General features: G+C 62.6%; 51 protein-coding genes and 2 tRNA genes (2 of these 53 running past the window's edge). 19 read left to right on the top strand and 34 right to left on the bottom strand.

Annotated features, from left to right (window positions below; genetic code table 11):
* The 12 genes from C8267_RS05630 to C8267_RS10975 all read left to right on the top strand — a co-directional run.
* A protein-coding gene (locus C8267_RS05630; protein WP_106633974.1) for a TlpA disulfide reductase family protein crosses the window boundary here: on the top strand, positions 1-198 show its final stretch. Its footprint begins 942 nt before the window's first position; only the last 198 of its 1,140 coding nucleotides appear in the window; the start codon falls outside the window, past its left edge; it ends in the stop codon at positions 196-198.
* A 71-nt stretch (positions 199-269) separates the two neighbouring features.
* Entirely contained in the window at positions 270-1,022 is a 753-nt protein-coding gene (locus C8267_RS05625) for a UDP-2,3-diacylglucosamine diphosphatase (RefSeq protein ID WP_087361668.1), read from the top strand.
* Positions 1,019-1,912, top strand: coding sequence for a thymidylate synthase (thyA, locus tag C8267_RS05620; protein WP_106633973.1), 894 nt, complete (start codon positions 1,019-1,021; stop codon positions 1,910-1,912). Before C8267_RS05625 ends, thyA begins: the two co-directional genes overlap by 4 nt.
* A gap of 107 nt (positions 1,913-2,019) precedes the next feature.
* Positions 2,020-2,514 (top strand): dihydrofolate reductase, encoded by a 495-nt coding sequence (locus C8267_RS05615; protein WP_087361666.1) that lies wholly within the window; start codon positions 2,020-2,022, stop codon positions 2,512-2,514.
* 584 nt (positions 2,515-3,098) lie between these two features.
* Positions 3,099-3,797: a 4Fe-4S dicluster domain-containing protein gene (locus tag C8267_RS05610; protein WP_087361665.1), complete on the top strand. Its 699-nt coding sequence runs from the start codon at positions 3,099-3,101 to the stop codon at positions 3,795-3,797.
* Between the two features lie 2 nt (positions 3,798-3,799).
* A complete protein-coding gene (locus C8267_RS05605) occupies positions 3,800-4,894 on the top strand; it encodes a heterodisulfide reductase-related iron-sulfur binding cluster (RefSeq protein ID WP_087361664.1) in 1,095 nt (364 codons plus the stop codon).
* A gap of 358 nt (positions 4,895-5,252) precedes the next feature.
* Positions 5,253-6,260, top strand: coding sequence for an FAD-dependent oxidoreductase (locus C8267_RS05600; RefSeq protein WP_087361663.1), 1,008 nt, complete (start codon positions 5,253-5,255; stop codon positions 6,258-6,260).
* Positions 6,261-6,265: 5 nt separating this feature from the next.
* The gene (locus C8267_RS05595; RefSeq protein ID WP_087361662.1) at positions 6,266-6,601 is read left to right on the top strand and encodes a 4Fe-4S dicluster domain-containing protein; all 336 of its coding nucleotides are present in this window, start codon (positions 6,266-6,268) and stop codon (positions 6,599-6,601) included.
* A gap of 58 nt (positions 6,602-6,659) precedes the next feature.
* Complete coding sequence (locus tag C8267_RS05590; protein WP_087361661.1) at positions 6,660-8,441, top strand: (Fe-S)-binding protein; 1,782 nt, start codon at positions 6,660-6,662, stop codon at positions 8,439-8,441.
* Between the two features lie 361 nt (positions 8,442-8,802).
* Positions 8,803-8,878 (top strand) — tRNA-Met (locus tag C8267_RS05585).
* Positions 8,879-9,189: 311 nt separating this feature from the next.
* Complete coding sequence (locus tag C8267_RS05580; RefSeq protein ID WP_158699726.1) at positions 9,190-9,894, top strand: DUF4919 domain-containing protein; 705 nt, start codon at positions 9,190-9,192, stop codon at positions 9,892-9,894.
* Positions 9,895-10,069: 175 nt separating this feature from the next.
* Positions 10,070-10,243 carry a hypothetical protein gene (locus C8267_RS10975; RefSeq protein ID WP_199792080.1) on the top strand — a complete coding sequence of 58 codons (174 nt, stop codon included), beginning with the start codon at positions 10,070-10,072 and terminating at the stop codon, positions 10,241-10,243.
* Between the two features lie 119 nt (positions 10,244-10,362).
* Here the strand turns inward: C8267_RS10975 and C8267_RS05575 are convergent, their stop codons facing one another.
* Both C8267_RS05575 and C8267_RS05570 read right to left on the bottom strand, forming a co-directional pair.
* On the bottom strand, positions 10,363-11,169 hold the full coding sequence (locus C8267_RS05575) for a hypothetical protein (RefSeq protein ID WP_087361659.1): 807 nt from the start codon (positions 11,167-11,169) through the stop codon (positions 10,363-10,365).
* Positions 11,170-11,439: 270 nt separating this feature from the next.
* Positions 11,440-13,572: a protein-disulfide reductase DsbD family protein gene (locus tag C8267_RS05570; RefSeq protein ID WP_106633971.1), complete on the bottom strand. Its 2,133-nt coding sequence runs from the start codon at positions 13,570-13,572 to the stop codon at positions 11,440-11,442.
* 180 nt (positions 13,573-13,752) lie between these two features.
* Here C8267_RS05570 and C8267_RS05565 point away from each other — a divergent pair, with 180 nt between their 5' ends.
* On the top strand, positions 13,753-14,733 hold the full coding sequence (locus C8267_RS05565; RefSeq protein ID WP_005794072.1) for an IS30-like element IS4351 family transposase: 981 nt from the start codon (positions 13,753-13,755) through the stop codon (positions 14,731-14,733).
* 68 nt (positions 14,734-14,801) lie between these two features.
* On the top strand, positions 14,802-15,695 hold the full coding sequence (locus C8267_RS05560) for a glycosyltransferase family 2 protein (RefSeq protein WP_106634173.1): 894 nt from the start codon (positions 14,802-14,804) through the stop codon (positions 15,693-15,695).
* Between the two features lie 315 nt (positions 15,696-16,010).
* Here the strand turns inward: C8267_RS05560 and C8267_RS05555 are convergent, their stop codons facing one another.
* From C8267_RS05555 to C8267_RS05525, 7 genes are all read right to left on the bottom strand, one after another.
* Positions 16,011-17,012, bottom strand: coding sequence for an adenosine kinase (locus tag C8267_RS05555; RefSeq protein WP_087361719.1), 1,002 nt, complete (start codon positions 17,010-17,012; stop codon positions 16,011-16,013).
* A gap of 37 nt (positions 17,013-17,049) precedes the next feature.
* Positions 17,050-18,030: a 6-phosphofructokinase gene (pfkA, locus tag C8267_RS05550; RefSeq protein ID WP_106633970.1), complete on the bottom strand. Its 981-nt coding sequence runs from the start codon at positions 18,028-18,030 to the stop codon at positions 17,050-17,052.
* Between the two features lie 201 nt (positions 18,031-18,231).
* Complete coding sequence (locus C8267_RS05545) at positions 18,232-19,530, bottom strand: PspC domain-containing protein (protein WP_106633969.1); 1,299 nt, start codon at positions 19,528-19,530, stop codon at positions 18,232-18,234.
* Positions 19,531-19,575: 45 nt separating this feature from the next.
* On the bottom strand, positions 19,576-20,424 hold the full coding sequence (locus C8267_RS05540; RefSeq protein WP_106633968.1) for a head GIN domain-containing protein: 849 nt from the start codon (positions 20,422-20,424) through the stop codon (positions 19,576-19,578).
* Between the two features lie 22 nt (positions 20,425-20,446).
* Entirely contained in the window at positions 20,447-20,785 is a 339-nt protein-coding gene (locus C8267_RS05535; protein ID WP_087361653.1) for a PadR family transcriptional regulator, read from the bottom strand.
* Between the two features lie 4 nt (positions 20,786-20,789).
* A complete protein-coding gene (locus C8267_RS05530) occupies positions 20,790-21,005 on the bottom strand; it encodes a PspC domain-containing protein (protein WP_106633967.1) in 216 nt (71 codons plus the stop codon).
* Positions 21,006-21,017: 12 nt separating this feature from the next.
* A complete protein-coding gene (locus tag C8267_RS05525) occupies positions 21,018-21,521 on the bottom strand; it encodes a PspC domain-containing protein (protein ID WP_106633966.1) in 504 nt (167 codons plus the stop codon).
* A gap of 261 nt (positions 21,522-21,782) precedes the next feature.
* On the opposite strand from C8267_RS05525, the gene fsa reads away from it, so the two are divergent.
* A complete protein-coding gene (gene fsa, locus C8267_RS05520; protein WP_106633965.1) occupies positions 21,783-22,439 on the top strand; it encodes a fructose-6-phosphate aldolase in 657 nt (218 codons plus the stop codon).
* 472 nt (positions 22,440-22,911) lie between these two features.
* On the opposite strand, the gene C8267_RS05515 is transcribed toward fsa, so the two are convergent.
* The 3 genes from C8267_RS05515 to C8267_RS05505 form a co-directional block, all read right to left on the bottom strand.
* Complete coding sequence (locus C8267_RS05515; RefSeq protein WP_087361649.1) at positions 22,912-23,655, bottom strand: succinate dehydrogenase/fumarate reductase iron-sulfur subunit; 744 nt, start codon at positions 23,653-23,655, stop codon at positions 22,912-22,914.
* A 39-nt stretch (positions 23,656-23,694) separates the two neighbouring features.
* The gene (locus C8267_RS05510) at positions 23,695-25,641 is read right to left on the bottom strand and encodes a fumarate reductase/succinate dehydrogenase flavoprotein subunit (protein WP_106633964.1); all 1,947 of its coding nucleotides are present in this window, start codon (positions 25,639-25,641) and stop codon (positions 23,695-23,697) included.
* 117 nt (positions 25,642-25,758) lie between these two features.
* The gene (locus C8267_RS05505) at positions 25,759-26,457 is read right to left on the bottom strand and encodes a succinate dehydrogenase cytochrome b subunit (protein ID WP_106633963.1); all 699 of its coding nucleotides are present in this window, start codon (positions 26,455-26,457) and stop codon (positions 25,759-25,761) included.
* A gap of 126 nt (positions 26,458-26,583) precedes the next feature.
* Between C8267_RS05505 and C8267_RS11125 the strand changes: the two genes are divergently transcribed.
* A complete protein-coding gene (locus C8267_RS11125) occupies positions 26,584-27,858 on the top strand; it encodes a 5-formyltetrahydrofolate cyclo-ligase (protein WP_317046021.1) in 1,275 nt (424 codons plus the stop codon).
* A gap of 20 nt (positions 27,859-27,878) precedes the next feature.
* The gene (locus C8267_RS05490; RefSeq protein ID WP_106633962.1) at positions 27,879-28,841 is read left to right on the top strand and encodes a patatin-like phospholipase family protein; all 963 of its coding nucleotides are present in this window, start codon (positions 27,879-27,881) and stop codon (positions 28,839-28,841) included.
* A gap of 450 nt (positions 28,842-29,291) precedes the next feature.
* On the opposite strand, the gene C8267_RS05485 is transcribed toward C8267_RS05490, so the two are convergent.
* Both C8267_RS05485 and C8267_RS05480 read right to left on the bottom strand, forming a co-directional pair.
* On the bottom strand, positions 29,292-30,665 hold the full coding sequence (locus tag C8267_RS05485) for a DUF5723 family protein (RefSeq protein WP_106633961.1): 1,374 nt from the start codon (positions 30,663-30,665) through the stop codon (positions 29,292-29,294).
* A 13-nt stretch (positions 30,666-30,678) separates the two neighbouring features.
* On the bottom strand, positions 30,679-31,623 hold the full coding sequence (locus C8267_RS05480; protein ID WP_106633960.1) for a hypothetical protein: 945 nt from the start codon (positions 31,621-31,623) through the stop codon (positions 30,679-30,681).
* Positions 31,624-31,755: 132 nt separating this feature from the next.
* On the opposite strand from C8267_RS05480, the gene uvrC reads away from it, so the two are divergent.
* Positions 31,756-33,585, top strand: coding sequence for an excinuclease ABC subunit UvrC (gene uvrC, locus C8267_RS05475; protein WP_106633959.1), 1,830 nt, complete (start codon positions 31,756-31,758; stop codon positions 33,583-33,585).
* A gap of 144 nt (positions 33,586-33,729) precedes the next feature.
* Positions 33,730-33,816 (top strand) — tRNA-Leu (locus C8267_RS05470).
* 133 nt (positions 33,817-33,949) lie between these two features.
* On the opposite strand, the gene C8267_RS05465 is transcribed toward C8267_RS05470, so the two are convergent.
* The 20 genes from C8267_RS05465 to C8267_RS05370 all read right to left on the bottom strand — a co-directional run.
* A complete protein-coding gene (locus C8267_RS05465; RefSeq protein WP_106633958.1) occupies positions 33,950-36,436 on the bottom strand; it encodes a hypothetical protein in 2,487 nt (828 codons plus the stop codon).
* A 10-nt stretch (positions 36,437-36,446) separates the two neighbouring features.
* Positions 36,447-37,565 (bottom strand): hypothetical protein, encoded by a 1,119-nt coding sequence (locus C8267_RS05460; RefSeq protein WP_106633957.1) that lies wholly within the window; start codon positions 37,563-37,565, stop codon positions 36,447-36,449.
* Position 37,566: 1 nt separating this feature from the next.
* On the bottom strand, positions 37,567-38,199 hold the full coding sequence (locus C8267_RS05455) for a hypothetical protein (RefSeq protein ID WP_158699725.1): 633 nt from the start codon (positions 38,197-38,199) through the stop codon (positions 37,567-37,569).
* Positions 38,196-39,029 (bottom strand): DUF1266 domain-containing protein, encoded by an 834-nt coding sequence (locus tag C8267_RS05450; RefSeq protein WP_106633955.1) that lies wholly within the window; start codon positions 39,027-39,029, stop codon positions 38,196-38,198. The genes C8267_RS05455 and C8267_RS05450 overlap by 4 nt, the downstream gene beginning before the upstream one ends.
* Before the next feature lie 21 nt (positions 39,030-39,050).
* The gene (locus C8267_RS05445) at positions 39,051-40,055 is read right to left on the bottom strand and encodes a DUF1266 domain-containing protein (RefSeq protein WP_106633954.1); all 1,005 of its coding nucleotides are present in this window, start codon (positions 40,053-40,055) and stop codon (positions 39,051-39,053) included.
* Between the two features lie 31 nt (positions 40,056-40,086).
* Positions 40,087-41,076: an ankyrin repeat domain-containing protein gene (locus tag C8267_RS05440; protein WP_106633953.1), complete on the bottom strand. Its 990-nt coding sequence runs from the start codon at positions 41,074-41,076 to the stop codon at positions 40,087-40,089.
* Positions 41,077-41,086: 10 nt separating this feature from the next.
* Positions 41,087-42,616 carry an ankyrin repeat domain-containing protein gene (locus tag C8267_RS05435; RefSeq protein ID WP_106633952.1) on the bottom strand — a complete coding sequence of 510 codons (1,530 nt, stop codon included), beginning with the start codon at positions 42,614-42,616 and terminating at the stop codon, positions 41,087-41,089.
* Positions 42,613-43,116 carry a hypothetical protein gene (locus C8267_RS05430; protein WP_158699724.1) on the bottom strand — a complete coding sequence of 168 codons (504 nt, stop codon included), beginning with the start codon at positions 43,114-43,116 and terminating at the stop codon, positions 42,613-42,615. Before C8267_RS05430 ends, C8267_RS05435 begins: the two co-directional genes overlap by 4 nt.
* Before the next feature lie 10 nt (positions 43,117-43,126).
* Positions 43,127-43,813: a hypothetical protein gene (locus tag C8267_RS05425; RefSeq protein ID WP_106633950.1), complete on the bottom strand. Its 687-nt coding sequence runs from the start codon at positions 43,811-43,813 to the stop codon at positions 43,127-43,129.
* Between the two features lie 27 nt (positions 43,814-43,840).
* Complete coding sequence (locus C8267_RS05420; protein WP_087361634.1) at positions 43,841-44,320, bottom strand: hypothetical protein; 480 nt, start codon at positions 44,318-44,320, stop codon at positions 43,841-43,843.
* 115 nt (positions 44,321-44,435) lie between these two features.
* Positions 44,436-45,050, bottom strand: a complete 615-nt coding sequence (locus C8267_RS05415) for a TetR/AcrR family transcriptional regulator (RefSeq protein WP_087361633.1) — start codon at positions 45,048-45,050, stop codon at positions 44,436-44,438.
* Between the two features lie 587 nt (positions 45,051-45,637).
* The gene (locus C8267_RS05410) at positions 45,638-46,720 is read right to left on the bottom strand and encodes a DUF5036 family protein (protein ID WP_106633949.1); all 1,083 of its coding nucleotides are present in this window, start codon (positions 46,718-46,720) and stop codon (positions 45,638-45,640) included.
* A gap of 194 nt (positions 46,721-46,914) precedes the next feature.
* Positions 46,915-48,600 carry a hypothetical protein gene (locus C8267_RS05405; protein WP_143256102.1) on the bottom strand — a complete coding sequence of 562 codons (1,686 nt, stop codon included), beginning with the start codon at positions 48,598-48,600 and terminating at the stop codon, positions 46,915-46,917.
* Positions 48,601-48,707: 107 nt separating this feature from the next.
* On the bottom strand, positions 48,708-49,547 hold the full coding sequence (locus C8267_RS05400; RefSeq protein ID WP_106633948.1) for a lipopolysaccharide kinase InaA family protein: 840 nt from the start codon (positions 49,545-49,547) through the stop codon (positions 48,708-48,710).
* A 214-nt stretch (positions 49,548-49,761) separates the two neighbouring features.
* Positions 49,762-52,233 carry an ATP-dependent Clp protease ATP-binding subunit gene (locus C8267_RS05395; RefSeq protein WP_106633947.1) on the bottom strand — a complete coding sequence of 824 codons (2,472 nt, stop codon included), beginning with the start codon at positions 52,231-52,233 and terminating at the stop codon, positions 49,762-49,764.
* A 544-nt stretch (positions 52,234-52,777) separates the two neighbouring features.
* On the bottom strand, positions 52,778-53,278 hold the full coding sequence (locus tag C8267_RS05390) for a metallophosphoesterase family protein (protein ID WP_106633946.1): 501 nt from the start codon (positions 53,276-53,278) through the stop codon (positions 52,778-52,780).
* An 11-nt stretch (positions 53,279-53,289) separates the two neighbouring features.
* On the bottom strand, positions 53,290-54,600 hold the full coding sequence (locus tag C8267_RS05385) for a PDZ domain-containing protein (RefSeq protein ID WP_234025703.1): 1,311 nt from the start codon (positions 54,598-54,600) through the stop codon (positions 53,290-53,292).
* On the bottom strand, positions 54,579-55,853 hold the full coding sequence (locus tag C8267_RS05380; protein WP_106633945.1) for a replication-associated recombination protein A: 1,275 nt from the start codon (positions 55,851-55,853) through the stop codon (positions 54,579-54,581). Before C8267_RS05380 ends, C8267_RS05385 begins: the two co-directional genes overlap by 22 nt.
* A gap of 173 nt (positions 55,854-56,026) precedes the next feature.
* Positions 56,027-56,302, bottom strand: a complete 276-nt coding sequence (locus C8267_RS05375; protein WP_087361625.1) for a putative quinol monooxygenase — start codon at positions 56,300-56,302, stop codon at positions 56,027-56,029.
* Between the two features lie 90 nt (positions 56,303-56,392).
* Positions 56,393-56,713, bottom strand: partial view of an alcohol dehydrogenase gene (locus tag C8267_RS05370; protein ID WP_087361624.1) — the 3' end only. The gene runs 720 nt beyond the window's last position; only the last 321 of its 1,041 coding nucleotides appear in the window; its start codon lies off the right edge, out of view — the gene reads right to left on this strand; it ends in the stop codon at positions 56,393-56,395.

Raw genomic sequence — 56,713 nt, 5'->3', positions numbered from 1 at the left:
TGGATTACGGCCGTGCAGGAGCAGCAGCTCCCGTGGATTTCGGTGAGCGACCTGCAGGGCGGCGCCTCGTCGGCGCTCAAGCTCTACAACGTGCAGCGTCTGCCGTCGAGCTACCTCATCAGCCGTGAAGGCGAAATCGTGGCCCGCGACCTCGACGGCGAGGCGCTGGCCCGGAAAATCGACGAGCTTCTCCAGTAAGAGCCTGCGCCCCGGTCAGCCGGGGCGCTGCCGCTCCGGCCGCAGTCAGGCCGCAACACCTACCTCTTCGCATGGTCTACTTCACATCCGATGTCCATCTGGGCGGAGGCGGCCCCGAGGTCGCCCGCCGGGTCGAGCGGCAGTTCGTCGCCTGGCTCGACGCCGTTTCGGCCGATGCCGAGGCGGTGGTGCTGCTGGGCGACATCTTCGACTTCTGGTTCGAGTACCGCGAGGTGGTGCCCCGGGGCTTCGTCCGTACGCTCGGACGGTTGGCGGCGATGACCGACCGCGGCATCCGGGTCCTCTTCTTCACGGGCAACCACGACCAGTGGATGCGCGACTACCTTGCGCGCGAATGCGGCGTGGAGGTCTACACCGCGCCCCGCGTCGTGACGCTCTGCGGGCAGCGCCTCTTCCTGGCCCACGGCGACAACATGAACATCGGCGAGCGTCCCGCACTCCGGCTGCTCAACGCCGTCTTCCGCTCGCGTCTGCTGCGGTGGCTCTTCTCGTGGGGCGTGCATCCCGACTGGGCGATGCGCTTCGGCCACGCCTGGAGCGCCCATTCGCGCCGCAAGCACATCCGTCAGGGACCGCCCCCCGTCTCGCTGACCGACCCGCTGGTGGAGTACGCCCGCCGCTACGCCGCCCGCAATCGGGACGCGGTCGACCACTTCGTCTTCGGCCACATGCACGTGGCGCGCGACTACCGCGAAGGGTCGCTCCATACGGTGCACCTGGGGTGCTGGGAGCGCGGCCCGGTCTACGCCCGGCTCGACGAGGCGGGCAACCTTCGATTGGAACACTTCACACCCGACCTATGAAACAATACCTCGATTTGCTGCGCCGCATCCGCACGGAGGGTGTCGTGCGGGGCGACCGTACGGGCACGGGGACGCAGAGCGTCTTCGGGCACCAGATGCGTTTCGACCTTGCGGAGGGCTTTCCGCTGCTGACCACCAAGAGGGTCTTCCTCAAGGGGGTCATCCACGAACTGCTCTGGTTCCTCTCGGGCGACACGAACATCCGCTATCTGGTCCGCAACGGCGTCCATATCTGGGACAACGACGCCTACCGCTACTATGGCGAGCTGTGCGCCCGGCAGGGTGCCGAGCCGCTCGGCCGCGAGGAGTTCCTTGCGGCGGCGGGCGAGCCGTCGCCCCTCGAAGGGTACCGCTACGGCGACCTGAACCACGTCTACGGCTACCAGTGGCGCAGCTGGCCCCGGCCCGACGGCGGGGTGATTGACCAGATTGCCGGCGCCGTGGAGCTGATACGCCGCAATCCCGAATCGCGGCGCATCGTGGTCTCGGCCTGGAACGTGGCCGAGGTCGAGCAGATGGCCCTGCCGCCCTGCCACGTTCTCTTCCAGTTCTACGTGGCCGAGGGACGGCTTTCGTGCCAGCTCTACCAGCGCAGCGCCGATACCTTCCTCGGCGTCCCCTTCAACATCGCATCGTACGCCCTGCTGACGATGATGACGGCGCAGGTGTGCGGCCTGCAGCCCGGTGAGTTCATCCATACGCTGGGCGACACGCACCTCTATCTGAACCACATGGAGCAGGTCGAGGAGCAGCTCTCGCGCACGCCGCGGCCGCTGCCGACCATGCGGCTCAACCCCGCCGTGAAGTCGCTCTTCGACTTCCGCTACGAGGACTTCACGCTCGAGGGCTACGACCCCTGGCCCGCCATCAAGGCGCCGATGTCGTTCTGAGCGGAGTGGCCCCGGGGCGCATTCCGCGGCGCACCCCCGGCGAAGGAGGCGGTTCGGCCCGGTGCCGAACCCGAAATGCGGAACAGAAACCCAATTCGAAGAAAAGGATGGTATCAATCATCGTGGCCGTGGCCGAAAACGGCACCATCGGCGACCGCAATGCCCTGCTGTGGCACATATCCGAGGACCTGAAGCGCTTCAAGGCCCTCACGACGGGACATCCCGTCATCATGGGACGCAAGACCTACGAGTCGCTCGGGCGTCCGCTGCCCAACCGTACCAACGTGGTGCTCTCGCGCAGCGGCGGGGAGTTCCCCGGCTGCCGCGTCGCCCGCTCGCTCGACGAGGCGCTGGCCCTCTTTCCCGACGACGAGGAGCTCTTCATCATCGGCGGCGCCCAGATTTACGAGCAGGCCCTGCCGCTGGCCGACCGCCTCTACCTGACGCGGGTCTGCCACCCCTACGAGGGCGACACCTCCTTCCCGGAGTGGGATGCGTCGGAGTGGCACCTCGCCTCGTCGGAGGCCCACCCCTCGGGGCGGGAGTATCCCCATCCCTTCGTCTTCGAACGCTGGGAGCGCCGCCGCCCCGGACGGCAGTAGGGGGGCGGTATGTTCAGCAGGGCGGTAGAGGCTGAGGTGGCTCTCCCGGCCAACTCTTCCGACCGACTTCCCCGACCCGCTCTCCCGACCGCCTCTGGTGCATCCGTTCCAAGGGGTGCAGCGGCCCTCTGCGGCACTCCATCCAACTTTCTCCCCGAAGCTCTTCGCTTCGGGGTTTGTTGTTCCGGCTCCGACGGTCCCATCCGTTCCGGCCCGACTCTCCGGAACCGTTTTCCTGTTTTCCCGCTCCCCGTCTCCTGCTTCCCCGTTTCTCGTTTCTCGTTTCCCGTCTCCCGTCCTCTGCCTTCCGCCTCTCCCTCCGCCTTCTTTTGTCCCGACCGCAGCTGCGCCCCTTCCGGAACAACTCCGGCTGCGCCCTCCGGAACGGCCCGCGCCCCGCTTCGAAATTAGGTATTTATACTACCGCACGTCCGGGGGCGAATCCCTACCTTTGCATTCGGAAACATCTCCCCCTGCATCCCCCTTTCCGCTCCGGTCAACGCCGTGCATGGCGCTCCCCCGGACGGTGCGGCGCCGGAAATCCCGGCCAGTCGGGCGGTGCAGGGAGTCGAACCAACGCAATTATGGGAAAATACTTCGATATGCTCTGCGAGGACGTGCGCTTCCGCGAGGGGCTCAACGCCTGCATGAACTGCGGCGTCTGCACGGGTGTCTGCCCGGCGGCCGAGTTCTACAACTACGACCCGCGCCAGATTGTCGCCACCGTCCAGTCGCGCGACGACGAGGCCATCGAGGCGCTGCTCAAGAGCGATACCATCTGGTACTGCGGCGAGTGCATGTCGTGCCGCCCCCGCTGCCCGCGCGGCAATACGCCGGGCTATGTCATCCAGGCGCTGCGGAGCCTCTCGCAGAAGCTGGGCTTCTTCGTCGAGAGCGAGAAGGGGCGCCAGCAGCTGGCGCTCAAACGCATCATCGGCGACAACATCCTCCGCACGGGCTACTGCATAGTGCCTCGGATGGTCAAGCCCGAGCTGCACCCCGAGCAGGGCACCGTCTGGAAGTGGATTTTCGACAACGACAAGGAGGTCTTCGGCCGCTTCACGCCCGTCTACATGCGCCACGGCGCCGGTGCGCTGCGCCGCCTCGACGCCGGCTCGCTCGACGAGCTGCACCGTATCTTCGAGGTGAGCGGCGGCAGCGAGTTCTTCGACCGCATCGAGCGCTTCTCGGACCGCAAGGCCCGAGAGATGGGCTATGAGGAGGGTGCCGACCAGAACTACATGATGGATGTTTTCCGCTACAACAGCAACGAACACGACTGACAATGACGACGATACGACGCAAAAGCTGGAACGAGTACCAGAAGGAAATCGCGGACGACCGCTACTACTACGCCCGCAGCTGCATCCGGCAGAACTTCTTCCCGGGCAGCGAGAAGGCCTTTCTCGACATCCTGCACAACGATTTGGGACGCGACGTGCTCGACGACCCGCTGCACTCCTCGTGCACGGGCATCGGCTACCACTCGGACATCGTGCCGCTGGAGACCATCATGACGGTGGTGGCGCGGCAGTTCGCGCTGATGACCGAGGCGGGCTACGAGAACTTCATTTCGTCGTGCATCACCTCCTTCGGCGTCTACACCGAGGTGCTGGCCACCTGGAACGAGTTTCCCGAAACCGAGGAGCGCACGCGCGAGTATCTGCTCAAGGCCACGGGGCGCGAGTTCCGCAAGCCGAAGAGCCTGGCCCACACGTCGGACATCGTCTTCCACTTCCGCAACGAGATTGCCGCCCGTGCCAAGCGTCGGCTCGTCAACGCCGTGACGGGCGAGCCGCTGCGCGTGGTTGAGCACATCGGCTGCCACTATGCCAAGATTTTCCCCAAGTCGGGCATCGGCGGTTCGGAGTTTCCCTACGTGCTGGCCGGCATGGTCGAGGCGTGGGGCGGCGAGTGCGTCGACTACCCCGAGCGGCGCCACTGCTGCGGCTTCGGCTTCCGCAACTACCTGGTGCAGGCCAATCGCGGCTACTCGATTGCCAACTCGCACAAGAAGCTCGAGAGCATGGCCCCCTACAAGCCCGACTTCATCGTGGCCAACTGCCCGGGCTGCGCCATGTTCCTCGACAAGTGGCAGTATGCCATTGCCGAGATGGAGGGCACGACCTACGGCGAGAACGGCCACGGCATCCCTGTGCTGACCTACGAGGAGATGGCCGGTCTGGTGCTGGGATACGACCCCTGGGAGCTGGGCATGCAGATGCACCAGGTCGACGTCGAGCCGCTGCTCGACAAGATGGGGGTCGAGTACGACCCCGCGGCGAAGTATCTGGGCCGCAATGGCAAGTTCATCGGCAAGCCCGAATCGGCGGTGGTCAACTGCCGCCCGAGCGACACGGTCTACGACATCCGCGAGTAATCCGCGCCGCGGACCAGGCCCTTTCCGTGCCGAACGGAGCACAGCGGGGCGCATCTTCGGTTGCCGGACGGATTTCGGGGCTCAGGCGGCCGGAGCATCTTGACGGCAGGATGGTTCTCGGCCCCCGGTCGGCAGAAAATCTGGGCGGCCGGGCGGATTTCGGGGCTCAGGAGACCGGAGCACTTGACGACCGGATGGTTCTCGGGCCCCGGTCAGCAGAAAACCTGGGCCGCCGGGCGGATTCCGGGGCTCAGGTAAGGAATGAGCGACTGCCGCAACTGCCACCGCAACTGCCGCGACAGCTGCCCCGGCGGTCGGCGGCAGACGAACAGAGAGACAAGACACGACAACGCAATACATGAACAGAAGAGTAATCGTCATAGGAGGAGGCGTGGCCGGCATGCAGGCGGCGCTCCGTCTTTCGGAGCAGGGCGCCGAGCCCCTCATCATCGAGAAGGAGGCCGAGCTGGGCGGCAAGCTGCGCGGCTGGTATGTCCTTTTCCCCACCTTTACCCCCGCCTCGGAGGTGCTCTCCGAGCTGCGCCGCCGCGTTCAGGAGCGCGGCATCGAGGTGATGACCTCGACCGAGGTGAGCGGCTTTACGCGGCAGAGCGTCACGCTCGCCGACGGCCGCACGCTGCCGTGCGACTCGGTGGTGGTCGCCTCGGGCTTCACGCTCTTTGACGCCACGGTCAAGGAGGAGTACGGCTACGGCATCTACGACAACGTCATCACCTCGGCCGACCTCGAGCGGATGTTCGCCGAGGGGCGCGTGGCCTGCGCCGACGGTTCGCGCCCGAAGCGGATTGCCTTCCTGCACTGCGTCGGTTCGCGCGACGAGAAGGTGTGCCAGCAGCACTGCTCGCGCGTCTGCTGCATCACGGGCGTCAAGCAGGCCATCGAGATGAAGCGCCTCTTCCCCGAGGCCGACGTCTTCAACTTCTACATGGATATCCGCATGTTCGGCCCCGGCTACGAGGAGATGTACCGCGAGGCGCAGCAGCGCTACAACATCCACTTCGTGCGCGGCCGCATTTCGGAGGCGAGCCCGACCATCGACAACCGGATTCAAATCAAGGCCGAGGATACGCTCACGGGGCGTCCGCTGCGCATGAGCGTCGACATGCTGGTGCTGCTCATCGGCATGCGGGCCAACGACTCGAACGCCCCCTTCGCCGAGCAGGCCGGTCTGAAGCGCGCCCCGAGCGGCTTCATGGAGCCCCGCGACATGTTCCTGGGCAACGCCCGCAGCAACGTCGAGGGCATCTTCTATGCGGGCTGCATCACGGCCCCCAAGAACATCGGCGAGACCCTCAACGAAGGCACGGTGGCAGCCGATGCCGCCATGGAATACCTCAGAGCCTGACGCTTATGGCAACCATCAATTTCGGATATACGATTTCGAAGCCCCGCGCCATCGACCTCGACCGCAACAACCTGCGCAAGAGCGACGAGATTCTGCGCGAGATGCCCGAGCTGCAGACCTGCATCGGCTGCGGGGCCTGCACGGCCATCTGCACGGCCGGCAACCTGACGCAGTTCAATTTCCGCAAGGTCCACACCCTCGTGCGGCGCGGCGAGTACCAGGGCGCCTACGAGGAGATGAACAAGTGCATGCTCTGCGGCAAATGCCGGCTGGTCTGCCCGCGCGGCATCAATACGCGGGGCGTGGTCCTGCTGATTAAACGCAAACTGGGCGACTTCTGAGCGGAGCGCCCTACGGAGCCGCACCCCGGCGCGGGGGCGGCATGGAGAGTTTTTGGATATGACATTCTACGCACCATTCTGCATCCCCTTCATCGTGGGCGCGGCGCTGATGTTCGCCGTGCTGCTCTGGAAGTGGGGTACGTGGCTCTACCGACTGCCGCGTGCCGACAAGATGCTCATTCTGAAGGGAATCCCCACACGCCGGACGCTGGAAGCTCTGGGCGAGGTGGTGAGCGAGTCGCTGCTCCACCGGCGCATCTTCCGGGTGAACCCCCTGCTGGGCTACATGCACATGTCGCTCGCCTTCGGGTGGTTCCTCCTCATTGCGGTCGGGTGGCTTGAGACACTCTCGTACCTCGGGCTGCGCTGGGTGCCGCTGCAGGGCCACGTCTTTTTCAAGTACTTCGCCACGGGGCTCGAGCACAAGCCCTTCTTCGACTTCGTGATGGACCTGCTGCTGCTCTTCGTCCTCTCGGGTGTGGCGCTGGCCTGGGGCAAGCGCTTCTACTCGAAGGCCATGGGCATGCGCCGCACGACGCACCATGTTCTGGGTGACCGCGTGGCCCTCTCGGCGCTGTGGTTCATCTTCCCGGCCCGGCTGGTGGCCGAGAGCGTCACCTGCGCCATCTACGGCGGCGGTGGCTTCCTCACGGGCGGTCTGGGCAGCTGGCTGGCCGCCCACGTCGAGATGCTCACGCTCATGACGCTCGAATCGGTGGCCTGGTGGTTCTACTCCTCGTGCCTCGGCATCTTCTTCGTGGCGCTCCCCTTCTCGCGCTACATGCACATCTTTACCGAGATTCCGCTCATCTTCCTGCGCCGCTACCGCCTCCGTTCGACCGAGAAGGAGTCCTCCTACGACCACTTCCAGGTCGAGGCCTGCTCGCGCTGCGGCATCTGCATCGACCCCTGCCAGCTGCAGAGCGTGCTGGGCATCAACGACGTGCAGTCGGTCTACTTCCTGCGTGACCGCCGCTACCACACGCTGCGGCTGGCCACGGCCGACAACTGCCTCATGTGCGGCCGCTGCGTCGAGAAGTGCCCCGTGGACATCGACCTCAATACGCTGCGGCTCAACTCGCGCGACAAGATGCGCAACGTGCCCGACGAGCGGCGCTACGGCTACCTCAAGGGGCTTGACCGCTCGCAGGGCGAGGGCAAGGTGGGCTACTTCGCCGGCTGCATGACGCTGCTCACGCCCCGTACGCTCACGGCCATGGAGCAGCTCTTCCGCGCTGCGGGCGAGGAGGTGTGGTGGGCCGACCGCGAGGGAGGCGTCTGCTGTGGCCGTCCGCTCAAGCTGGCGGGCGAGACCGACTCGGCGCGCAAGATGATGCAGTACAATACGGAGCTCTTCCGCAAGCACGGCATTACGACGCTGGTCACCTCGTGCCCGATTTGTCTGAAGGTCTTCCGCGAGGATTATGCGCTCGACGGCATCGAGGTGCTGCACCATTCGGAGTATATCCTCCGCCTGATGCGCGCCGGACGCCTGCAGGTCAAGCACGGTGCCACGCGCTATACCTACCACGACCCCTGCGAACTGGGGCGCGGCAGCGGCATCTACGACGAGCCGCGTGCCGTCATCGAGGCGGTGGGCGAGCTGCTCGAACCGGCCCAGACGCGCGAAAATGCCCTTTGCTGCGGCTCCTCGGTGGCCAATCTGGCCATCTCGGACGGCCAGCAGCTGCAGATTGCACGCTCGGTCACGGGCGAGTTGGAGGCGACGGGCGCCGAGGTGATTGTCACCGCCTGTCCGCTCTGCAAGAAGGCGCTGGTACGCGGTACGCGTCACGAGGTGAAGGACCTTGCCGAGGTGGTGGCTGCCAGCATGCAGTAGCCGTCGGCGACGCGTGGCCGAGGTTCCGGGAGGGACCGTGCTGAGACAGCTAGCCGGGCGGAGACGCCCTGCCAGGGGCCAGGGAGCCGAGGCGTCGGGATGCCGGGGAGCGTGGGTGTCGGGGCCCCTGGGTGCCGGAGCGCGATGTAATTTTCGGTGCTTGGGGGCGGTTCGGACTCTCGTGGCTGGTTTCGGACCCGCAGAATCCGTGCGGGGACGGCGGAGTTCCACCCCGCAAGCGGCTGATTCATAGCGCTGCGCGGAGCTTTTCTGAAAAATATTTAAAAAATATTTGGCAAAGCCGTATTTTTGCCTTATCTTTGCAGTCGCAAAGGCGATAGTTCTACACTCAAAGACATATCGCGGGATGGAGCAGTTGGTAGCTCGTTGGGCTCATAACCCAAAGGCCGGAGGTTCGAGTCCTCCTCCCGCTACCACGACGGACAACTCAAACGGGTTGTCCGTCTTTTTTTGCCGTTTCCTCCGGATTGTTCGTCCGTTTCCGGATTTTTTGCCCCGCTGGTCCGTCCCGAAGCCCGGTTGCCGTCTGCACGGGTTGCATTTGCAGCCGATTATTCGTATATTTAACCATCCGGCCCGCCCGAACCGGATGTCGCCGTCCGGCTTCCGGCTTCGTTTCCGCGGAGCTCCGTCGCCGGCAGCAGGCGGCTCCGGAGCCGCTGCGGCGGTGCATTCCGTCCGGCGGAGAGGGCCGATGGACGATGATTCCCTTCAAAAAATACCCCTTATGAACATCAAAGCCGCTATCTTGTCGGTGCTGGCACTTCTGTGCAGCCTGTGCGCCACGGCGCAGTATCAGTATCAGATTCATCCTGTGGACTGGAAAGAGCTCAAGACCCTGGTGAAGGAGGAGCCCGAGCGGGTCCGTGAACTGGTGCGGAGAATCTCCACACCGCAGCGCGACACGACGCTGACCTATCCCGACCAAATCATCGCCTACTTCGGGCAGTCGCTGCTGACCAACGACAGCGAGGAGCGTCTGGTGCATGCGATGGACCAGGCCTATTCGGAGGAGAACTATGCCGAAGCGCTGGCGCAGGCCGAGAAGGTGCTCGCCGTCAATCCCGTCAACATTAAGGCACTCATCCGGGCGGCCTATGCCATAGCCAACATGCGTGAGGCGGGCGACGAGTCGCACGCTCACGAGGAGGGTCAGGGCTACTACTCCCGGGCCATCCGTCTGCTCGATACGATAGCGGCAACGGGTTACGGCAGCGAGGAGCACCCCTTCCACGTGACCAAAATCGCCGACGAGTATCTCTTCATGGGCCACTACCTCGAGCTGGATGCATTCGGAAGCCAGTCGCTCATCGACTGCTGCAATGTCTTCGAGCTCGGAAAGGGCAACAGGCTCTACCCCGACTCGGTCATCTATTTCGATGCGACGCGGGTGCTCGAGCTCGAGGCCGCAATGTTCGGAGGCGGGAAATAACCCGGCTGCGGAGCTGCCGACCGGCAGCAGGGGCGGACGTGTGGCGCCGCAGGGCAGCCCCTGCCGCTCCCTGTGGGGTGGAGTTGTGCGGTTTTAGTGGTCAGGGCGGAGCTTCCGAACTCTTCGGCCCAGAAATTGCACGGCCTACGGTGTTAACCACCAAAACAGCGAACGTATGAACAAGCAAGAGAACAAACAGCAGCCCTGCGACCCCTGCGAGCGCAACTTTGAACGCAACATCCACCACATCGTCCGCGAGGGCGAGGCCCCGACGGAGCGTGAACGCGAGCGCAAGGAGCAGGAGCTCCGCGAGGCCTTCGGCGAGAAGCATCCCGAGGCGGTCAAGTGACCCTCCCCGGTCTCCTTTCGGAACGTTGACGGGCGGCTCTCCATGCGTGGAGGGCCGCCCGCTTGCGTCTTGCCGTGTTCCGACCGGTCGAGGTTCCGACCGCCGGCCGCCGTGCGGTGTTACTGCTGCGGAGTGGTGAACGACGCCGTGGCCAGTCTGCCGGCACCCTGCTCGAAGCCGTTGACGTTGAAGGGAGCCCCGACGGCCATGTACTCCGTGCCGGGTGTGAGCTCCTGCCAGATGTTGTCCTCACGCTCGAACCAGCGCCATCCCTCCCAGCGCAGGAAGTAGACGACGTAATCCTCCGGGTTGGGGTAGATTTCCGCGATGGAGGGGTCGGTGCGGGCCGTGTTGAGCATCTCCTCGTAGCGCTCCCGGGTGTAGATGAGGGTGTAGTATCCGACCGTGTTGGCGTCGGGTGTATGTATCAGCCGGGCGGTGGTCGGGGTGAGCTCGCCAACCTCGATGGTCATCGTCGCCTCGGGGGCGTTCTCGGTGTAGGAGGGCGAACGTACGGGCAGCTTCTCGATGGAGTAGAGTGCGCCGCTCTCGTCCATCACGGCGCAGACGAGCCAGTAGTCGAAGTCGAGCGAACCGTTGAGCGGGATGAGCAGCCTCTCGACCGTCTCGGTGTAGATGCACGCAGGGTCGTTCTCCATGAGGTATTCGACCGTGGCGGCCTCGGTGCCGTGGGTCTCGAGCTGCATCTCCCAGATGTTCTGGGCGGCAAGAATCAGGGCGTAGCGCGAGACCTTGATGTTGGGCTCGGCCGTCGTGCGCAGATAGCCGACCGTCACTTCGGTGATGTCGACCTTGACTTCGGGAAATTCGGGCTGCGGGGGCGGAGTCTCCTGCTCCGACGAACAGCCGAGCGACAGCGTCAGAAGAGCCGTTGCCGCAAGCGTCCGGAACCAGATGCTTTTCATGTGATGGGGTTTTAAGGGTTAGATGATGGGTGAAAGGGTTGGGTTCATGGATGCTCCGGAGGGCCGTCCGGTTGGTCCTTTTCGGAGCTCCTTTCACAAATATAGAAATTGTTTTTTGAATAACAATAGTTTTGACCCGAAAACGAGGAGCTCCTTGAGGATAATCCGCACTCCGGGAAAAGGTACAAGAGAAAGAGCCTCTGCCTTGAGGCAGAGGCTCTTGTGGTGGCGTTGGGTGAAGTATGGAGCGGGTGCGGGGCGTTGTGGATGCTATCGGCCCTGCTCCTCGGCCCGGTAGGCTTCGACGCCGCGGCGGAGGAAGTCGACGAAGGCCTCGACATCGAGGTCATAACCGCGCGGCTCGACCAGCATGCGTCCGTCGCGACCCTGCAGCACGTAGTAGGGCTGCGCGTTGACCCCGAAGGTCTTCAGCGCATAGTGCGCATTGATTTTGCCCAGGCTGCGCAGCACCTTGCCCGATTCGGTGGTGACCCACTCGCTCTCGGGAAGCTCCACCTTGTCGTCGGAGTAGAGGGCGCAGATGACGTAGTCGTTGCGCAGCAGCTCCAGCACGCGGGGGTCGGACCAGACGCGGGCCTCCATCTCGCGGCAGTTGACGCAGCCGTGGCCCGTGAAGTCGATGAAGAGCGGCTTGCCGGCGCGGGCGGCGTAGGCCTCGGCCTCCTTCAGGTCGAAGAATCCCTCGAGCCCGTGGGGCAGATAGAGCACGTCGCTGTACTTGGGCGCCTTGCCGTCGACGGTCCTGAGGGGCGCCGTTGCCGATACGGAAGCTCCTGCCGAGGTCGTCTGTCCGAGGACGAAGTCCTGGGTTGTCAGCGGCGGCAGGTAGCCCGAGAGCGCCTTGAGCGGGGCGCCCCACATGCCGGGGATGAGGTAGACGACGAACGTGAAGACGGCGATGGCGAGCGCCAGCCGTCCCACGCCGACGTGCTGCACTTCGTCGTCGTGGGCGAAGCGCAGCTTGCCCAGCAGGTAGAAGCCTAGCATGGCGAAGACCACAATCCAGATGGCCAGGTAGACCTCACGGTCGAGCAGTCCCCAGTGGTAGGTCTGGTCGGCCACGGAGAGGAACTTGAAGCCGAGCGCCACCTCGACGAATCCCAGCACGACCTTCACCGAGTTGAGCCAGCCGCCGCTCTTGGGGAGCTTCTTGAGCATCGAGGGGAAGAAGGCGAAGAGGGTGAAGGGGAGTGCAAAGGCGAGCGAGAAGGCCAGCATGGTGACAATCGGGCTCCAGAACTCGCCGGCGGTCGATTTGATGAGTACCGAGCCGACGATGGGGCCCGTGCACGAGAAGGAGACCAGCACGAGCGTCAGCGCCATGAAGAAGATGCCTGCCAGCCCCTTCGAGTCGGCCTTCGAGTCGCTCTTGTTGACCATCCACGAGGGCATCGTGATTTCGAAGGCTCCGAAGAACGAGGCGGCGAAGAGCATGAAGACGGCGAAGAAGATGAGGTTGGGCAGCCAGTGCGTGGCCAGCCAGTTGAAGATGTCGGCCGTGACGGCGTCGCCGCCCACCAGGCGCGTGATGACGATGATGGCGGCGATGGGCAGCGTGTAGAGCGCTACGATGAAGAAGCCGTACATGCCGGCGCGGAAGCGTCCGAGTGCCGGCTTCCCGGAGCTCTTCATGAAGAACGAGACGGTCATCGGCACCATGGGGAAGACACAGGGGGTGAGCAGTGCGGCAAAGCCCCAGAGAATCGCTTCGATGATGAGCGACCAGAGCGAGCCGCTGCCGGCGGCATCCTTGGCCGGAGCGGCTTCGGCGGCGGTTCCGGCGGTGGTTGAGGTCTCGGCTGCTGCGACACTTCCGGAGGTTGCGGCCGTGTCGCTCACGCGCTCCGTTGCGGCGGCCGGGGTTGCGACGCTTTCACCGCCTGCCGGGGCGGCCGTCGCCTCGGCTGCCCCACCCTGAGCGGCGGCCGCGCCGACCACGAGCGTCAGCTCCGTATCCGAGGGGGGCATGCAGCTCTTGTCGTCGCAAATCATCCACTCGATGGCGGCCCGCACCTTGGCCTGCGCTGCGGTGAGGCGCACGCGCTGCGTGAAGAGGGCCTTGCCCGAGAAGGTGCCGATTTCCATGCCGAACATCTGGTCGAAGTAGCGGTGGGGTTTCGTGCGCTGCTCGACGCTGCCGACCAGCTCGACCCCTGCCTCGGGGCTCAGCGTGATGACCGTGGGGTTGGGGCCCCTTTCGTAGGGACCCATATCGTACATGTGGAAGCCCGAGGGGATGGCGGCCTCGAAGCGGAGCTCGTACTCCGCTCCGCCGAGCGGCTCGACCGAGCCCGTCCAGCCTACCTCCTGGGCGTGGAGCGTCGTGACGCCGAGCGTCAGCGCAAGAAGCGGCAAAAGGATGCGTTGGATGAGTTTCTGCATGGTATGAGTTTCACTTGAGTTCAACTTATAAATGCAACTTTTTGGGTGCGGATAATAAGCAATAAAAACATTTATTTTTCAGAGAGGAAAGAGAGACAATGTCCCCCTTTCTCTCACTCTGAATGGATAAAGTTTGCTATCTTTGCTTTAATTGTCCGTCCAAAGAAAAAAAAGTTGCAGATGAGCAAACATATAACCGAGGAACAAAGGTATGCAATTTCTATGATGTTGCAAATACCGATGAGCAAAAAAGCAATAGCGGAAGCTATCGGAGTAGATAAAAGCACTGTTTACAGGGAGATAAAGCGCAATTGCGACGCCCGAAGTGGTAGCTATAGCATGGAGCTTGCCCAGCGAAAAGCAGACAGGCGCAAGCAGCAAAAACATCGCAAGGAAGTGCTTACACCGGCAATGAGAAAACGGATAATAAAGCTGTTGAAGAAAGGATTCAGCCCGGAGCAGATTGTCGGCAGGAGCCGCTTGGAGGGAATTGCGATGGTATCTCACGAAACGATATATCGCTGGATTTGGGAGGATAAGCGGCGGGGTGGCAAACTGCACAAATATCTTCGCAGACAAGGTCGCAGGTATGCCAAACGTGGTTCTAAAAATGCAGGGCGAGGATTTATCCCAGGCAGGGTGGATATTGATGAGCGTCCCGAGATAGTGGAACTGAAGGAGAGATTTGGTGATTTAGAGATAGATACAATTATTGGTAAGAACCACAAAGGTGCCATTCTTACCATTAACGACAGAGCAACAAGCAGGGTCTGGATACGCAAGTTGTCGGGAAAAGAAGCCATCCCGGTAGCTAAGATTGCAGTATGGGCACTGCGGAAAGTGAAAAACTTAATACACACAATTACGGCTGACAATGGAAAGGAGTTTGCAAAGCACGAGGAAATTGCGCAAAAATTGGAAATAAAATTCTATTTTTGCAAACCATACCACTCATGGGAACGTGGTGCCAATGAAAACACCAACGGGCTTATCAGGCAGTATATCCCAAAGGGTAAGGACTTTAGTGAAGTAACCAACAAACAGATTAAGTGGATTGAAAATAAACTCAATAATCGACCTCGTAAAAGACTTGGATACCTCACGCCAAACGAAAAATTTAAACAAATTATTAATCAGAATTCTGTTGCATTTGCAAGTTGAATTCAGCTCAAAATAATACTTTTGTGCAAAGATAACCTATTTTGCCGGATTTTGCGTACATTTACGCGATGATTCGACTTTCCCTCATAATTGCCACCTACAACCGCGCGGGACAGATGCTGCGGGCACTCGAGTCGGTCGTTGCGCAGGATGCGCCGGCCGGGGAATGGGAGTGCGTGGTGGTCAACAACAACTCGACGGACGACACCGAGGCGCGCTTTGCCGAATTTGCGGCGCGCCACGCGGAGTTCAACCTGCGCATGGTTACCGAACGCAATCAGGGCCTTTCGCATGCCCGCAACCGCGGCATCGCCGAGTCGACGGGCGAACTGATTGCCGTCATCGACGACGACGAGCGTATCAATGCGGGCTTCGTGCGGGCCTACATCGCCTTCTTCGACGCATGGCCCGGGGCCGAGGCGGCCGGCGGGAAAATCATTCCCGAATACCCTTCGGGACGGCCCGACTGGCTCTCGCCGCTCACCGAGCGGCCGATTGCCAATCCGCTCGACCTGGGCGATGCGGTGTGTGAATTTCCCGCGTCGCGGATTCCCGGCGGCGGCAACATGGCCATCCGCCGCCGTATCGTCGAGCGCTTCGGCGCCTTCGACGTCACGCTGGGCCGCGTGGGCGGCAAGCTGGTGGGCGGCGAGGAGAGCGATTTCTTCGAGCGGCTGCGCGCGGGCGGCATCCGCCTGTGGTACGTACCAGGAGCGGTGATGTGGCACATTATCCCCTCGTCGAAGCTGACGTCCGACTACTTCCGGCGCCTGAGCTACCACGTGGGCGAGAGCCAGCGCCAGCGGGCGAAGATGCACGGGCGCTATGCGAAGGCGCTCCTGGTTGAGGCGGGCAAGTGGTGCGCCTCGCTGCTGCTTGCCTGTACGCTTACTCCGCGCCGCTCGCTGTGGCTGCTGCGCATGCGATGGGGCATCACGCGGGGGCTTCTGGCGCGCGACTGATCCGGCTGCTGCCGGGGCCTGCGGTGTTGAGGTGCACGGCCGGTCCGGGGGGCGGAAAAAATCGAGCGGCCCGGGGGACGGAAAAAATCGAGCGGTACGGCCAGCCCGGGGCGGGGGAGCGACCGGGAAAACCGGTCCGGGCGGTCAGCCCATGGGAAGCGGCGGTGCGGGCGGTCCGACGGGAAGCGGCGCCGGCGACGGTCCTATCGGTCCGGATGAAGATAAAAGCGGGGCGGTACCCATCAGGTACCGCCCCGCTTTGTTCTCCTTCGCGCCCGGTCGGAAGCTCAGCCCCGCGGTGCACGACTGTTGTTATCAGAAGAGATACTTCTCGTGCTTGACCTTGTTGACCAGTCGGAAAATCTCCTCCCACGCCTCCTCGCCGAAGGTCGTGCCCACCACCTCGATGACCTTGCCGGCCGTGATGGCGCCGATGGTGCCGCACTGGCGCAGCGAGAGCCCGTCGCAGAGCCCTGCGAGGAATCCCGCGGCGTAGAAGTCACCGGCGCCTGTGGTGTCGACCCGCTTGGCGGCGGCCATGATGCCGACGTGGACCACCTCGTCGCCGTGCTTGATGAGGGCTCCCTTGGTGCCGATTTTCACCACCGCCAGTTCGCACATCTGCGAGATGGCCTGCAGCGCATTGAGCGGCTCGGCCTCCTCGGTGAAGACCCGCGCCTCGTCCTCGTTGGCAAAGACGATGTCGACCTGCTCCGAGACCAGACGGCGCAGGAATTCGCGGTTCTCCTGCACGATGTTGAAGCTCGCCAGGTCGATGGCCACCTTCAGCCCGCACTGCTTGGCCGTGCGGATGGCCCCCTCGATGAGCTTGTGGTCCTGGACCAGGTAGCCCTCGACGTAGAGGCAGTCGTAGCCGTCGAAGATGGTGGGGACAATCTCCTCGGCCTGCAGCTCGAGGGCGGCGCCCAGATGGGTGACCATCGTCCGCTCGCCGTCGGCCGAGATGAGCGATACGCACTTGCCCGAACGCTCGAGGCCGCGGAAGACGATGGGCTCGACGCCCAGGTTCTCGAGCGCCTGCTCGAAGAAGTCACCCGTGGTGTCGGGGCCCACCTTGCCGATGAAGCCCACCTTGCAGCCCAGACGGGCCATGGCACGGATGGTGTTGCCGGCCGAGCCGCCGAGCGAGAGCGAGTAGGGGAGTCCCGCCACCGATTTCGAGATTTCGGTCTGCAGGTAGGTATCCACCAGGCTCATCGAGCCTTTGGCCAGTTTGAACCGTCCGAGGACCGAGTCGGTCTTCAGGTTGACGAGCATGTCCGTCAGGGCGTTGCCGATGCCGATTACGCTTTTGATAGTCATTGGGTCGCGTGAGAGGTTTCCGGGTGAAAAATCAAATCGAGAGAATCTTGACCAGCTCGATGTCGTTGCGGTTGATTCCCTTGTTGTGCTGGATGGCCTTCGAGAAGGGGACGTAGACGATTTCGCCGTTGTGCATGCCAATCATCACGTTGCGCTGCCCCTCGATGAGGGCCTCGATGGCCGCTTCGCCCATGCGCGAGGCTAGGATGCGGTCGATGGCCGAGGGCGAGCCGCCGCGCTGGATGTGGCCCAGGATGGTGACGCGGGCGTCGTACTGCGGGAACTCCTGCTTGACGCGCTCGGCCAGAGCCGTCGCACCGCCCGTCTTGGGGTTCTCGGCGACGATGACGATGGCCGAATTCTTGCTCTTGCGGAAGCCGTGGTTGATGAGTTCGCCCAGCTGGTCGACCTCGGTCTCCATCTCCGGGATGATGGCCGCCTCGGAGCCGGTAGCGATGGCGCTGTTGAGCGCCAGATAGCCGGCCGTGTTGCCCATCACCTCGACGAAGAAGAGCCGCTCGTGGCTCGAGGCCGTGTCGCGCAGCTTGTCGACCGCCTCCATGATGGTGTTCAGCGCCGTGTCGTAGCCGATGGTCGAGTCGGTGCCGCCCAGGTCGTTGTCGATGGTGCCCGGCAGCCCCACAATCGGGACGTTGTACTCCTGTGCGAAGATGTTGGCACCGGTCAGCGAGCCGTCGCCGCCGATGACCACCAGAGCGTCGATGCCGGCCGCCACCATGTTCTCATAGGCAGACTTGCGTCCCTCTGCCGTCATGAACTCCTTGCAGCGGGCCGTCTTGAGGATTGTGCCGCCCTGCTGGATGATGTTGCTGACGCTGCGGGATTTGAATTCGACGATTTCATTGAACACAAGGCCCTTGTAGCCACGCATAATGCCCTTGACCGAGAAGCCCTTGAAGATGGCCGTGCGGGTGACCGCGCGGATTGCTGCATTCATGCCGGGGGCGTCGCCTCCCGAGGTGAGAATGCCGATACAATTGATGCCAGCCATAATTGTCGTAGTTGGATTGTAAAACCGCCCAAAGATAGCGATATTTTCTCAATATTCTCAAAAACGGGGCCCTTGTGCCGACCTTTGGCAGCGAAAAAAGCCCTCCCGATGGTCGGGAAGGCCTTTTTTGTGAAACGAAGCGGCGCCGGTGTACCAAAGTGTCCAGCCGCTCTTCCGCCCCGGCAGCTGCGAGCCGCCGTGTTATTTGGCTTTCGAGGCCTCGGTCTTCGGAATTCCGGCCTCCGGGGTGGAGTCGGCCTTCGGCTCCGCCTCGCGCACCTGCAGCGTCTTGGTGTTGGCGTCGACCGTGATTTCGATGTTCCGGTCCCCGTTCTTCAGGTTGAGGCGCAGCGTCCGGTTGTCGGCGTCGACGACGCTCTCGACGTCGTCGCTCTCGTGGAGCAGCCGTCCCACGGTGGTCGAATCGCCGTCGATGACGATGTCGGTCTTCATCAGCTGCTCCTTCGAGTCGTGGCGCGAGAAGATACCCTCGTCGTGGCCCTCGTAGAGCGCCGCTCCGATGCAGGCGGCGATGCTGGCCAGCCATACGAGGAAGAAGCCCAGCACGGGTTTGCCTCCCGGTTTGCGCGAGGCGATGAGGCACATCAGCACGTAGATGAGCAGGATGACGGGAATCAGTAACGAGGTGATGCCGAAAATGCTTACCCAGATATCGTTGTCGAGCTGGCTCGGGAAGATGCTGCCCGGACCGCTGATGATGACGCCCAGAAGGCCGACTACCAGCACGATGGCCAGCACGATGAGCGAGAAGACAATCACTCCGGCGATGAGCTTGAGCAGGATGAGCACCACCTTGCCGAATACGGAGACCGTCTCGGCGACGATAGGCCGTGCGCGGCGGTCGGGGTCGTTGCCGGCCGCTTCGGTCGTCTCGCGGATGGACTCGGCGGTAATGCGTTCACCTTTCATCTCCAGCTTCTGGCGGGCCGTGCGTGCCACCGGCACGACGAACCACATAATCAGGTAGCAGATGATGAAGATGCCGAAGAGGTTTCCGAAAATCTGCGACATCCATCCGAGGAAGGTAATGCCCCCCATGCAGGTGAATATCAGCGGCAGGAACATCGCCAGACGCACCCATACGGGGTCGATGTCGAAGTATTTGCCGATGCCGGCGCATACGCCGCCCAGCTTGGCGTTGGCCGTGTCGCGGTAGAGGCGGCGCGGAATGCGGGGCTCCTTGGGGGAGGACTCCCCGGCGCTGCCCTCCTCGGAGCTCTCCTCCGAGATGTCGCGGGCCGAGCCCATCTGGGCGATGATGTTGTCGATGAGGGGTTTCTGGACTACGCGGTCGCCCTCCTGCGTCGAGAGAATCAGTTCGGCGATGCGGGCCTCGATGTCGGCGACAATCTCCTTCCCGTCGGCCGTCTCACCGTAGGATGCACGGAGCGAGTCGAGATAGGCTTCCAGGGTCTTGTAGGCCTCTTCGTCGAGCGTGAAGGCGACGCCCGAGATGCTGCATTTCTTTATGTTGTTCATGGCGTTGTCTGTTTCGAGGGTTGTTCGATGCGTGTGCTGCCGGTTTTACTTGCGCTTTACGGTCGAGGCGCCCGAGCTCTCAATCGTGTTGTTCGTGCAGTTGCCCGAGTAGGTGATTTTCGAGGCGCTGCTGGCCTCGGCCGTCAGCTTGCTCGAGCAGTTGACGCGGGCGTTCGAGGCGCCCGAGGCGCTGACGACGCAGGTCGTGGTGACGAAGTCCTCGGCGTTGAAGTTCGAGGCGCCCGAGACCTCGATGCTGGCGAAGTTGGCCGAGCCCGAGGCGTTGATTTTCGAGGCGCCCGAGGCATCGAGCAGGCAGCGGTCGGCCTTGGCCACCAGGTTGAGGTTCGAGGCGCCCGAGACCTCGGCCTCGCAGACATCCATGTCGCCGCCCACTTCGGCCTTCGAGGCTCCCGAGATGTCCAGGGCGCAGGTGCCGCACTTGACGACGGCAACCAGCTTCGAGGCCCCCGAGAGGCGCAGCTTGAGGTTCTTGCTCTGCAGTACGGGTTCGGCGACAATCTTCGAGGCGCCCGAGGCGCGCAGCCGGTTCAACCGGCCGTCGGTCGGGACGGTGACGCGCAGCGTGACGTTGGTCAGGCTCGTGCACTCGCCTTCGAAGCCGATGGTAAGCGTTCCGTCCTCCACCTTGACCTCGACATACTCCATCATGTTGTCGTCGGTCTCGACCACGGCCGGACCCGAGCCCGTGGTGAGGGTTACGTTGGCGCCGTTGCTGACCTCAAGGGCCGTGAAGGGAGCCACCGCAATTTCGCGGGTGATGAGTTTGCCGCTCCCCTTGCAGCGTTTGCCGGGCCATGCGGCCTGGGCGTTGAGCGACGAGCCGACCAGAGCGGCGAGGAGCAGAATGGCGGTGATGAATCGTGTTTTCATGGTATTGGTCTTTTTTTGATGGTTATTCCTGTGGTTTTCCGTGACGGATGACTTGAATCTGTCGGACGAGTTCGTCCCACGCCTCGTCGAGCTGTGCGAGGCTTTCGCGTCCCTTCTCGGTGAGCGAGTAGTACTTGCGGGGAGGTCCCTGCGGGGACTCCTCCCAGCGGTAGGTGAGCAGTCCGGCGTTTTTCTGCCGGGTGAGAATCGGGTAGAGCGTACCCTCGACCACAATCATCCGGGCCTCCTTGAGCTCGGCGATGATTTTCGGCGCGTAGGAATCCTCCCGCGAAAGAATGGCGAGAATGCAGTATTCAAGGATGCCCTTGCGCATCTGTACCTTTACATTGTCTTCAGCCATGACGTTATCGGTTTAGGGTGTAACGGTCGGGAGCGTTCGGGATGATAATCCAGAGCAGGATGTAGACCCAGAGCGAGAGCCCGCCGAAGAGAATCAGAATCAGGGTGACGATGCGAATCGTCGAGATGTCGAGTCCGAAGTATTCGGCAATTCCGCCACAGACGCCGCCTATGACGCGGTCCGTCGAACGGTAGAGTTTCGGTCGTGTGTTCGTATTCATGGTCAGGTCTTTTTAGTTGTCGGTTTCGGGGGCGTTCGGGATGACAATCCAGAGCAGGATGTAGACCCAGAGCGAGAGTCCGCCGAAGAGAATCAGCAGCAGCGTTGCGAGCCGGATGGGGGTCGGGTCCGTATCGAAGAACTCGGCGATGCCGCCGCAGATGCCGGCTATCGAGCGGTCCTTGCGCGAGCGGCGCAGCTGGCGGCGGAGCACTTCGCGGGGCTGCTCTTCGCATTCGGCCTCCTCGCCTCCGCTGCGCGGAGCTCCGAAGTCGTCGGGAGCACCCATCTGTGCGATGGCCGCCTGGACGATGTCGAGGGTGACCACCCGCATCGGTGTGTTCACCTTTTCGCGGAAGATTTCGGCCATGCGGCGCTCGATGTCGTCGAGCGTCTCGGTATCCCCCTCGGGCAGCCGCCTGCGGATGTCGGCGAAGTAGGCCTTGAGCTTTTCGTACGCGTCGCGGTCGAGTGTGAATGCCAGCGAGCCGATGTTGGCGTTGATGGTCTCTTTCATGGTCGCAGGTTGTAAATTTGTAAGGTTATTTTTTGATATAGGTTATTTTCGTACTGCAAATATAATGCGCGGAAATGTATTATGCAATACAAAGTACTAATTTTTCTCGAAAAAATGTGATTTCTCCCTTTCCCACGGTCCGAGGCGGGGTGGGGCGGGGGCGTGCGGCCGGAAAATCGTCGAAAAGCGGAGCGGTGTGGAGCAGGAGCCGCTTTTTTTCGTACCTTTAGAAAACCTAAAACCCAAATTAACCTTTCAACCATGAAATTCTTCATCGATACGGCGAATCTCGACCAGATTCGCGAGGCCAACGCGATGGGCGTGCTCGACGGCGTGACCACCAATCCCTCGCTCATGGCGAAGGAGAACATCCGCGGCGAGGAGGCGTGCCACCGCCACTACGTCGAAATCTGCAACATCGTCGACGGCGACGTGAGCGCCGAGGTGATTGCCACCGACTTCGAGGGCATGGTGCGCGAAGGCGAGCAGCTGGCGGCGCTACACCCCCACATCGTAGTGAAGCTCCCCTGCACGGCCGACGGCATCCGCGCCGTGAAGTACTTTGCCGGGCGCGGCATCCGCACCAACTGCACGCTGGTCTTCTCGGTGGGACAGGCGCTGCTGGCGGCCAAGGCGGGTGCGACCTACGTCTCGCCCTTTGTCGGACGTCTGGACGACATCTCGGAGGACGGCGTGGGGCTCGTGGCTCACATCGTGCGCGTCTATCGCACCTACGGCTATCAGACGCAGGTGCTGGCTGCCTCGATTCGCCATACGAACCACATCATCCGCTGCCTCGATGCGGGGGCCGACGTGGCAACCTGCCCGCTGGCCGCCATCAAGGGGCTGCTCAAGCATCCGCTTACCGACAGCGGTCTTGCCCAGTTCCTGGCCGACCATGCGCGGGTGAATGGATAGCTCCGCCGCGCGGAACGGTTGAGGCAGACCTGCCGGTTGGCGGGTCTGCCTCTTTTTTGTTGGTGGTGCTGCGCCGTCTTTGCCGGTCGCGCTGTGCCGTCTTTGCCGGGGCAGTGTCGTCTTCGCTGGAGGGTGCACTGCCTTGTAGTTTCTGCCGCCCCCGCCGGGTCTTCGTCCCTTTCGCCGGAGCTGCGCTGTCCTTGTGGCTTCTGCCGCCCTTGCCGGGACCTCTGCCGTTCTCGCCGGGGCTTCTGACTCTTTTGCCGGTCTCTGTCTCCTTTGCCGGCCTCCGCAGTCCTCGCCGAGTCGCTGCCTCTTCGCCGGGGTCTTCTGCCGCCCTTGCCGGAATTTCGCTGTCTCTATTCGGATGCTTTTGCCCGCTGTCCGGCTTGCTTCTGTGCCACCTTTATAAAAAATGCCCTGCAACCCGACGGTTGCAGGGCGTTGTCGTATGCCTTTCGGCGTCGGGGGCTTAGTCCTCGAACTTTGCCGAGAGGAACTCGCGGTTCAGACGCGCGATGTGGGCAATCGAAATCTGCTTGGGGCACTCGGCCTGGCAGGCACCCGTGTTGGTGCAGTTGCCGAAGCCCAGCTCGTCCATCTTGGCTACCATCGCCTTGGCACGGCGGGCACCCTCGATGCGGCCCTGCGGCAGCTTGGCCAGCGACGATACGCGGGCAGCCACGAAGAGCATCGCCGAGCCGTTCTTGCAGGTTGCGGCGCAGGCACCGCAGCCGATGCAGGCTGCTGCATCCATCGACTCGTCGGCATCCTCCTTCGGAATGGGAATGGCGTTGCCGTCGGGCACCGAGTTGGTGCGTACCGAGATGAAGCCGCCGGCCTGGAGAATCTGGTCGTAGGCGCTGCGGTTGACCACCAGGTCCTTGATAATCGGGAAGGCGGCCGAACGCCACGGCTCGATGGTGATGGTCGCACCATCCTTGAAGCGGCGCATGTAAATCTGGCAGGTCGTGGCACCGTCGCCCGGACCGTGTGCACGGCCGTCGATGTGCAGCGAGCACATGCCGCAGATACCCTCGCGGCAGTCGTGGTCGAATGCCACGGGCTCCTTGCCCGCATGTACGAGGTCGTTGTTCAGGATATCGAGCATTTCGAGGAACGAGGTGTCCTCCGAGATGTTCTCGACCTTGTAGGTCTCGAACGCGCCTTTGCTCTTAGCGTCCTTTTGACGCCATATCTTTAATGTAAAATTCATAGTTTCAAATTGTTATTAAAGTTCAACGTCAAAATGGCATTAGTCCTTGTAGTTGCGCTGTGCCGGGTGTACGAACTCGAAGTTCAGCGGCTCCTTGGTCATCTCGGGAGCCTCGTCCATACCCTTGTACTCCCAGACGGCGGCGTATACGAAGTTCTCGTCGTCGCGCTTTGCCTCGCCCTCTTCGGTCTGGTGCTCGACGCGGAAGTGACCGCCGCACGACTCCTCGCGGAGGAGGGCGTCACGGGCCATCAGCTCGCCCAGTTCGAGGAAGTCGGCCACACGGAGCGCCTTCTCCAGCTCGACGTTGAAGTCGTCGGCGCGGCCTACGACCTTGACATCCTTCCAGAACTCCTTGCGCAGGGCCTGGATTTCGGTGATGGCCTTCTCGAGCGACTCCTTCGTACGGGCCATGCCGACGTTCTCCCACATGATGTGGCCCAGCTTCTTGTGGATGTCGTCCACCGACTGCTTGCCGTTGATGGAGAGGAGCTTCTCGATGCGAGCCTTGACGTTCTTCTCGGCCTCGTCGAATGCCTTGGTGTCGGTCTTCACCTTCGGAGCCTGAATCTTGTGCGAGAGGTAGTCGCCGATGGTGTAGGGCAGCACGAAGTAACCGTCGGCCAGACCCTGCATCAGGGCCGAGGCACCCAGACGGTTGGCCCCGTGGTCCGAGAAGTTGCACTCGCCGATGGCGTAGAGGCCCGGGATGGTGGTCATTAGGTTGTAGTCAACCCACAGACCGCCCATCGTGTAGTGCACGGCCGGGAAAATCTGCATCGGCTGCTCGTAGGGGTTCACGTCGGTAATCTCCTCGTACATGTCGAAGAGGTTGCCGTAGCGCTGCTTGATGCGCTCCTTGCCCAGACGCTCGATGGCAGTCTTGAAGTCGAGGAATACGGCCAGACCCGTCTCGTTGACACCGTAGCCGGCATCGCAGCGCTCCTTGGCGGCACGCGAAGCGACGTCACGCGGCACGAGGTTGCCGAAGGCCGGGTAGCGGCGCTCCAGATAGTAGTCGCGGTCCTCTTCGGGAATGTCCGAGGGCTTCTTGGCGCCCGAGCGGATGGCCTTCACGTCCTCAAGCTTCTTGGGAACCCAGATGCGGCCGTCGTTACGCAGCGACTCCGACATGAGGGTCAGTTTCGACTGCTGGTCGCCGTGTACGGGGATGCAGGTGGGGTGAATCTGCGTGAAGCAGGGGTTGGCGAAGCCGGCACCCTTGCGGTAGCACTGGAATGCGGCCGAGCCGTTCGAAGCCATGGCGTTGGTCGAGAGGAAGAAGACGTTGCCGTAGCCGCCCGTGGCCAGCACGACGGCGTGGGCGCCGAAGCGCTCGATTTCACCCGTAACGAGGTTGCGGGCGATGATACCGCGGGCCTCACCGTCCTCGATGACGATGTCGAGCATCTCGTGACGCGGGTAGCTCTTCACCGTGCCGGCGGCAATCTCCTTGTTGAGGGCCGCATAGGCGCCCAGCAGCAGCTGCTGTCCGGTCTGGCCGCGGGCGTAGAACGTACGCGATACCTGCGCGCCGCCGAACGAACGGTTGGCCAGCAGGCCGCCGTATTCGCGTGCGAAGGGGACGCCCTGAGCCACGCACTGGTCGATGATGAGGTTCGAAACCTCGGCCAGACGGTAGACGTTGGCCTCGCGGGCGCGGTAGTCGCCGCCCTTGATGGTGTCGTAGAAGAGACGATATACCGAGTCGTTGTCGTTCTGGTAGTTCTTGGCTGCGTTGATACCGCCCTGAGCCGCAATCGAGTGTGCGCGGCGGGGCGAGTCCTGGATGCAGAATACCTTGACGTTGTATCCCAGTTCACCGAGCGAAGCGGCTGCGGAGGCACCGCCCAGACCCGTTCCGACGATGATGATGTCGAGCTTGCGCTTGTTTGCGGGGCTTACGACCTTGATAGCTGCCTTGTGGTTGCTCCACTTCTGTGCGAGTTCGCCGGCAGGAATTTTTGCATCTAATTTGAAAGCCATATCTGTTGTGTGTTTATTTTTTGTTGAATCACTTAGCCGTGTCGCATGCCTTCCCTCAGGGATTGCACCGCGGGCCGGAGAGCCGCGCGGAAGCCGGCATGCGGAGCCGGACCGGAATTAGCATGCGCCGCAGCAGCAGATGCTCTTGAGGAAGAAGATGACAACCACCAGCGCGAAGCCCAGGAATACAATCGTGGCGACGATGTTGGCGATGCACTTCAGACGGGGATACCACGTGTTGTTGGCCCAGCCCACGGTCTGGAACATCGACCACACGCCGTGCGTGAGGTGGAACCACAGGGCGGCAAACCACAGCAGATAGATAATCACGTAGTACCACTGCGAGAAGGTGTAGGCGATGAGCGAAGCACCGTCGGCGGGGCCGAAGCCCAGCGAGTTCTGGTGCTGGCCCATGATTTCCACGAGCTGCATCTTCGACCAGAAGTTGAACAGGTGGAGCAGCAGTCCGCCCAGGATAATCCATCCCAGCAGCAGCATGTTCTTCGAAGCCCACTGTACGCCCTTCTCCTTGACCGTGACGGCGTAACGCTCGTTGCCTCGTGCACGGTAGTTGTTCACCGTGAGGACGAGGGCGTAGATGAAGTGAATCAGTACGCCTGCGGCCAGAACGACGGTGCCGGCCAGTGCATACCAGTTGGCGCCCAGGAACGCGCAAATCGAGTTGTAACCCTCGGGCGAGACAATCGCCACGACGTTCATGGACATGTGGAAGAGGATAAAGAGCACGAGGAAACAGCCTGTCACGCTCATTACTAACTTCTTGCCAAGAGATGAATTGGTTAAAAAGCAGCTCATAATAATTGAAAAATTTGTTTATATTTGTTTGTGATTTGTGTTCCCGAGCGCAAATATAGCCATTGTTTGCGGAATAACAAAGCTCGGAGCCGGGAATTTGACGGGAATTTTGTACTGAAACTGAACATGGAGAGACGAAGCAAGAAGGAGATACGCGCCGCGATGAAACGGCTCAACCGTTCGTTGCGGGGCGAGGTGCGCGCCGAGGTTTCGGAGCGGCTCTTTGCGGCGGTCGAGCGGCTGCCGTTTTTTGCGTCGGCGCGGACGGTGGCGCTCTTTGCGGCGCTGCCCGACGAGCCGGCCACCGATGCCGCGCTGGAGCGCTGGAGCCGCACGAAGCGGGTGGTGCTGCCGCGCGTCGAGGGGGAGCGGATGTCGTTCGTGGCGTACGACCCCGCGACGCTCCGCGAGGGGGCCTTCGGCATCCTCGAGGCCGGCCCCGACGCCGTGCCCTGTCCTCCCGGAGAGATAGACCTGGTGGTGGTCCCCGGTACGGCCTTCACCCTGGCGGGCGGGCGCATGGGGCGCGGCCGCGGATACTACGACCGCTACCTCTCGGACCCCCGGTTCCGGGGCGTGAAGGTCGGGGTCTGCTACGCCCACCAGGTGGTGGCCGAGCTGCCCCTCGAGCCGCACGACGTGCTGCTCGACTGCGTGGTCACGCCGCCGGGGCCGATGGCTCCAGCGGAGCTTGTGGCCGCCTTGCGCGGCGCCTTCGGCTGGGAGGCTCCGCTGCCGCTGCTCTTCGGCTATGCGGAGGAGCCCGGGCGCGTGGCACCGCTGCGGGCCGGCTGCCTCTTCCGCGAACTTGCCGAGCTGCGCAGCGAGGGCGGCGCGTGTGCCTTCAACGCCTCGAACATCGGTTGCGGCGGAGGCCGTTTCTATACGGGATTCGCTCCGCTGCCGGCGCGCGTGCCCGATTTCGTGGCCTGCCGCGAGCGTTACAAGCAGAGCCCCGAATCGGTGGCGGAGCATGTGCGGCGGCTCGACGTGCGGCCGGCACCCCGTCCGTGGCTCCGCTTCGAGCGGCTCGATGCGGCCGCGAGTTTCGAGGGGGCCGAGGGGCTGCTCTTCTTCGCCGGGCCCGACATGCTGGCGGGGCTCTTTGCCTGGGCCTCCTACGACAACGATGCCGAAGATGCCGTTGCGGCCCCCTTCGGCTCGGGGTGCGGCGTGATGATTGCCCGGGTCGTCGAGGAGAACCGGCGGGGCGGGCAGCGCTGCTTCCTGGGGCTCTTCGACCCCTCGGTGCGGCCGTGGGTCGGGGCGCATGAGCTGGGCTTTGCGGTGCCCGTGTCGCGTCTGGCGTCGATGTGCGCATCGCTGCCGGCAACGGCTCTGAGCGGTACGGACGGTTGGCTGCGCGTGCGCGAACGGATGGAGGCGAACGGTGCGGAGTGATTCTATGTAATGTAAAGAATATGGAGCAGAACAACGGAGTGAAGCGGCGGAGGGTCGCGCTGGTGCTTGCCGGCGGCGGAGCCCGGGGCGTGGCCCACATCGGGGCCATTGAGGAGTTGGAGCGGCGCGGCTATGAGATTGGAGCCGTCGCCGGAACGTCGATGGGGGCGCTCGTGGGCGGCATGTACGCCTCGGGCCACCTCGAGGAGTTCAAGGAGTGGATGTGTGCGCTCGACCGCTACCGGGTCTTCAGTCTGGTCGACTTCACCTTCAGCACCGAGGGGCTGGTCAAGGGCAGCCGCGTCATCGAGGCGATGAAGGAGCTGATTCCCGACATGCGCATCGAGCAGATGCGCATCCCCTTCACGGCCGTCTCGGCCGACCTGCTGAGCGGCAGTGAGGTGGTCATCGAGCGGGGCGGGCTCTACGATGCGATTCGGGCCTCGATTGCCATCCCGTCGGTCTTCCGTCCGGTCCACCGCGACGGCATGGTGCTGACCGACGGCGGAATCGTCAACCCGCTGCCGCTCAACCGCGTTCGTCGCTGTGCGGGCGACCTGCTGGTGGGGGTCGACGTCTGCGCCCCCTTTGCGGGTGCGGGGAGTGCCGCCGCGGATGCGGAGGCGTCGGAGGCGGCTGCGGGCGACACCCGCGAGGGGCTGTGGCACGGGGCCGGACGCCGGGCCCGCAGCATCGGTGCGGCCGTAGGCAAGCTGCCGTCGCTGAACTACTACAAGCTCATCACGGCGGCGACCGAAATCATGACGCAGCACCTCACGCGGCTGATGTGCCGGCTCTATGAGCCCGACATGCTCTTCGAACTGCCGGCCGACCGTTTCGGCCTGTTCGAGTTCTACCGTGCGCAGGAGATTGTCGAGGCGGGCGCCGAGGCGGCGTGCCGGGTGCTGGACCGCTGGGAGGCGGGTGCCGACGCCCGGGGCGACGAGGACTCCGTGCAGCGTGACGAGGGGCTAAGATTGTGAGCCGCCGGCTGCTTCGGCACGGTATTTGCGACCACCGGATACAGCGGGCGGTACGTATTGGATGCAAAAGAAAAAGCGACGGTCCGCAATCGAAGAATTCCGTAAATTCGGTGACGCAACTTTACACTTTTCTTGGGCCGTCGCAAGGTCGTCCGGGCATCCGGATATTCGGCGTGAGCGGCCGGATTCCGTACGACTCACAAAGATAACGAAAGTTCCCATACTTGGGGCCTCTTTCTCCGGAAAAGGGCCGGGAGTGTCCAAAAGGCCAAGAGGTCGGACCTTTCGCACCATCGGTCTCCGTCTGCGGAGCCGCGACGCGGGCGTCCTGCCGCGGACGAGCATCGTGCGTCCTGCCGCGGCCGGGAAGAGGGGAAACAAAGGGAGCGGAGCTCCGGAGACCGTTGTGGTTTCCGAAGCTCCGCTCTCTGTTTGTCTGCCAGCCGGGCCCTATTTCTTGCGGCTGCGCGGTGCAAACTCGGCCGTCTTGCGGTGGCTGTCCCGGCCGATGGGGATGCCGATGCCGGCCGTGACGTGGGCCGTGCTCTGCCGGACGGGAATCCACTGCGGCGTATGGCGCGAGGTGAGCAGGTCGGTGGCGATGAAGAAGTGCAGCCACCGCGGGTGGATGCTCAGACCCAGCCCCACGGCGCCGCTGCGGTTGTCGAGCGCCGAGTAGCTGCCCGTGAAGGTGAGCCATCGCGTGGGCTGGATGTTGACCGAGGCGGTGATGTTGTGCACCGTCGAGTAGTTCAGGAAGCGGAGCGTGTAGAGCAGTCCGATGCCGATACGGCGCTTCCAGAGCTTGTACTCCAGTGCGGCGTTGACCGAGGCGCGCAGCATCCGCGTAGGTGCGGAGCTCTCCACGGGGGTGAATCGCAGCAGCTCGAGGTCGAAGTCCGGGGCGGGGGTGCCGTTGTCGGGAACGTCGACGCCCGTGAACTCGGTCTCGCGCGAGGAGACGCCCGTGACGCTCTTCCGGTCGCTCCAGCTGATGAAGCCCAGGTCGGTGACCGCCAGCGAAGCCTGCAGCTGGGGCAGGATGTCGTACGTGGCGCCCAGGTCGACGGCAAGTCCGTAGCCCGAGGGCCCCTTGGGGCTCGTCTCGAGGTCGCCCAGCCCGAAGAGTCCGCTCTCGGTGTCGGGGTTGGCCTTCGTGCCGTCGGCCGTGATGTCGATGGTGCCGTGGGTGGCGACGGCCCAGCGGTCGTTCTGCAGCGTGACGTCGAAGCGGTCGTAGTCCATCTGCATGCGGGCCAGTCCGACCAGCAGCTTGCCGCGGAAACCGATGTAGAGACGGTCGTCGAGCAGCGGCATCGAGTAGTTGAAGCCCGCCTCGAGGTAGCTCTCGGCCATCAGTCCGATGTCGCTGATGTGCCCCTCCTCGCCGCGTTTGAGAAACTCGAAGAGCGAGCGGGGCAGGGTGGTCTCCTCGGAGGTGCGCAGCGCGAGGTCGAACGACCAGAAGTTCTTGTGGTTGGCGGTGAACATGCCGATGCCGAAGAGGTTGATGCGGGTTTCGGCACCGATTCGGTTTTGTGCGCTCAGGCCGCTCAGCGCCACGTCGGCCGGCACGGAGCTGTCGAGCAGCGTGACGAGCCGCCCGTTGCGCGGGTAGAGTATGTTGTCGAGGGCGACGTTGCCGTTGATTCCGACCTCCATGCCGCCGATTCCGGGCAGGTTGACGTAGCCGCGCTGCGGGGCGAAGGCGGGGTTGAGCTGCGAACGGTAGGTCGACCCCTCCATGAAGTACAAGGTGGGATTCTGGGCGGCAAGTCCGGTTGCGAGGAGCAGCGCCGCCAGCAAAAGGGTTGCTTTTTTCATTGCGGGAGTCGGTTTAGAGGTCGAACTTCAGTGCGCCGTGCTTGACCAGATGGAGGCTGATGTCCACCTGCGTCGGGTTGCCCTCCTGGGCGTCGGGGCCGAAGCCCTTGCCCGGGTAGTAGCGCTCCACAATCATGGGGATGTCGAGGTCGATGCCGCGGACAATCGTGCGGATGTCGTCGGCGAAGAGGCGCGTGGCGGGGAGCTCGTTCGTGGCGCAGTTGGCTTCGATGGTCGAGGTGAAGGTCACCGCAGTGGGGCGGAAGAGGGGCGAGATGCTCAGCGTGACGGGGAGCCGGTTGTCAATCGTTCCGCGGAGGTGGAGCGTATTGGTCGGGTTGGCCGTCTCGCGGGGGTCGAGGTTGTCGGCCAGCATGTCGACCACCTCGTCGCTGATGTCGATGCGGTCGACGCGGTAGCTCAGATTCTCCATGTTGACGTCGAGCCCCGTCAGATACCCCGTCGCCAGCGCCTTGACCTCGACGCCGAGCCGTTCGCGCATCGTGGGGTCGTCGGTGTAGGCGGTGACGAATGCACTCTTGAATTCATCGCGCGATACGCCCGGCAGCAGCTCCACGAAGGAGTCGTAGTACTTCTGCTGCAGCAGCGTGACCACGGCGTCGAGCTTCGCGGCGTCGGTGGTCATCTGCGCGAGCAGCTCCGGCAGCACTTCGTCGTCGACGTAGGCCGCATCGTGGAGCAGCCGCTGCACGTCGGCATAATAGCCGTTCGCATCCTCATCGGGCAGTCGGGTCGGAAGCCAGATGTCGGCCTCCTCGAAAATCCGGTCGATGCGTGTTCCGTCGTTGTTGTTGATGTCGTCCATCGTGATGCGGACCCTGGCCAGCGGCGCCTCGAAGGTCGATGTCTCGTCGCCGATGGTGATGTTGTCGGCGTCGACGTTTCGCAGGTCGTAGTCGTTGTCGACGCAGGCCGTCGCAAGAAGGACGAAAAGCATGAAAATAGAGAGTTTCTTCATAACCTTTCTTAAAATGTCGCACAAAAATAGCACAAGGGGAAAAACAAACAATAAAAAGGAGGTTTTTATCAATTTAAATTTCGTGATATATTTGTTACATTTGCACCACGTATGAGTGAAACGGTCCGCGATTCGCTGAAGGAGCAGGTCTCCCGGCTCCCCCTCTCGCCCGGCGTCTACCAGTTCGTGGACCGGACGGGGACCATCATCTATGTGGGTAAGGCCAAGAGCCTGCGCAAGCGGGTCTCCTCCTACTTCGTACAGAGCCGTGAGCACAGCGCCAAGGTGCGTGTGATGGTGAAGCAGATTGTCGAAATCCGCCACATCGTCGTGGGGAGCGAGACCGACGCCCTGCTGCTCGAAAACTCGCTCATCAAGACGCTCCAGCCCCGCTACAACATCCTGCTCAAGGACGACAAGACCTATCCGTGGATTGTCGTGCGGCGCGAGCCCTTCCCCCGCGTGCAGTCGACGCGTACGCTCGTGCGCGACGGTTCGCAGTACTTCGGCCCCTACGGCTCGGTGATGATGCAGCACAGCGTGCTGGACTTCATCCGCGAGGTGGTGCCGCTGCGCACCTGCAAGCTCAACCTCTCGCCCGAGGCCATCGCCCGGGGACGCTATACGGTCTGCCTGCAGTACCATCTGGGCAACTGCAAGGGGCCCTGCATCGGGGCCCAGAGCGAGGAGGAGTACGACCGGCTGGTCGACATGGTCGTCTCGGTGCTCAAGGGCGACCTGCGCCCCGTGCGCACCTACCTCGAGGGGGAGATGCAGCGGGCGGCCGAGGCGCTCCGCTTCGAGGTGGCGCAGCGCTACAAGCAGCGCCTCGATGCGCTGGACAACTACGCCGGGCGGTCGGTGATTGTCAGCGCGCGGATTCGCGACGTCGACGTCTTCTCGCTGCTGCCCGACGACGATGTGGCCTACTGCAACTTCGTGCGCATCCGCCACGGCTCCATCATCGGCGTCTCGACCGTGCGTCTGACAACGGGTGTCGGCGCCGACGAGCGCGACATGCTGACGCTGGCCATCCAGCACATCGTCGAGCAGATTGGCGGCGGCGAGCTGGCGCGCGAGGTGATTGTCCCCTTCCTCCCCTCGACGACGCTGCTCTTCGACGGGGTGACCTTCACGATTCCCAAGCGCGGCGAGAAGCTCGAACTGCTCGAATTCTCGCAGAAGAGCGCCCGCATCTACCGGGCCGAGCAGCTCAAGAACCTCGAAATCAAGAATCCCGAGCGCCATACCGAGCGGCTGATGAACGCCCTGCAGAAGGAGCTGCACCTCGACCGCCAGCCGCGCCACATCGAGTGCTTCGACAACTCCAACCTTCAGGGCTCCAACCCCGTGGCCTCGTGTGTCGTCTTCCGCGACGGCAAGCCCTCGCGGAAGGAGTACCGCCACTTCAACATCAAGACGGTGGAGGGGCCCGACGACTACGCTTCGATGCGCGAGGTGGTCTACCGCCGCTACAGCCGCCTGCAGGCCGAGGGGGCCGAGCTCCCCGACCTGATTATCGCCGATGGCGGCAAGGGGCAGATGGGCATCATCCACGAGGTGCTGGAGGCGCTGGGGCTCGACATCCCGATTGCCGGTCTGGCTAAGGACGACCGCCACCGCACGGCCGAACTCTACTGCGGCTATCCGCCGCTGCTGGTCGGACTGCGCCCTACCTCGCCGCTGTTCCACTTCCTGGCGAGCATCCAGGACGAGGTGCACCGCTTCGCCATCACGTTCCATCGCCAGAAACGCAGCAAGGAATTCATTCACAGCGAACTGGAACAAATCGAAGGGGTGGGGGCCAAGACCGTCTCAACGCTGTTGGCCCACTTCCGCTCGGTGGCCAAGGTCCGCGCGGCCAACATCGGCGAGTTGTCGGCGCTGGTGGGCAGCGCCCGGGCGCAGCGAATCTACTCCTTCTTCCATCCCGAGCAGTGACTCCTGTCGGTCAGTAGGGGCGGATGGAGGAGCGGAATCGACCGCTTTTTGTCGCTGACACCGAATAAATTCGGACCAAAGTTTTTGAATTGGTGAATTTTTTATACCTTTGCTGTCCCGATTCGCTCGACCGTGAGAGAGTCTGCCCGGATGGCGGAATCGGTAGACGCGTTGGTCTCAAACACCAATGACAGCAATGTCGTGCCGGTTCGACCCCGGCTCCGGGTACCATGAAAATCGCTTAATCTGTTGATATATACGGATTAAGCGATTTTTATTTTCTGGATTTTCCCCACATTTTCCCCACACGTGCTGTGAAAGATGTTTTAATCCACCTCTTTTACCCAATCATGCGCATGTTTTGTTATGATCTTTCGGGTAGTGTCAGCGGAATATCTGGATAGAGTGTTTCGTAGGGTTGCATCGGCTCCAGAGTTTGCGGACGACTGGCCGAGCGGAGAAAATTCCAGAAATCCGCGGGAAAGTGCACGACTTGTCCCACATGGGAGCGAAGTGTGGTCAACACCACACGGCCATCGCTCAGCCGTCCGATATGTTCGAGTTTTTCGCTGCCGAACATCCCGGGACGGATGCGTAGCACTTCGCCCGTCGGGCGATTCCAGAGTCGGGCGAAATCCAGGCGCATCGAATCACAAGCTCCTTTGATTAGCGTCCAGTCGTCTCCAAACGGGAGTAGGTTCGACCAGGGATCCACATTCTGCATACGGGTGGCCCGGCAGCGGCGCGTGTCGATGTCGAGTTCCAGCAGCCGGGCAACCACCTCCCGGTTCGAGAAGCCGCACATTACCAGTCGGCCGGTTCCGGGTACAGGGATGGAGCCGTTGAACCCGTCGCCGCTCAATATGTGGAAGCCCAGCGGAGTGAGCGTGCCGTTGTCGTAGCGATAGGTCTCTTCGCCGTGTGCAAGGAGGATGCGTCCGAGTCCGTCGCAGGCGAACCTGCAAGGGTGCTGCGCCTTGGGCAGGGGAAAACGCTGGACGCGCTCCACTCCCTGCGGATTCATCGTGAGGATCGTGGCGCTCTGCCGGTCGCCGAAGCAGAGGTAGCGGCCGAACCATCGGGGCCGCTGGTCGAAGAAAAGAAAGGGCGATTCCTGTTTTGGCAGGTCGCACAGCCGCTTCCAACTGTTCGCTTCCAGGGGATTCTTGCCCCCGAGAAGCATCCAGCACTGCATGGGCGGAATGTAGTAAAACGCCGCATAGAAATCCATCTCCGGGGAGTAGGTCAGGCAGCAAAACCGGTTCCAGCGCACCTTGACCGGTTGCAGCGGCCGCTGGCGGAGGTCGGCGACGAAATTTCCCTGCCACTCCTCCGCATCGCGGCTTTTCCACCTCCCGCTGCAGAAGTCGCCGGCCAGCGCGTCGAGCATGTAGTCGGCATCATCGGGCCATGGCACCTCTTCGCAGGGCATCGTACGCCTAGGATCGAGTGCTCGGGCCGGAGTGCCCGGTGCACGCCCTGGCTGCTTCAACTGCCGACAATATTGACCCGCCTTTCCGCAAGCCTTTTCGAAATCCGCAACGTGAGCCTCCGGTTGCAACGTGAGGAGGTAGATATCGTCGCCGTCGAGGTCGTAGAGCCGGTATCCGTGGCAGGTCAGCTCCTGCCCGAGAGCAGCAAGTCCCTCTTCGTGCGAGCGGCAGGCATATTGCACCCCAATCTCGTCGAATCGGGCTTCATGCAGCACCGAAATCCCTTCGCCCCATTTTTTACGCATCTCAGCCAGCGAGTCGTTCACATCCCCGTCGTATTTGAGCAGGTCCAGCGCCTCCTCTACGGCCCGCTCGACCTCCGGGAATTGGCCTTTCCCTGCTTTTCCTGCCGACATGCCGCCCGCATCGTCCTCTGCTTTCGTCTGGGCCTCTTCTTCGGCTTGTCCGATCTCCGAAGGCTTGTGCCCGAGCTGATTCTCGAGCATCTGAAACACCTTCACGTGGGCCTTTCGGATTCCCTGACTCGTGTAGACCATCACGGGTTTGCGCACCAGCCGGATACCGAACCCTTCGAGCACGTCGAACAGTTCCGGAAGCTGCAGCGGCGTGAACATCCGGTGCTGCATCACGGGGCGGTCTTCGATGAAGAGATCGCCGTGGCCTTCGTTCCATAGGCCGCGCGTCGTGTTGTCGTCGTTGCGGAGCGAAATCTCGAAGCTGTTGTGCTGGCGACAGCTGCCGTAGAGGCTGCGGGGACTGTTCAGCTGGAGTGTCAGCACCACGCGCCTGCGCCACTCTTTCTTCGGAGCCGCCGGGTCGGCATAGGGCTCGCCGTCGGAGGAGAATTGCGTGATGACCTCCCATTCGTATGACTCGGGCCACGGAATCCCGGCGGCCTCCAGCCATCGGAAGGCCTCCAATTGGTGCGTAACGGTGTCGTAGAAGCCTTCAATCCGACTTCTGAGTTCCTGCAGGTGGGGAAATGGAAATCCCTCCAGCAGACGGACGATGCGCCGCAGCAGGAACAGCTTCGCGGGATCCTCGACCATCAGTATGCGCGCCAGCACGAGCAGATACCGCACGGCCTCCGGCTCTGCCGAAAGGGCGAGAAGCGCCACACAGTACCAGAACCCCACGATGTCGTAATCCTTCGGAAGGCCCGTCGTGCGTTGGCGTTCGCGCTCCGTGGGCGAGGTCGGGAGGATGGCGTAGTTGTCGAGTGTCGCCGCAACGGCCCGTACCACCTCCGCGTCGGCGGCGAACGGCTCCATGCGCAGCACCTCCTTGAGATTGAGAGGAGCGTGGATGAACAATCCGAGTTTGCGGTTGAGTGCATCGATTTTTTCGACCGTCCCGGGAGTGCATCCGGGCAGCGGGGCGATTTTCAACGGTGTCATGGTATCGGGCTTATATTGGTGAATGGATATCTTTTTCCTGTGCAGTGATTGCCTCTGTCACCCTGCGGATGTTCCGGCGGGTATATCCAAACGAGACGATCGAACTGCGCTTGCCGAGGTCATTGATGCTGTTGATCCAGATGCCGCCGCGGTCGTGCGCGACGAAGATCTGTTCACCCCACGTGGCGCTCCACCATGCGGGATGGGTGTGTGCGACAAAAAAATCCCGGTCCATGTGGTCGATCGTCCAGTCGTACTGCTCGGCCAGCTCCCGAAGCAAAGCGTCGATCCGCTCTGGCGGCAGCACCGTTTTTCTCCAGAGGAAGAAAAGCCTGCGGTATTGGAGGCGGAAGAGGACGAAAGCCACCGGGACGCAGACACCCGAGGTCCAGAGAAACACATTTGTCGAAATGGACGCCATCCCTGTGAGTGTGATGAGAGCCAGGAAGAGCGGAAGATAGAGGAGCATGATTGGAAGCAGGTAATGGGCCCAGACCCCCTCGGCGTTGAGCGGCAGCCTGCGGTGTCGCCGAATGAAGCCGGCCGTATCGACCCGGGCTTCGTTGCGGCATCCAATCCGAATGAATACTTCAACGAGGAGCAGACATCCGATTCCCGCCACCCATAAAAGAAAGGTGGGAACGGCATTTAGCTCCGGTGCTCCGACCTGGATCGTCAGTACGCCGTCGTAGGCCACCCCGTCGAACGAGAGGTCCCGGCAGCGAAACCGGTACTCGCCCTTTTTGGCGGGAGCGAAGCGATAGAAGTGCCGGCAGATACGTGTCATGGTGCCGTTGCTCCAGGATGCGGAAGAGGAACTGCGAAGCCATGTCAACGGTGTCCCCTCCTCCGTGATGATGGTCGGAGTTTGGTCGGCGTATTGGTTGCTGGAGAGCAAAATCTCGTAGTCACCCCGAGCCCGCGGCTGAACGGCCCCAATCGAGAGACAGCTGCGCACGGTGTCGCATTCCGGGGTGGCGGCGTGGAGCAGGACCGCCCGGGCGGCGTTTTCCGGTACAACATTGAAGTCGGGAAGGTCGTCTGTCGGAGCCTGTTCGCCTTGTACACTCCAGATTGGAAGTGTCAGTGCGAGCAGCAGTCCGAATCTGCGCCGAATAACTTTTTCCATATCACTCGACGGCAGTTTCGAAGGGTGAACGGTCGAGCAGGACCTCCTCGGGAATCCCGGCCGACCGGGGCCAGTAAAGCTCATCCTTCGTATCATCAATCCAGAAGAGCGGCAGCATCAGGGGCAGATACTGGAACAGGTGGCGACCGTCGGTCAAACTGGCGAAGACCACGATGAAGGTATTCATTCGCATGCGCTCGTCCCAGGCAAAGCGCCACGAGAGATAGAGGTTCTGCATCCGTCCGGGACGGGTTGTCACATCCACGTCTCCCTCTTCATCGGGCATGAAATGGCCCGAGTCGAGCGACAGCTCACCCAGCTCCATGATGCCCTCGGAGGCTTGAAGAACACTTATGGCCTTGAAACACTCCCCGCGGCGGATCGAGCGGTGGGGAATGGTCGCGCGAACCACCACCCAGACCGAATCCCCGTGCAGGATGGCGTGCTCGACCTCAAAGCGCACCTGCGGACGTTCGAGGGGTTTCAGACGGCGGTTTACCACCTCGGCATCCCGATACAACCAGGTCGATTCGGAGGCCACGAAAGGTGGGTTGATTTCCTTGGATTTACGGGTGCTTGCGCAGCCTGTGGCGGCGAGTAGAAGGATGGATGCAATCCAGAGTCGGAATTTCATGATTGGTCTGATTTTGATTCATTCTGTTGCCACGGGCAGCTCACCCACGGGCTCTTGGGGTTGCTCAGCAGCACGTCGGCCATCGTCTTCATCACCGAGTTATAGGCCCGTTTGCCACCCCACAGCGAACGCCCGAGGATGTAGCTCATGGCCAGTTCGCGCCACGATCCGCACGCCTTGTGCGCCAGCGCATCGGCCCGGCCGATGTACGCCCATGCCTCCTCTTCGGTGAGATAGCCCATTTCGCAGCAGGCGCGCGCCAGAAAGACCATGCGCCCGGCATCCCAGCCCGTCACGTTGCAGCGGCCGAGCTCCTCCTTCGAGGCGACCACGCCGCACGAGAGGAGTTCGTCAAAGGTCTCCCGCAGGTTTTCGAGTTGCGACGAGGCCTTGTCGTAATCCTCCTGCGAGGTCATCCGCTGCTGGAGGAGTTCGTCCTGCCGTTCGCGGCCGTCGAGCCGAAAGGCTTCGAGCACCGTGGGCCAGTAGTAGCGGAATCCCTTTTCACAAAGGTAGTCCAGTTGCTTGCGGGCCTCGGCGGCGGAGTCGATGCCCCACCAGCCGCCCACAATCTCGGGCAGCGCGTCGAAAATCCCTGTCTCCAGCGAATTCTGCCAGGCCCCCTGCTGCGAGGCGTACATCGCCCCGATGGCCAGTTGGCGGCCGTGTTCGTCATCGAGCGTCGATTTCGGATTCAGGCAAATTTCCTGAAACGACCGGCGCAGCTTGCGCACCGTTCGCCAGACCCGGCTGCCCTTGCGGTAGAGCCACGTCAGGGCACCGACCGCCACGGCGGCCAGCATCACGTAGAATTCAGGTCCCCGTTCCATCGTTTCGGCGTTGTCGGGGTGCTATGCGTTCCATGGAATCTGCCGCCAGAGCGACTGTTCCTCTTCGAGCAGCGCGGTGACAATCTCCCAGGCGGTCTGGCAATCCTCCTCGTCGCCGTGCCAGACGCCGCGACCCATGGCAAAGCTGCGTCCGTACTCCTCCCATGACGAGAAGTGCTCGCGGGCGGCATCGGCCGCCACTTGCATCACCTGCCACATCTCCTCCTCGGAGAGATAACCGGCGTGAAGGGCCCAGCGTCCGAGGTTGGCAATGCGCACCAGATCCCACGCGATGACCGTCCGCGGAAGCATTTCAGCTGTGCAATACCCGTTTTCGACCATAAACTCCGCGATGGCCTGCACATCCTCGGCCTTCTCTTCGGGATCGCCCGCTTCGGGCTGGTCGCCACGCATGAGCGCCAGCGCCGCGTCGGCATCCGCATGGTGTCCTTCGTGGAGCAGCCACCGGACGATTTCGAGCGTCGATTCGCGGTCCGTAATGTTCCACCAGCTCTGAAGTTGCGCGCGGTAGGTTTCGGGCAGGACCTCGCTCTCGACGGCATCCACCGCCTCATCGTTATAGACCAGCAGCGGTGCGGCAAAAGCCATCAGTCGGCGCTGCTCCGCAGTCAGCCGGCACGTCGCGGCGTGCCTGATCTCCCAGCCGTCGTCCTCGCCCAGCCAGTCGAGCGCCGCGGCATTTGCTTCGCGCAACTCCTTTTCGAGACTCCCGTCCTGCATCGCCTGCATGGTTGCGGTGGCCTGCGCCATATTGTGTCGTGCGGCCTCGGCTACGGCGGCGGCATCCACACCTCCGAGCGTTCCCATGGCGGCCTGCTGCGCCTGAATCTCCGCCAGATTGGGCATGGCAGCCTGCATCTGGGCCATGATTTGTGCCTGCATGTCGCCCATGTCGGGCATCCCCGGAATCGAGCCCATCATTGCGCGCATCTGCTCCAAGGCCACCTCCTGCGCCGCCCGGGCAATCTCCTCCGGGCATTGGGGTTTCATCTTCTCGTTTGCCATGTTCGGTATGTTTTAAGGTTTTCGATCCATTTTATCCTTCGGCGCCGGCCGTGAGCAACAGTTCGACAATCTCCGAAAAGCCGCGTTCTCCGGCATAGTAGAGCGCAGTGTGCTGGAGGTTGTCTGCCGCATTGACTTCGGCATGACGCTTCACAAGCAGGCGCACTATTTCGTTGTTCCCGGCACGTGATGCCACGAGCAGGGGCGTCTCGCCCACCCCGTTGCGGGCATCGATCGACGCTCCAGCCCCGAGCAGTCTCTCCACGAGGAAGCGATTGCCCGCTTGTGCCGCCCAATGCAGCGGCGTTGTCCCGTCGGGCAGCGGACGGTTGGCATCGGCTCCGGCGTCGAGGAGCATCCGGGCAATGTGCAGATTACCGCGTCCGCACGCCACCAGCAACGGTGTTTCGCCCGCATCGTTCGGCGCATCGAGTTGCGCTTTCGAGTCCGCGAGCAGTGTACGCACGACCTCGGCCTGATCGTTGTAGACCGCCTGGTGCAGCGGCGTGTTGCCTTCGGCATCACGGCTGTCCGTCGCGTCGGATCCGTTTTGGCTCAGCCGTGCCACCACCTCCGTCAGCCCGTGTACCGTGGCGTAGTCCAGAGCGCGGTGTCCCGTCTGGTCCGTAGCCTCGGTATCGGCACCGCGGTCAATCAACCACAGCGCGGCACCCGTGCGTCGGTTCTCCACGAGCCGCATCAGCGGCGTGCAGCCCTCCCGGTCGGCGGCATCCGGTTCGGCCCCGGCATCGAGGAGAAGGGCCAGAATCTCGCGATTGCCCTTTCGGGCGGCGGCGTGGAGCGGCGTTTCGCCCCGGTTGTTTACCAACGAGGCATCGGCTCCCTTATCCAGCAGCAGCACCGCCAAATCCCGGTATCCTTCGCGGCAGACGTAATGGAGCGCCGTATTGCCCTCGGCATCGCGCCGGTTGAGGTCGATGCCGCCCCGTTCGAGGAGGATTTTTACGATGTTTTTCTGCCCGTTGCGGCAGGCGTTCAGAAAGGTCTGGAAGGTATCCATAGCGTTGATTTCAGACGTGTTTCAGCAAAAATTTCACAAGCGACTCGTTGTTGCTGCGCTGGGCAATGTCGAGCGGCGTGCGCCCCTCATTGTCGGCGGCCGAGACATCGGGCCGCCCGAAGTCGAAGAGCAGTTCGGCTGCCTGCCGTGCCGCCGCATGCGTGTAGCCCTCGGCCGCATAGTGCAGCACGGTACGTCCTTCGTTGTCCGTGGCACAGGGGTCGGCGCCGGCTTCCAGCAGCCGTTCCAGCATCTCCGGCTGATACGGCCCGGCGCTGTGCGGGCCCAGCAGATGCATCAAGGCCGTGCGGCCCATCGCATCGCGGGCATTCACCTCGACCTTTTGTTTCAGCAGTCGCCGCAAGGTCCAGATGGCCAGTTCGTAATCATCGTGCTGGCACACCAGCATAAGGGCCCGTTCGTCTTTCTCCGTCTGTGGGGCATCGGGGTGCCATCCCCGCTCTTCGAAGAGCTCCATGAGCGGCGCAAACCGCTCCATGCCGTCCGAGACACGGCATCCCTGCCCGATCCAGACGGCAAAGGGAGCCACCCCTTTCGAGGTCCGCCGGTCGGGGTCGGCACCGGCCCGGAGCAGCATTGCCGCGATTTCAGTCTCGCCCCACTCCAGCGCGCAGGCCAACGGCGTTTTGCCCGTCCAGTCGCTCATTCCGCGGTCGTCGCACTCCGCATTGAGATCGACACCTGCCTGCAGCAGGGCCTCCAGCGCTTTCCGGTCCTTTTTGCGCAGCGTCTGGAAGAGGCTCATCCCGCCGGTCTCCATGGTGAGTTCATCGAACGGGTCCCCGCCCGAGAGCAGGGCGCCCACCCATTGGGCTCCGCCCTCCATGGCGAAGTCAAACGGACGTCGGCCGGCCGAATTTTTCTCGTCGGGGTCGATCTGCCCGCTGTGGAGCAGCAGTGCCGCCGTTGCATAACAGCGCATCTGTTCCGCCCGGAGCTCCTCCAACTCCTCGCGGGCTTCCCGCTGCTGTTTCTCCGAGACCCACCGTTCGCCGAAGCTGGCGATAAAACGCTCCTTGCCGGCGATCTCCCGTGCGGTATCGGCGGCGCGCCGGCAGAGGTTGTGCAGGGCATTGTCGCCGTAGCTGTTCGCGGAGTCGAGCCGCTGTCCGGAGTCGATCAGCACAGCGGCCATCGCGTGGTGACGGTTTTGCACGGCCTCGAGCAGCGCCGTCGTGCCGCGAGCCGAACGCGGAAGGTTCGCGCCGCAATCCAGCAGCAGCCGTGCCGCCGCGGCAATCTGTTCTTCCTGTGTAGCCACCCTGCTGCGGCGCGAGGCCAGACGGAAGAGGGGCGTGTGTCCCTCCGTGTCGCGGTCGTTCACTCCGGCCCCGCGGTCGAGCAGCGAAGCAATGGCCTCGCAGTCGGCGAACTCCGCTGCAATATGCAGCGACGTGCGGCCGTAGTTCTCCTCGTCGCGTGCGTCGGTCGGAATCTCGGCAAGGAGTTGTCGCCGGCGCTCCTCCTTTGCAGGGTTCGGATAGTAATAAAGGTCGTAGAGTTCCCGGAGCGGTGTCATCGGTCAATCGTTTTGAGCAGGTTTTCAAGGTGTTTGTATCGGTGCCCGAGGCGGGCGGCAATCGTCCGAACCTCCTCGCAGCGGCCCAGTCGGAAGGCCGCCTCGGCCCGCAGGCGGAGGATTAGCGTGAGGGCATCGTCGCGCGGTGTCTCGGGCAGCAGCGGACAGCGGGGCAATTCACCGTCGGTATCCCAGCGGCGGAAAGCTTCTGGAAGTTGCCGGCGCGGAGCGGACGTAACACCCGGCCCGGAGATTCCGGCAGACTGGATGTCGAGCAACCGTTCGGACTCTGCGAGCAGCCGGTAGCTCTCTTCGTACCACTCTACATGGAAGCAGCACAGAGCCTGGTTGTAGCGTGTCGGGGCGTCCTCGCGTGCGGAGCGCTCGAAGCAGACGTAGGCCATAGGCCACGCTTCGCAGCAGATGCAGGCAACTCCGGCCGCAAAAAGCCGTTCGGAGTCCGCTCCCGCCATCGGCTGGGCGTTGCCCATCAGTCCCATTTCCGTGCGGTTAATTGTCGATGGAGACCTCTCCCGAGGCATTGGCCGTGAAGGCGACCGTGTAGTAGTTCGTCACGGTGAAGCGTCCCTGGTATTCGGGCGATTCGCTTTCGTCGACGTAGTTCAGTTCGAACTGCACCTGCATTTGCTTCGACTCCGCACGGTACTCATCGCTGCGGTTCCAGCGGTCGACGCTGCTCAGCCCCACCGGCCACATCCGGAAACGGAACATCCCGGCCGACTTCAGGGTCAGGTGTTTGCCCTCCTCGTCGGACATAACCAGAGAGTCTGCCCGTTCGCCGATTTTCTGGAGGTAGTCAAAGTCGATGGCCGCGATGTCGAGCGGCGTCGTGCATGCATAGGAGTAGCTCCGGCGGTCGTTCAGCTCCGGACCGTCGGTCGTGAACTTCCCGTTGGTGAGTTGGAACGAGAGGTGGTAGTCGTTGTTGTCGGCGTCGAGGTAGTAGACGTCGATATATGTGAGAATGTTCTCCAGCTGGCGGTCGCGGTTGTCCTCGCGCCACTCCACCGTGTAAATCTTGTACTGCGAGGTGTCGACGTTCGCTGCAACGAGTTCACGGATTTTGGCAAGTCCCTCGGCGGAGGCCATCGGATAGGTTTCGCCCGACCCGCAGGAGGTCAGTGCCAGCATGGCCGCACCTGCGGCATAGAGCCATTGGGTGATGATTGCTTTCATGGGGTTATGGTTTTTGGTTGGTTTGTTTTATCCCAGCAGCGAGCGGAAGGCTTCGAACTCCTCCTCGGAGTCGAAGTAGCGTGTCTCGAAGACGATGTAGTTGTCCGGCGTCTTGACCTTGCACTGGTGCTCCTCTTCGTCGTCCTTCACATACTCGATATCGGTCGTAAGGAACGAGCGGTATTCGACCTTTCCCTTCTCGACCTCGGGATAGGTTACGCGCGTGCCGTCGACGGTGATTTTTCCTCCCGCGGCCTTCAGCGCCCGGGCATTGCGCATGCCCCGCCAGGTGAAGAAGAGCAGCAGCACGCCGCCCGCAATCAGAATGGTCGAGAAGACCGCCGGCGAGAGAATCCGCAGGTGGCGGATGCGGAGGCCGAAGGGGAAGATGGCGGGAATGACAATCATTCCTGCGCCGAAGGCCAGGTTCGACCATTGGTTCGTAAAGATGCTCGCAGGCGTGTAGTTGAAGCTCCGCTGGATGCGTTCGAAGGGTTTGTTTTCCATAAAAGTTACCGATTGGTCATTTTTTACGGAGACAAAGATAGCATAAAAAAGCAAAAATATGACCACACGGTCATATTTTTGCTTCAATTCGTGAAAAAAGCCGCCGGGAGCCTGCTCAGCGCTTCAGCAGCCCGTATATATAGAGGAATCGCCGGCGGAGAATCCCGACATCGAGCCCTTTGTCGAAGGACATCTGGTATGAGAGACCGATAAAGACCTGTCGGAACAGAGCGGCGGCCTCTTCAATATCTGTGTCGGCCCGCAGTTCGCCCCGTTCGACACTCCGGGCGATGACGCCGCACCAGAGCCGGAACTCCTTTTCCATCCATTCGTGAAGTTTGCGCTTGCCGTCGGGATAGTAGAAGAGCACCTGCTGGAAGAGGTGGAAATATCCGGCGTTGGCCAGCTGTCCGGGCATCTCCTCGCGGCGGATATTGCCCAGACGTACAATCTCGTCCATGGTGCGCTCGACGCCTTCGATGTATTTGTCGATGAAGTCGCGCAGCGACCCGTCCGAGGGGGCGAATTTGTTCCCGGGGTCCTGGAGGTGGAAGAGGTAGCGGTCGGCCACGGCGATGAAGAGGTCGAGCTTCGTGGGGTAGTAGTTGAAGATTCCGGTTTTGGTCAGTCCGACGCTGTGGGCAATCATCTGCAGGCTGACACCCTCGTAGTTCATTGACATGAAGAGTCGCAGGGCATGTTGCAGAATCTCTTCCCGATTGGTTTTCATGCTTGTCTGGCGTTTGTGATTCCAAAGATACAAGCTAATTCGGGGAAAAACGAAAATCCGTACGATTTTTCTGCGCGGTTTCCGGAGGGTCGCCCCCTCACACTCTGCCGGAGCGTTGGAGCGTTGGAGCGTTGGGGCGTTGGGGTACCGGGACGTCGGAGCGCCGGGTGGGCCGGCCTTACTGTCGGCCCGATTCCGAATCGCGCAATCGGTTGCGAAGGATTACTCCGGCGCGCAGCAGGAGCAGCGAGAGAAGCAAAAGCATGGTCGGGTCGGTTGTTTCTTAAGACGGAAGGGTGGTCGGACCGGCTCGGTCGGGATACGGCATCCCTGCCGGACCCGGCGGGGGCAATCTGCCGGGCGTGAGCTGCGGGAGCCGGTCTCGGAATAGAAAACACCCGCCTGGGGGGCGGATTGCTCGGGCGGGTGTCGGTGAAGCCGTGAGGCTTCCTGGAATAAATCGTTCATGCCGCCGGTTCCGGCCCTGAAGTCCCTGCCGTTTTCAAATACTCGATTAAATACCCCCTTGTCCCTTTGGCGAGGGGACCTCGAACGGCCGGTTCCCGGCGGCTGAAACGATTTTCTGTTCAGGCTACAATCTTGACCTTGAGGTCGGTGTAGAGCACTCCCGAGCGTACGTGGAAGAGATACTCCCGTCCCTCGGCAATGTCTGTGTCGGTCACGCGCACCGTGATGCGGTTGCGGGTCCCCGCGAGTTCGAGCTGCGTCTTGTCGTGGGCCACGAACTCGTAGAGCTCGGGTGCCTCGGGCAGCTCGACGTCGAGCGTGTGTTCGCCCTTGAGCGACATTTCGTAGGTGTGGCCCCGTTCGGGCAGTGTTCCGGTGCCGGCCTGCGCGGTCTGGTAGTGGAGGCGTACGCCTACCTTCTTGTCGCCCTGCTGCAGCCACCCGGCCACGTAGACCTTCGTGTATTCGGCTCCGATGGCGAGGGCGTGCGCCCCCGACGGGAAGGTCTTGAAAGTCATATTCCTGCAGATGAAGTATCCGTGACCGGGTGTAGCTGCAACAAGGTCCTCAATTTCCGTGAAGACGGGCTCGCCCAGCGCCTTGAGGTCTGCCACCTCGCCCGCATCGGCTATCATATGGGTGTCGCCGCCGTCGAAGTAGTGCTTCGTGTCGAGGAAGAGGGTTCCGTCGAGGAGCGTGCGTCCGTTGTCGGCGTCATACATCTCGAGCTGCCGCTCCTCACCCGCGCCGGGCTCGGGCTTGGGGTCGGTGCCGGGTTTGGGCTCCTCCTTCTCCCCGAGCTCGATGCGGATTTCGACCCGCTCGCTCTTCGAAGGCATGAGGGTCCGCGTCTCGGCCCAGATGTCGTAGTTCTTCTCGTCCTGCTCCTTGTAGACCACGAAGGTGACGGTGCGCTTGCCGCTCGTCAGCCATTTGTCGTAGGCGAAGCGGTACTCCACGTTGCCGTCGGCCCGGGTTACGGCCACATCGAGCGGCGGCGTGTTGTGCTCCTTCTGGAACTTGGCATAACCCTCCTCGTCGTATATCAGTACGGGCGTTCCGTTGATGGGCGTACCCTTCTGGTCGCGTACGGAGATTTGCACGACGGCATCCTTCTCCGAGGGTGGAACATCATCCTTCTTGCAGGCGGTCATGAGTGCCGCGCCTGCCAATATTGTGATAAGAATCTGATTCGGTTTCATGTGTGTAAATTTTTGGAATGTGTCGGACGTTCGTTTTGCGAACGCTCCCGGACGGTCCGGGACTGGGGCGTTTCCGAATGCAAAAGTAGGGCGTCCGTACCGAAAACCAGTTGCGATACGGACGCCCCAATCTAACACTTTTCAAAAATCGGTGCTGTAAATCAGCGTTTTGCGCGAATTTTCCGCGCGGGAATCTAACACCCGCCTGACGGCTGCTCCAAAAGGGCCGTAAAGAGCCCCTTGTGGGGCGAATCCGAGGCCTTGATGCGTGACTTGAGCCGCGACTTGCGGGCGTAGATGTTGGCCACGCTCTCCTCCATGAAGAGGCTGATGACCTGGGGCGAGAAGCCGCCGAAGATGTAGCAGAGCAGCCGTGCGTCGGCCTCCTTCATGCGGGGGAAGTCGGCCCGCAGCTTCTGCATGGCGCCGTCGTGCGCCTCGTCGACCATCTGTTCGAGCTCGGCGAGCATCTCGCCGTTCTCGGCAAAGCCGTCGATGAGCTGCTTGACCTGGCGGGCCATGGCGGCCTGTCCCGAGGCGGTGTTCTCGCGCTCGTAGTAGCTCTTGCCCAGCCGGTCGACAATCTCGAAGCGCGAGGCAATCATGCTGCGCAGCCGCGACTCGGTGTCGTTCCGCTCGACCATGCTCTCGGCTATCTGGCGGTACTCCTCGCGGGCCTCGCGCAGCAGCTGGAGCGAGCGTCCGTTCCGTTCGCGCTGGAGGCGCATCCGCTGGCGGATGACCATTCCGATGAGTATGAGCAGCACGAGCAGTGCGGCGACGGCGACCCGTTCGCCCGTGCGGCGGCTCTGCATGCGGTAGTCGGCGAAGGCGGCCTGCTCGCGGAAGTAGTCCTTTTCAATCATCCCGGCCGAAGTCTGCAGCGCGGTGCGCGTGAGCGAGTCGTTGAGGTAGATGAAGCGGTGGATTTCCCGTGTGGCCTCGGGGTAGCGGCGGGCGGCCGCCTGCGCGCGGAAGGCGGTGTAGGCCAGCAGCGGAAGCTCCTCGCCGTCGGGGCCCTTCTCCTTGGCCAGTTGCAGGTAGAGCAGTGCGCTGTCGGGCCGTCCGCGCAGCAGCTGCGTCTGGGCCAGCGTGCAGAAGCCTTCGGGGGTGGTGTCGCGGCGGACCGAGCGCTCGATGCGGCGCAGCAGGTCGGTGGCGATGGGGTCCCCCTCCGAGAAGATGTGCAGCGTGGCGAAGAAGGCGAGGCTGCGCCGGCGCAGCGTGTCGTCGCCCAGGTCGTCGGCCAGCTCGAGCGCCATGGTGCAGTCGCGCCGGGCACGCTGCAGGTCGCGCATGCGCAGCGCCGAGGCGGTCATGCCCAGCAGCGCCTCGGTTGTCTCGCGGGGGTGTTCCGAACGCATGAAGAGGTCGCGTGCGTCGCGGAAGTAGCGGTAGGCCCGCACGAAGTTGAGCTCCGAGCGGTAGACCTCGCCGATGCGCAGGTAGAGCAGCCCCGTGTAGTAGGGCTCGTCGATGGAGCGCAGCCGCTCCTCGACCTCGAGAAAGAGCCGCAGCGCTCCGGGTTTGTCGCCCCGGCGCAGGTGTTCGCGTCCGCGGTAGTAGAGCGTCTTGCACTGTCCGTAGAGCTCCTGAGGCCGTTCTCCGTAGTAGCTCCACGCCACCTTGAGCAGCGAGTCGTTGTCGGGCGTCGTTTCGGTGCGGTCGTGCGCTTCGGCCGCGAGCAGCGCATAGCGGGCCCGCAGCGCACGGCTGCGGAGCCGTTCGGCGGGAATCTCCTGCAGAATCTGCAGGACGCTGTCCGGAGCTGCGGCAACGCGCCGTTCGCAGCGGGCAAGGGTTTCGTTCGTCGTGTTGTCGGAGGTGCATCCGATGAGGGTAACCATCATCAGCAGCCAGCCGCAAAAGGTCCTTTTCATGGGTCGGGATGGGTTGGTATGCGGCCAAAGGTAGCAAATCCCCGTGAGGCGGGCAAATTCCCGGCGCTTTTTGTTGCGGACCGTTGCTAAGAGGCCTTCGCAGGGCTCTATTGCTCTGCCGGAGCGTTCCCGGGCGTGTCGGTCTGCCCGGGTGCCGTGCCTCTGCCGACTGCGCCGGAGCGGGAGCGCTCCCGGCGGATGCGGCTCTTCATCCGCCGCTTGAGCCGCTGCCGGTTCTCGAAGAAGAGCCGCATGAGCACCCCCTTGAACTGTACGGTGTCGGCATCGGTGTGAATCAGCCGGGCGTAGCGGTCGAGCAGGTAGAGGTAGACCGGGGCCGGGCAGGTGAGCCTTCTCAGGTTGTCCAGCCGGAGGCGGGTCGTGAGGTGGCGGCGGAAGCGCATGCGGTTGGTGTCGATGAGCTGGAAGGCGTATCCCGTCTCTCCCTCCCGGCGGTAGAGGATGTTGCCGATGTTGAGGTCGAGGTGTTCGACGCCGGCATCGTGCAGGCGGAGCAGAAAGGCGGCCAGTGCATCGAGAATCTCCCGCCGCCGGGCCATCGGACGGTCGAGTTCCATGACCGGCAGCAGGGAGTCGAACTCGGAGCAGAGCGAGACGAAGTAGCTCTCGGCGAGCACTCCGCGGCGGCGGATTTCGAGGAAGGCAACCTCCTCGGGCGAATCGATGCCCCGCTCGCGCAGCTGCGCCGCGTGGAGGTAGGCCCGTTCGGCCTTGCTCCGGCGCAGAACCCCGTAGACAAGGCGGTTGAGCAGCGACAGATGGCCGTAGCACTTGACCACGACGCGGATGCCCTCCACCTCGAAGAGCTTGAGCGTGTTGCGCCCGTCGTGCAGCGTCTGGCCGTGTGCGTCGAAGTATCCGGGCTCGGCAAGGTGCCGGACAAAGGGTTCAAGTGCATGGTAGCGCGGATTGATGCGGAGTTTCATGACTTTGCGGGTTAATCGGTCGGGTGTGTTGTTCGTATCTTTCGTTTCGATGCAAAGGAAGCGGTTCCGGCGCGGATTTCCTTGCCCGTGATGCGGCCGAAGTTGCCCGGAAAATCGACAAAAAGGTCCGGCCGACCGTAAAAACGGTCGACCGGACCCTCGGACGGCTCCTTGCGGCTCACGGTCGGTTCCCGGCCGCAGGTCACCACTGTATTCAAGCCACGCGCAGCCGTACGCCCCGGGCGCGGTCCGACTCGACCACCACCGTGTCGCCCTCGCGCAGCCGCCCCTCGATGATGAGTGACGAGAAGGGCTCCTCGACCTGGTCGAGCAGCGTGCGGCGGAGCGCCCGCGCGCCGTAGCGACGCTCGTAGCCCATGGCGGCCAGCCGCTGCCGCGCCCCCTCGGTGACGCGCATGCGGTACCCCAGCTTCCGGGCCCGCTCGCGCAGCGCCTGCAGCTCGAGTTCGACGATGCGCTCTACGTCCTCCCGTTCGAGCGGGCGGAAGACGACGATGTCGTCGATGCGGTTGAGGAACTCCGGCGCGAAGCGCTGCTCGAGCGCCTTGCGGTACTCCAGCTGCGGCGTGAGCGCCTCGCCCGCCTCCTTCGAACCGGTGGCGTAGCCCACCTGCACGGCCTTGCGGGCGGCCTCGCGCGAACCGATGTTCGAGGTCATGATGACAATCGTATTGCGGAAGTCGACGCTGCGCCCCGCGCCGTCGGTGAGCCACCCCTCGTCGAAGAGCTGGAGCATCGTGTGGAAGACCTCGGGGTGCGCCTTCTCGATTTCGTCGAAGAGCACCACCGCATGGGGCTGGCGGCGGACCGCCTCGGTGAGCTGCCCGCCCTCGCCGTAGCCGACATACCCCGGCGGCGAGCCGATGAGGCGGGCGACGTTGTGCTTCTCGGTATATTCGCTCATGTCGATGCGAATCAGCCCGCGGCGCTCGTCGAAGAGCCATCTGGACACCTCCTTGGCCAGCAGGGTCTTGCCCACGCCGGTCGGCCCCACGAAGAGGAAGATGCCCAGGGGGCGCTGCTCCTCCTTCAGACCGCTGCGCGAGCGGCGGATGGTGCGGACGATGCGCTCGACGGCCTCCTGCTGGCCGATGACCCGCTTCGAGAGGTACTCCCCGAGCTGCTGCAGGCGGAGCCGCTCGTCGTCCGAAACCCGCTCGGCGGGGATGCCCGTCATGGCGGTGATGACCTCGCGGATGTGGCGTGCGGTGAGCTCCACCGGGCGGCGTTCGAGCGTGCGCTGCCATGCGTCACGGCGCTCGCCGAGCCGCGTGCGGAGCGTCAGCTCGCGGTTGCGGGCCGCGGCGGCCTCTTCGTAGGCGAACTGCCCGACGGCCTTCAGGTGCTCGCGCCGGGCGGTCGTCAACTCGGCCTCCAGACGCCGCAGTGATTCGGGCTCGCGGGCGGCCTGCAGGTGGGCGCGGGCCCCCGCCTCGTCGAGTACGTCGATGGCCTTGTCGGGGAAGTAGCGGTCGGTGATGTAGCGGCCCGTCAGCTCGACGCAGGCCTGCAGCGCCTCCTCCGTGTAGCGTACGTGGTGGTGCGCCTCGTAGCCGGGGGCGATGTTGCGCAGGATGCGCAGCGTCTGCTCGGGGGTGGTCGGCTCGACGACCACCCGCTGGAAGCGGCGTTCGAGGGCGGCGTCCGACTCGATGTCGGTGCGGTATTCGTCGAAGGTGGTGGCGCCGATAATCTGCAGCTCGCCCCGTGCCAGCGCCGGTTTGAGGATGTTGGCCGTGTCGAGGCTCCCCTGGGTCGAGCCGGCCCCGACGATGGTGTGGACCTCGTCGATGAAGAGCAGCGTCTGCTTCGAGCGGCGCAGCTCCTCGAGCAGCTGCTGCATCCGCTCCTCGAACTCGCCCCGGAACTTCGTCCCGGCCACCAGCGAGGAGACGTCGAGCGCGAAGAGGCGCTTGCCCGCCAGCGTGTGGGGCACCTCGCCCGCGACGATGCGCAGGGCCAGCCCCTCGACGATGGCGCTCTTGCCCACGCCCGCCTCGCCGATGAGCACCGGATTGTTCTTCTTGCGGCGCGAGAGAATCTGCACGACGCGTTCAATCTCCTGCTCGCGTCCCACCACGGGGTCGATTTCGCCGTTGCGGGCCAGCTGCGTGAGGTCGATGCCGAACTTTTCGAGCAGCGACGTGGTGTGCGGACCTTTTGCCGATGCGTTGTCGGCCGGCGAAGCGGAGGTGTCGAAGTCGGGCAGGCGGAGCCGCATCTCCCCGGGCTCGCTCTCGTCGGGCAGCAGCTGCAGCTCGACGGCGAGCCGTTCGGCCGTGATGCCATAGAGCTCCAGCACGTGTGCCGTGACGGTGGTCCGGTCGGCGGCGATGGCCTGCAGCGCATGGGCCGTCGTGATGTACCGGGTCGTCCGTCCGGCCGAGGCGCGCAGCTCGTCGACGAAGGTGTGGAAGAACTCTTCGGGCGCGTGGTGCTCCGTCTCCGTGACGGAGAGTATGTCGTGTTCGATGCGGAGCCGCACCTGGTGCAGTTCCCACTCCTTGAGGCGGGCCGTGAGGAGCTGGCAGGCGAGCGACCCCTCCTCGCGCAGCATCTCCAGCATGAGGAAATCCTTCAGCGAGCGGGTTACGCCGGTCTTGGTCGTGTCGAAGGCCGTGCGGGCGATGATGCCTTCGAGCTGTTTCGAGATTCTAATCTTCATGGTTGCGTCCTTTTGAATGTTGCGTCCTTTTGAATTTCGCATGGATAACGGCAGACCATTACGGTATAGTATACGGGCTGAATTGTATATTTAGGTGGTTATTTCGCTGATATTCAGCGTGTGTTCTCGGTGCGGAGCGAGGCCCTTTCCGCCTCTTTGCCGATGCGTACTGTTTGAGTGACAGCATGTTGCCTCGTTTTGTTCCCTGCCTGGATGCAGGTGAACGAAAAAGGTCGATTTTTTTGCGGAAAAATTTTCCGAATGTATCTGAAACTGTTGGTAATCAATGCAAAATATCCATGTGTGGATTATCTCCTCCGATTGTTCCGTTTGGACGCTTCCGTAGCGTGAATGGTTTTTTTGGGCCGTTCTGTTTACCCTGGCTGGCCGTTCGCCCCTTTGGCAGCGTGGCGGCGGGGGCTGCTGCGGCCTCAAATGGGGGGGCCTCAGCCCCGCTCCCGGCCGAAAAAGGCGGCAGACGGATTTCGTCTGCCGCCTTCGGTGGCGCTGCGTCGGGGCGGAGCCTCGTTGGGCCGGTGTCCGGTCACAGCGAGCTGCGCGGCCACTCGCCGACCTCCATGTCGCGCATCTCTTCGCCGTCGATGACCAGACGGATGGCCGTGCGCACCTTGTGGATGCCGTAGTTGCCGGCAGCTCCCGGATTGACGGCCAGCAGCGAGTAGATGGGGTCGTACATCACGCGCAGGATGTGCGAGTGGCCGCAGACGAAGAGCCGGGGCTCCACCTGATGGATGCGGGCGAGCGCCCGCGGGTCGTAGTGACGGGGGTAGCCGCCGATGTGGGTCATCAGCACGCGGACCCCTTCGCAGTCGAAGGCCAGGAAGTCGGTGTAGGCGCGGCGGATGAGCCCTCCGTCGACGTTGCCCGTGACGGCCCGCAGCGGTTTGAAGGCGGCGATGAGGTCGGCCGTCTCGAGCGAGCCGATATCGCCGGCATGCCAGATTTCGTCGACGTCGCGCAGGAAGTCGCGCAACGGTTCGTCGAAGGTCCCGTGCGTATCGGAGATGATTCCTATCCTTTTCAATCTTGCTTCGATTAGATTATCGGCAGGTCGATGAACAATGTATAGACAACGGTCCTGCCATCGGCTTTTTTTACGGTATATATGGTTTCTCCCTGAAGGTCCAGCCCTTTCCGCTGCTCTTCCCAAGGTATATCTTTCACCGGGCGGCCGTTTATGGCGATGATGATATCCCCGATTTCGATGCCCGCCTTTTCGGCTATGCCGTCTCTGTAGAGTCCATTGACAACCCAGCCGTCGCAGATGTCTGTACGGTCAAAAGCTGCCATGTGTGTTACGGACGACTGCATGTAGGTCCCTTTGTCCGCATTCCGCTTCACCCACACCGAAGCGTTTGCCGGATCCAGGATAATATCATATAGCGACCATATCTCGTTGCCAATCAAACCGAGGTAGGGTTTGTCGGACGACAGGGCTCCCTTTTCATTGAGCGAATATTTCATCACGAGGTTTTCAAGCGTGTCGGCCATGCGGAATTGTGCCGCCCGTATTATAACCTCCTCCGAAGCTCCTCCGATTCCTCCGGCTTGAGTGCGGAAACAGGCTTTGGGTAGCTCTCCCAGATTGAGTGTCGAGGCTGCTTCATTTGTGAGAATAACGGTGGAGCCGCATCCCAAATCCATTCTGAACCATCCCTCCAGCGTATTTTTATCGTCAATCTGCAGCCTTGCCCTAATATCGATGCGGTTGTTTTCGAATCGGGCTTCGAGTTTCACGTAATCGGCAAGCCTTTCGGTCGGAACGGGCGCTTTGAGCGGAAGCATGTAGCCCTCGCTGAAATTGATCTCCAGAGGGGATCTTAACAGGTGCGTATTGCCTAACAAGCCGTCCGTATGCCTCCCCAGAATATCACGTAACGCGATTATGGGGGTAATCCTGTTTTGATATTCCAGCGCTCCGCAATGGATTTTGACCGGGTCGATAAAGATCTCCGTGAGTTGGGGTCCTCCATTTCCCGCCCCTCCCATTTTTGCCTTGCCCCTTCTTCCGAAAGCGTCTTGAAGATCGTTGAGCTTCAGGAAGTCCTTGTCAAGATAGAGAAAATCGGCTCCGGTATCGTAAACAACGGTAACGGGAATCGAATCATTCAGGGTAGACTGCAGGTACAGATGCCTGTCGAAGATGAAGGGAATCGCTCCCTCCGGAACGGCGGCAACGCTCTTCAAGGAGAGCAGAACTGAGAATAGCAGAAGTGGTAGTGTTTTTTTCATAATCAGGCGTTTAATGAAGGCTTGTGTGTCGTCAGGCGGCGAGATGTCGTAAGCCGGACCTGCTGCCATCGGATCCGCCAGCGGCCGCTGCTCTATCGGTACTTCTCTTTCCATAACGCGTGGATGCGTTCGGCGATTTTCGCCTCCTGGGCGTTGCCCGTATTGGGTTCGTAGAAACGCGTCCCCTCGAGCCCCTGGGGCATGAACTCCAGCTCGGCGAAGTTGCCCTCGTAGTCGTGGGCGTACTTGTATCCCTTGCCGTAGCCTTCGCGCTCCATCAGCCGTGTCGGGGCGTTGCGCAGGTGCAGCGGTACGGGGCGGTTGTTCGTGTCGTGCCCGACCTGGGCCAGCGCCCGGTTGATGGCCATGTAGGCCGAGTTGCTCTTGGGCGAGGTGGCCAGATAGATGGTCGTCTCGGCCAGCGTGATGCGCGCCTCGGGCATACCTATTTTATGTACAGTATCGAAGCAGGCGTTGGCCAGCAGCAGCGCGTTGGGGTTGGCCAGCCCGATATCCTCCGAGGCGAGAATCACCAGCCGCCGTGCGATGAAGCGCGGCTCCTCGCCTCCGGCAAGCATCCGCGCCAGGTAGTAGATGGCGGCGTTGGGGTCGCTGCCCCGCACCGACTTGATGAAGGCCGAGATGACGTCGTAGTGCTGCTCGCCGTTCTTGTCGTAGAGGGCGATGTTCTGCTGCAGGCACTCGGTCACATAGCGGTCCGTCAGCGTGATTTTGCCCTCGGAGGCTCCGACCAGAATCTCGAGGATGTTGAGCAGCTTGCGGGCGTCGCCCCCCGAGAACTTGAAGAGCGCCGCCGTCTCGCGCACCTCGATGTCGCGGGCGCGCAGCTCGGCGTCGGTGGTCAGGGCGCGGTCGAGCAGCCGCTGCAGGTCGGCATCCTCCATGGGGTGGAGCGTATAGACCTGGCACCGGCTCAGCAGCGGCGAAATCACCTCGAAGGAGGGGTTCTCGGTCGTGGCGCCGATGAGCGTCACGACCCCCTGCTCGACGGCGCCGAGCAGCGAATCCTGCTGCGACTTGTTGAAGCGGTGGATTTCGTCGATGAACAGGAAGGGGGGCTTGGCGTCGAAGAAGCGCTGCCGCTTGGCCGACTCGATGACGTCGCGCACCTCCTTGACCCCCGACGTGACGGCCGAGAGGGTGAAGAAGGGGCGTTCGAGCTGCGTGGCGACAATCTTCGCCAGCGTGGTCTTGCCCACGCCCGGAGGGCCCCACAGGATGAACGAGGGGACGTTGCCCGTCTCGAAAAACTTGCGGAAGACGCCGTTGCGCCCCACAAGGTGCTCCTGCCCGATGTATTCGTCGAGCGTTCGGGGGCGCAGTCGTTCGGCCAGAGGTGCGGACATGGTATGCGGAAAGTGAAGGGTCGGAAATGCGATTCGGCGGTGTGCGCTGCTGCCGCATGCGCAGCCCCAAAGAGCGGGCCGCGTAGCTCAGCGGCAGGTCCTGAGACCTGCCGCACGGCTGCGCGCGCACGGAATGCGCGTTGTCTTTACATTAATTATTACTGAGACGGGCCTCAGAAGACGAACTTCTCGGTCTTCATCTCGGCCAGCTGGCGGAGCTTCGGAACGAGGGTCGTGAAGTGAGGCGTCTGCTCGTGGGCGGTGAGCGCCTTGGCGTCGCTCCACGTTTCGCAAATCATCAGCACGTCGGGGCGCGTGGCGCTCTCGAAGATGTCGTAGGCAATGCAGCCGGCATCCTTGACGGATGCGGCCGTCAACTCGCGTGCCGTGCGGAGCAGCTCCTCACGGTTGGATTCCGTCGTACGGATGAACACATTGAGTCGTATCATGGTCTTTCTCTTTTTGAGGTTCGTAATTCGTTTTGTCGGTTTCAAAAATAGACAATTTTTGCCGAATGGCAAAGATTTTTTCCGCTGCGGCTACTTTTGACACTCGACGGCCACCTTGATGACCCCGTCGGCGCGGCTCTCGAAGAGGCGGTAGCCCTCCATGATGCGGCTGAGCGGGAAGCGGTGGGTGATGAGCGGCGTGGTGTCGATGCGCCCCTCGGCTATCAGATGCAGAATCTCGGCGCAGTCGCAGCCGTCGACGCCGCCCGTCTTGAAGGTGAGGTTCTTGCCGTACATCTCGGGCAGCGGCAGCACCTGCGGCCGGTCGTAGAGCGCCACGATGACCACCACGGCGTTGGGGCGGGCGCACTCCCACGCCAGACGGAACGTCTCGTCGCTGCCGGCCACCTC

Source organism: Alistipes sp. Marseille-P5061 (genome assembly GCF_900290115.1).
GTDB lineage: Bacteria > Bacteroidota > Bacteroidia > Bacteroidales > Rikenellaceae > Alistipes > Alistipes excrementigallinarum.
The sequence above is the reverse complement of the archived record's forward strand: the minus strand, read 5'-3'. Positions and strand labels throughout refer to the sequence as shown.

Excerpts from the sequence above, each read along its gene's own strand:
- C8267_RS05625 (WP_087361668.1), top strand. The coding sequence starts at position 270 with ATGGTCTACTTCACATCCGATGTCCATCTGGGCGGAGGCGGCCCCGAG.
- thyA (WP_106633973.1), top strand. The coding sequence starts at position 1,019 with ATGAAACAATACCTCGATTTGCTGCGCCGCATCCGCACGGAGGGTGTC.
- C8267_RS05615 (WP_087361666.1), top strand. The coding sequence starts at position 2,020 with ATGGTATCAATCATCGTGGCCGTGGCCGAAAACGGCACCATCGGCGAC.
- C8267_RS05610 (WP_087361665.1), top strand. The coding sequence starts at position 3,099 with ATGGGAAAATACTTCGATATGCTCTGCGAGGACGTGCGCTTCCGCGAG.
- C8267_RS05605 (WP_087361664.1), top strand. The coding sequence starts at position 3,800 with ATGACGACGATACGACGCAAAAGCTGGAACGAGTACCAGAAGGAAATC.
- C8267_RS05600 (WP_087361663.1), top strand. The coding sequence starts at position 5,253 with ATGAACAGAAGAGTAATCGTCATAGGAGGAGGCGTGGCCGGCATGCAG.
- C8267_RS05595 (WP_087361662.1), top strand. The coding sequence starts at position 6,266 with ATGGCAACCATCAATTTCGGATATACGATTTCGAAGCCCCGCGCCATC.
- C8267_RS05590 (WP_087361661.1), top strand. The coding sequence starts at position 6,660 with ATGACATTCTACGCACCATTCTGCATCCCCTTCATCGTGGGCGCGGCG.
- C8267_RS05580 (WP_158699726.1), top strand. The coding sequence starts at position 9,190 with ATGAACATCAAAGCCGCTATCTTGTCGGTGCTGGCACTTCTGTGCAGC.
- C8267_RS10975 (WP_199792080.1), top strand. The coding sequence starts at position 10,070 with ATGAACAAGCAAGAGAACAAACAGCAGCCCTGCGACCCCTGCGAGCGC.
- C8267_RS05575 (WP_087361659.1), bottom strand. The coding sequence starts at position 11,169 with ATGAAAAGCATCTGGTTCCGGACGCTTGCGGCAACGGCTCTTCTGACG.
- C8267_RS05570 (WP_106633971.1), bottom strand. The coding sequence starts at position 13,572 with ATGCAGAAACTCATCCAACGCATCCTTTTGCCGCTTCTTGCGCTGACG.
- C8267_RS05565 (WP_005794072.1), top strand. The coding sequence starts at position 13,753 with ATGAGCAAACATATAACCGAGGAACAAAGGTATGCAATTTCTATGATG.
- C8267_RS05560 (WP_106634173.1), top strand. The coding sequence starts at position 14,802 with ATGATTCGACTTTCCCTCATAATTGCCACCTACAACCGCGCGGGACAG.
- pfkA (WP_106633970.1), bottom strand. The coding sequence starts at position 18,030 with ATGGCTGGCATCAATTGTATCGGCATTCTCACCTCGGGAGGCGACGCC.
- C8267_RS05545 (WP_106633969.1), bottom strand. The coding sequence starts at position 19,530 with ATGAACAACATAAAGAAATGCAGCATCTCGGGCGTCGCCTTCACGCTC.
- C8267_RS05540 (WP_106633968.1), bottom strand. The coding sequence starts at position 20,424 with ATGAAAACACGATTCATCACCGCCATTCTGCTCCTCGCCGCTCTGGTC.
- C8267_RS05535 (WP_087361653.1), bottom strand. The coding sequence starts at position 20,785 with ATGGCTGAAGACAATGTAAAGGTACAGATGCGCAAGGGCATCCTTGAA.
- C8267_RS05530 (WP_106633967.1), bottom strand. The coding sequence starts at position 21,005 with ATGAATACGAACACACGACCGAAACTCTACCGTTCGACGGACCGCGTC.
- C8267_RS05525 (WP_106633966.1), bottom strand. The coding sequence starts at position 21,521 with ATGAAAGAGACCATCAACGCCAACATCGGCTCGCTGGCATTCACACTC.
- fsa (WP_106633965.1), top strand. The coding sequence starts at position 21,783 with ATGAAATTCTTCATCGATACGGCGAATCTCGACCAGATTCGCGAGGCC.
- C8267_RS05515 (WP_087361649.1), bottom strand. The coding sequence starts at position 23,655 with ATGAATTTTACATTAAAGATATGGCGTCAAAAGGACGCTAAGAGCAAA.
- C8267_RS05510 (WP_106633964.1), bottom strand. The coding sequence starts at position 25,641 with ATGGCTTTCAAATTAGATGCAAAAATTCCTGCCGGCGAACTCGCACAG.
- C8267_RS05505 (WP_106633963.1), bottom strand. The coding sequence starts at position 26,457 with ATGAGCTGCTTTTTAACCAATTCATCTCTTGGCAAGAAGTTAGTAATG.
- C8267_RS11125 (WP_317046021.1), top strand. The coding sequence starts at position 26,584 with ATGGAGAGACGAAGCAAGAAGGAGATACGCGCCGCGATGAAACGGCTC.
- C8267_RS05490 (WP_106633962.1), top strand. The coding sequence starts at position 27,879 with ATGGAGCAGAACAACGGAGTGAAGCGGCGGAGGGTCGCGCTGGTGCTT.
- C8267_RS05485 (WP_106633961.1), bottom strand. The coding sequence starts at position 30,665 with ATGAAAAAAGCAACCCTTTTGCTGGCGGCGCTGCTCCTCGCAACCGGA.
- C8267_RS05480 (WP_106633960.1), bottom strand. The coding sequence starts at position 31,623 with ATGCTTTTCGTCCTTCTTGCGACGGCCTGCGTCGACAACGACTACGAC.
- uvrC (WP_106633959.1), top strand. The coding sequence starts at position 31,756 with ATGAGTGAAACGGTCCGCGATTCGCTGAAGGAGCAGGTCTCCCGGCTC.
- C8267_RS05465 (WP_106633958.1), bottom strand. The coding sequence starts at position 36,436 with ATGACACCGTTGAAAATCGCCCCGCTGCCCGGATGCACTCCCGGGACG.
- C8267_RS05460 (WP_106633957.1), bottom strand. The coding sequence starts at position 37,565 with ATGGAAAAAGTTATTCGGCGCAGATTCGGACTGCTGCTCGCACTGACA.
- C8267_RS05455 (WP_158699725.1), bottom strand. The coding sequence starts at position 38,199 with ATGAAATTCCGACTCTGGATTGCATCCATCCTTCTACTCGCCGCCACA.
- C8267_RS05450 (WP_106633955.1), bottom strand. The coding sequence starts at position 39,029 with ATGGAACGGGGACCTGAATTCTACGTGATGCTGGCCGCCGTGGCGGTC.
- C8267_RS05445 (WP_106633954.1), bottom strand. The coding sequence starts at position 40,055 with ATGGCAAACGAGAAGATGAAACCCCAATGCCCGGAGGAGATTGCCCGG.
- C8267_RS05440 (WP_106633953.1), bottom strand. The coding sequence starts at position 41,076 with ATGGATACCTTCCAGACCTTTCTGAACGCCTGCCGCAACGGGCAGAAA.
- C8267_RS05435 (WP_106633952.1), bottom strand. The coding sequence starts at position 42,616 with ATGACACCGCTCCGGGAACTCTACGACCTTTATTACTATCCGAACCCT.
- C8267_RS05430 (WP_158699724.1), bottom strand. The coding sequence starts at position 43,116 with ATGGGACTGATGGGCAACGCCCAGCCGATGGCGGGAGCGGACTCCGAA.
- C8267_RS05425 (WP_106633950.1), bottom strand. The coding sequence starts at position 43,813 with ATGAAAGCAATCATCACCCAATGGCTCTATGCCGCAGGTGCGGCCATG.
- C8267_RS05420 (WP_087361634.1), bottom strand. The coding sequence starts at position 44,320 with ATGGAAAACAAACCCTTCGAACGCATCCAGCGGAGCTTCAACTACACG.
- C8267_RS05415 (WP_087361633.1), bottom strand. The coding sequence starts at position 45,050 with ATGAAAACCAATCGGGAAGAGATTCTGCAACATGCCCTGCGACTCTTC.
- C8267_RS05410 (WP_106633949.1), bottom strand. The coding sequence starts at position 46,720 with ATGAAACCGAATCAGATTCTTATCACAATATTGGCAGGCGCGGCACTC.
- C8267_RS05405 (WP_143256102.1), bottom strand. The coding sequence starts at position 48,600 with ATGAAAAGGACCTTTTGCGGCTGGCTGCTGATGATGGTTACCCTCATC.
- C8267_RS05400 (WP_106633948.1), bottom strand. The coding sequence starts at position 49,547 with ATGAAACTCCGCATCAATCCGCGCTACCATGCACTTGAACCCTTTGTC.
- C8267_RS05395 (WP_106633947.1), bottom strand. The coding sequence starts at position 52,233 with ATGAAGATTAGAATCTCGAAACAGCTCGAAGGCATCATCGCCCGCACG.
- C8267_RS05385 (WP_234025703.1), bottom strand. The coding sequence starts at position 54,600 with ATGGAAAGAGAAGTACCGATAGAGCAGCGGCCGCTGGCGGATCCGATG.
- C8267_RS05380 (WP_106633945.1), bottom strand. The coding sequence starts at position 55,853 with ATGTCCGCACCTCTGGCCGAACGACTGCGCCCCCGAACGCTCGACGAA.
- C8267_RS05375 (WP_087361625.1), bottom strand. The coding sequence starts at position 56,302 with ATGATACGACTCAATGTGTTCATCCGTACGACGGAATCCAACCGTGAG.